Below are 53,911 nucleotides of genomic sequence, written 5' to 3'. Positions count from 1 at the left end.
CCAATAGTACAAAACCGGAACGAAGCTGCAAGGGCTTATGGTGGAAGAAGGCGCAAGATCATCGCCCATTGCGCCTGAAAGATCACGGAATCTGGCGGAAATTCACGCTTGCGTGAACGAATGTTGCGAAAATGCAATAGCTGCGCGCTTACATGCACGGCGGCGGCGAAAAGCATCACTCCCCGCTTGGCAGCCCGCGGCAAAGCTCCCTAGTGATGATGGCGAAAAAGCGGCCCGAATCAGGCCGCAATCGTTCGAAAGGGGTAGCGGATCAGGCAATGCGGCTGAAGGCACTCACAGTGGTGGCCGGTCTGGCCGTGGCGACCGCCCTGTCGGGCTGCACGTCGGTCGGTCTCGGCTCGTTCCAGATATTCACCGCGGACTACGGTTCCCGCACCGACGCCGGCTATCGCATCCCGCCGATCCCGATCACCAAGGTTCCCCGCCAGTACCACCGCCAGATCGTCAGCTACCGGACCGACGAGGCGCCGGGCACGATCATCGTCGATACCGGGGCAAAGTTCCTCTATTTCGTGCTGCCGGAAGGACGCGCGGTGCGCTACGGCATCGGCGTCGGCCGCGAGGGTTTCGAATGGAGCGGCACGGCGCGGGTCGGCGCCAAACGCGAATGGCCGGTGTGGACGCCGCCGCCGGAGATGATCCGGCGCCAGCCGCAGCTCGCCAAATGGCGCAACGGCCAGCCGCCCGGCCCGACCAACGCGCTGGGCGCGCGGGCGCTCTACCTGTTCAACAAGGGCGATACCGGCTACCGCCTGCACGGCACGCCGGAATGGTGGTCGATCGGCAAGGCGATGTCGTCGGGCTGCGTGCGGCTGCTCAACCAGGACATCATCGACCTCTACAACCGCGCCCAGGTCGGCGCCAAGGTCATCGTCAAGTAGGATTTCGCGAACCGTCTCGGCAACACGGACGACCGCAAAGCAGAAAACCGGGCTTTCGCCCGGTTTTTTGTTTGTGGCGTCCTGTCGGGGAGCCGGCAGGCGGCGCGGCCGCGACGCCGCTCAGACCACCTGCTCGACCTGCTGCACTTCCGGCACGAAGTGGCGCAGCAGGTTCTGGATGCCGTGCTTGAGCGTCGCCGTCGAGGACGGGCAGCCGGCGCAGGCGCCCTTCATGTTGAGGAACACGGTGCCGTTCTCGTAGCCGCGGAAGGTGATGTCGCCGCCGTCCTGCGCCACCGCCGGGCGCACGCGCGTCTCCAGCAGTTCCTTGATCGTAATGACGATCTCCTCGTCGGCCTTGTCGTAGAATTCGTCACCGGACTCGGCGGCGTCGCCACGCGCCTGGGCGGCGTGGGTCATCACCGGCGCGCCGGACATGAACTGCTCCATGATGGCGCCGAGGATCGCCGGCTTCAGATGCTGCCAGTCCGGGCCGTCGCCCTTGGTGATGGTGATGAAGTCGTAGCCGAAGAACACGCCGGTGACGCCGTGGATGTCGAACAGCCGGCCGGCGAACGGCGATGCCTCGCGCGCCGCCTCGGCGTCGCGGAAATCGGCTGTGCCCTCGGCCAGCACCTCGCGGCCGGGCAGGAACTTGAGCGTGGCGGGATTGGGGGTCGCCTCGGTCTGGATGAACATCGCCGCATCTCCGCGCGTCTTTGTTTGGAATAATTCTAAATAGGCCTATTCATCGGCCGCTACAAGCGGTGAATGGTGACTGGTGAAATGGTGAATGGCGACGAAGTCATCAAGTGCAGCGGCTTGACGCGGCTTCGCCCGCAGCTTCTTCACCATTCACCGCCTACGCCAGGCTGGCGATCTCCTCGTCCGACAGGTTCTGCGGCACCACCGTCACCGGGATCGGGAAGGCGGCACCCTTGCCGGCGATGGAGGCGACCAGCGGCCCCGGCCCTTCCTTGGCGGCGCCGGCGGCGAGCACCAGGATTGCGATGTCCTGGTCGTCCTCGATCAGTTGATGGATCTGCTCGGTCGGCTTGCCCTCGAGCACCACCAGTTCCGGCTCGATGCCGAGCGTGGCGCGCACCTTGGCGGCATGCACGTCGAGGGCCGCGCGGGCTGTCGCCTGCGCCTCCTCGCGCATGATCTTCTCCACGCCGAGCCAGTGCTGGAAGTCGCTCGGCTCGATGACGTAGAGCAGCACCACCACGCCGCCGGTGGATTTCGCGCGCATCGAGGCGTAGGCGACGGCGCGCTCGCACTCCGGCGTTTCGTCGATGATCGCCAGGAACTTGCGGCGATGGCCGGCTTCCCGGCTGAGACGTCTCGATACCATGGGCTATCCTGTCACCGGTGTCCGGCCGAACGGGCGCAATCTGCCACTGCCGCCGTGGCGCGGCAAGCGAGGCTTTCGCGCCAGCGGTCCGACGTTCAGCCCTGCAGCAGCCCGACGATGTCGCGCACCGTCTTCATCGTCGTCTCGGCAAGGTTGCCGGCCCGCTCGCCGCCATCGCGCAGCACGCCGTCGACATAGGCGTGGTCGGCCGATATGCGGCGCATCTCGGCCGCGACCGGCGCCAACTTGTCCACCGCCAGGTCGGCGAGCGCCGGCTTGAAGACGGAAAACTGCTGGCCGCCGAATTGCCCGAGCACCGCCTCCTTGCCGATGTCGGCGAGGCCGGCATAGATGCCGACGAGGTTTTCGGCCTCGGGCCGGCCCGCCAGCCCGTCGACCTCGCTCGGCAGCGCGTCGGGATCGGTCTTGGCCTTCTTGATCTTCTTGGAGATGGTGTCGGCGTCGTCGGTCAGGTTGATGCGCGACAGGTCGGACGGGTCCGACTTCGACATCTTCTTCGACCCGTCGCGCAGGCTCATGATGCGCGCCGCCGGGCCGCCGATCAACGGCTCGGTCATCGGGAAGAAGCCGTTCACCGTCTCCTCGCCGACCTGCATCTCGACGCCGACGCCGAGCTCGGCGATGCGGGCGGAGAAGTCGTTGTTGAACTTCTGGGCGATGTCGCGGGTGAGCTCCAGGTGCTGTTTCTGGTCCTCGCCCACCGGCACATGGGTGGCGCGGTAGAGCAGGATGTCGGCCGCCATCAGGCTGGGATAGGCGAGCAGGCCGAGCGAGGCGTTCTCGCGGTCCTTGCCGGCCTTGTCCTTGAACTGCGTCATGCGGTTCATCCAGCCGATGCGGGCGACGCAGTTGAAGATCCAGGCGAGCTCGGCGTGCTGCATGACGCGGCTCTGGTTGAAGACGATGTGCTTCTTCGGGTCGATGCCGGAGGCGAGGAACGCGGCGGTGATCGAGCGCGTCTGGTCCTGCAGGTCGGCATGGACGAGCTGGGCGGTCAGCGAATGCAGGTCGACGACGCAATAGATGCAGTCGGATGTCTCCTGCAGGGCGACGAACTTCTTGATGGCGCCGAGATAGTTGCCGAGATGCAGATTGCCGGTTGGCTGGACGCCCGAGAAGACGAGCGGCTTGAAGGCGGACATGAACGTTCCTCTTGGCTTGTGGAGGGCCGTTTCGCGCGCGGCGAAATTTTGCGGAAGCGCGCTTATGGCGGAAGGCGCGCCGCAGGGCAAGAGCCGCTTTCGCGTGGGAGGAAACTGTCTATCGGGCAAGCCTCGGAGGGGGGCGAGCTTGGCGCCACTCCCTCCCCTCTCGATCGAAAGATCGCCGAACGGCGGGTGGGGCGAGCCTAGTCGAGCCGCGCCAGGCGCTCCGTCAGCAGCGCGAAGAAGCCGTCGGCGTCGATGTCGCGCATGAACGTCACGTTCCGCTCGCGCTTGGTGACGCCCCACCAGTCGGCGACGGTCATGCCCATGGTCAGCTCGGACGCGGTCTCGACCGAGACGTTGATGAGCCGGCCCTTGAACAGCTCGGGCCTGAGCAGGTAGGCGATCACACAGGGATCGTGCAGCGGTCCGCCGTCCGTCCCGTATTTCTCCTCGTCGAAGCGCTCGAAGAACTCCAGCAGCACGGCCGTGGCGATGCCGACCCGCGTGCCGATCGCGCGGATGGCGGCGATGCGCTGGCGCGTCGTCAGCGCCTTGTGGGTGACGTCGAGCGACATCATGACCGTCGGCGCCCCGCAGTTGAGCACGATATCGGCGGCCTGGGGGTCGACATAGATGTTGAACTCGGCCGCCGGCGTCGTGTTGCCGCCTTCAAAGAAGCCGCCGCCCATCAGCACGATCTCCTGGATGCGCGGCGCGATCCTGGGTTCGCGCGACAGCGCCAGGGCGATGTTGGTGAGCGGCCCTAGCGGGCAGAGCGTCACTGTGCCCGGTTCCTCCGTCATCAGCGTCTCGACGATGAAGTCGACCGCGTGCTGTTCCTGCAGCGCCATGCGCGGCTCGGGCAGGTCGGGGCCGTTCAGGCCGGTGCGGCCATGCACGTGCTCGGCGGTCACCAGCCGCCGCATCAGCGGACGCGGGGCGCCCGAAAACACCCGCGTCTGCGGCCGGCCGGCCAATTCGCAGATCTTGAGCGCGTTCTTCTCGGTCAGGTGGAGCGGCACGTTGCCCGCCACGGCGGTCAGTCCCAGCACCTCGAGCTCCGGGCTTCCCAGCGCCAGCAGGATGGCCAATGCGTCGTCCTGGCCGGGATCCGTATCGATGATGATTTTCCGCTTGTCGGGCATTTCCAGTCCTGTTCTGAAGGCTTGCGTGAGGCTTGAAGTCGGCCGCAGCTTAAACCATATCGTAGATCGACAGGAGAAATGCCATCTGGATTTTTCCTGGCGATGTCGCTCGATGAGGACAGTGTAACATGAGCCGGATGCCGCCGTTTTCGAGCCCGCTTCTTCTGGGGTTCGATGCCATGGAAAAGACGATCGAACGTCTCGCCAAGTCCGGCGACAGCTACCCGCCCTACAACATCGAGCGGATCCATGCCTCCGAAACGGGCGCCGAACGGCTGCGCATCACGCTCGCCGTCGCCGGCTTCTGCGACGAGGATCTAGAGGTGCTGACCGAGGAAAGCCAGCTCGTCGTGCGCGGCAAGCAACGCGACGACGCCGAGCGGGACTATATCCACCGCGGCATCGCGGCACGCCAGTTCCAGCGCACCTTCGTGCTGGCCGACGGCATGCGGGTGATCGCGGCGGAACTGAAGAACGGACTGCTCTCGATCGACCTCGATCGCCCGCAGCCGGAACGGCTGGTACGGAAAATAAACATTTCGGTGAAAGACTGATCTGCCGCTTGGAGATCGCCGGAACCGAAAGCTCTCGGGCGGGTTGGTCATGACGACGCCCCGCGCAAAGGAGGCTGATATGACGAACGTTGACACCAGACCTGTCGTGACGAAGGCCGACCTTGCCCATCTCGGTGAGGGAACAGTCGCTTATCTGCGCGAAATGGGCTCGGACGAGCTGAAGGGCAAGTTCCCCGGCCTGCCGGACATCGAGCCAGGCCTGCGGCTTTGGGCACTCTTCGCTGCCGACGGCCGCCCTATCCTGCTCTCCGACGAACGCGACCGCGCGCTGGCGGGCGCATTGGCCAACGACCTGGTGCCGGTCGCCCTGCATTGATCGAATCGCCTCGGGCGGCCACCGTCGTCCCGAGATTCCCGACTTGAAATTGCCGTCTCAGGCGGCGTGCGAGGCTGGTGCCGACGCCAGCAAAGCGTGGATCGCCGCCGCGTCGCGCGTGCCGCGCACCTTGGCGACGGTATCGCTGTCGCGCAGCACGCGGGCGATGCGCGACAGCGCCTTCAGATGGTCGGCGCCAGCGCCTTCCGGGGCGAGCAGCAGGAAGACGAGGTCGACCGGCTGGTCGTCGAGCGCCTCGAAGTCGACCGGCTGCTCCAGCCGGGCGAATACGCCGGTGATCTGCTTGACCCCGGCCAGCTTGCCATGCGGGATGGCGATGCCGTTGCCGACGCCGGTGGAGCCCAGCCGCTCGCGCTGCAGGATGGTATCGAAAATCTCGCGCTCCGGGATGCCGGTGACGGCGGCGGCCTTCTCGGCAAGCAACTGCAGCAGCTGCTTCTTGGAATTCGCCCTCAGGACCGGCAGGATGGCCGGTGCCTGAACGAGATCACTGAGATCCATGCCAAAATCCTCTTCTGGCCCAACCCGGACGCGTGAGCGCTCTCGGGCCGGGATTACCGCTCAACCTTGCGTGGCTTTCGGGGTCGACGGATCGATCCAGCCGATATTGCCGTCCGCCCGGCGGTAGACGATGTTGACGTGGTCGTTTCCGGCATTGCGGAAGACGAAGACGGGGCTTTCCTTGGTGTCGAGTTCGACGACGGCGGATGCGACGGTCATTGTCTTCAGCGCCATTGTCGATTCCGCCACGATCGCCGGCGAATAGTCATCCGGCACCTCGTCCTCGTCGTCCTCGGCGATCGCCGCCATCACCGTATAGGCGACGTCGGTGGCGCTGCCGTTGCCGAAGCTCCTGGATCGCAGCCGCCGCTTGTAGCGGCGCAGCCGCTTCTCCAGCCTTTCGGCGGCGCCGTCGAAGGCGATGATCGGGTCCTGGGCGTCGCTGGTGGCCTGAAGTGCGGCGCCGCTGTCCAGATGGATCATGCAGTCGGCGGTGAAGCGGGAGCCCGATTTGGCCACGGTGACATGACCGGCGAATCCCCCGTCGAAATATTTGTCGATCGTGTCGCCGATGCGGGCCTCGATGCGCGTACGGAACGCATCGCCGATATCCATGTGCTTTCCCGAGATGCGCAGGCTCATGAGAACGTCGGCCTTCCTGTTCAGACTTCCAACCGGAGTGAGTTTATACCCGTTGCGGGAGCACACAAGCGTGACGGTGCTTTGCGACGGCCCTTCCCAGGTTTTCAGGTTTTCACGTGCCGTCTCCCGACGGGGCGTTCGATCCGACACCGCCCCTGCCCATGGGCGCGGGCTTCTAGTGAGTTCGCAATGCCTTGTCAATCAACGGCCGGCGGCCCTTGCGGAAGCTTGGGGGCCGGCTGTGGACAGATCGCGGGCGCTGCTGCTCTTAGCGGCTGCCGACACTGCTCATGGCGCGCTTCTCGCGCCGCCGCTGCACCGAGGAGGGAATGTTCATGCCTTCCCGGTACTTGGCCACGGTGCGGCGGGCGATGTCGACCCCTTCCTCCTTCAGCCGATCGACGATCGCATCGTCCGAAAGCACGTCCTCGGATGCCTCCTCCTCTATCATCTGGCGAATGCGGTCGCGCACGGCTTCCGACGAGTGGGCATCGCCACCCGCCGCGGAAGCGATCGACGCGGTGAAGAAATAGCGCAGCTCGAACACCCCGCGCGGGGTGAGCATGTACTTGTTGCTGGTGACCCGGCTCACCGTCGATTCGTGCATGCCGATCGCATCGGCCACCGTGCGCAGGTTGAGCGGGCGCAGGTGCCTGACGCCATGGAGCAGGAAGGCGTCCTGCTGGCGCACGATCTCGGATGCGACCTTCAGGATGGTCTTGGCGCGCTGGTCGAGGCTGCGGGTGAGCCAGTTGGCATTCTGCAGGCATTCGGCGAGGAAGTCGCGCTCGCCGGCGTTCTTCGTCTGGCTCGACACCTGGGCGAAATAGATCTGGTCCACCAGGACGCGCGGCAGCGTTTCCGGGTTGAGCTCGACCGCCCAGCTGCCGTCGCCGGCCGGTTTCACCTCGACATCGGCGACGATCGTGTCGACCGCGCCCACGGAAAATGCAGTGCCCGGCCGCGGGTCGAGCGTGCGGATCTCGGCCAGCATGTCGAGGAGATCCTCCTCGTCGACGCCGCACAGCCGCTTCAACGCCTGGAAATCGCGGCGCGCCAGCAGCTCCAGATGGGCGAGCAGCGTTCGCATCGCCGGATCGAGCCGGTTCGCCCGCGCCAGCTGCAGGCCAAGGCAGTCGGCGAGGTCGCGGGCGAACAGCCCGGGCGGATCGAAGGTCCGGCAGGTGGCGAGCACGGCCTCGACCTCCCGCGGCTGCGCTCCCAGCCGCTCGACGATGTCGGCGCCGTCGCCACGGAAATAGCCGGCGTCGTCGAGTCCGTCCGCCAGCTCATGGGCGATCAGCCTCGACGCCGCATCGGCGAAGGCGAAGGCGATCTGCTCGCCGACATGGTCGCGCAGCGTAAGGCGCGCCGCGGCTATGTCCTCGAGGTCGAAGCCGTCGGAATCGCCGCCCCCGCCCGATCCGGCCGATTTCCACTGCGCCGCCAGGTCGGGGCCTAGCCGCGGAGCGGCACCGGGATCGTCCGGAAAGACGTTCTCGAGCGAGGTGTCGAGCTGGGTCGACATGGTCTCCGACGTGGCCGACCCGTCGGGCTGGTACCAGTCGTCGGTCCGGATTTCCTCCTCGCGGCTCTTGTGGACCTGGTCCGTCGCCGCGTCCTCCTGCGGATCGACGCGCTCCAGCAGCGGATTGCGCTCGATTTCCTCGTCGACGAAGCGCTCAAGTTCGACATGGGTGAGTTGCAGCAGCTTGATCGACTGCATCAGCTGCGGCGTCATGACCAGCGACTGAGACTGTCGCAGCTGCAGTTTGGCTGACAGCGCCATGATCGGTTGCGTACTCCCCACACATTGCCCGCCGGCACTTACCAGCGGCCGGGCACAGCCGCAATGAAACTGGCCCGGCTTTTGCTTGTCAAGGCAAAGCGGCATGAATTGGCCGTTACCGGTGCTTGCGCGGGCGGATTTGGCCGAAGATCGTTACGGGAGAGGAAAAATGACGTCGGCAGGTGCCGGGGCAGGACCGATGAGAATGGAACCGGCCATCCTTTCCAGCTCGTTTCCGCGCAGGACTCTCAGCCGAAAACCGCCATCCTTCGAGCCCGGCTCAGAGCGTGAAACCCTCGCCGAGGTAGAGGCGCCGCACATTCGGGTCGGCGATGATCGCGTCGGCCGTCCCATGCTTCAGGATCTCGCCATTGTGGATGATATAGGCGCGGTCGATCAGCTTCAGCGTCTCGCGGACATTGTGGTCGGTGACCAGCACGCCGATGCCGCGGGTGGTCAGGTGACGCACCAATTGCTGGATGTCGGCGACCGCGATCGGGTCGATGCCGGCGAACGGCTCGTCGAGCAGCATGTAGTGCGGGCGGCTCGCCAGCGCGCGGGCGATCTCCAGCCGCCGCCGCTCGCCGCCCGAGAGCGCCATCGACGGCGACTTCCGGAGATGCGCGATGTGAAATTCCTCGAGCAGCGCGTCGAGCGATTTTTCCCGCTCCTTGCGGCTCTTCTCCACCACTTCGAGCACGGCGCGGATGTTGTTCTCCACGCTCAGGCCGCGGAAGATCGAGGCTTCCTGCGGCAGATAGCCGATGCCGAGACGGGCGCGGCGGTACATCGGCATCGAGGTGATGTCGAAGCCGTCGATCTCGATCCGGCCGCGGTCGACCGGCACCAGGCCGGTGACCATGTAGAAGCAGGTGGTCTTGCCGGCGCCGTTGGGTCCCAGCAGGCCGACCGCCTCGCCGGCGCGCACGCCGAGCGAGACGCCGTTGACCACCTGGCGGCCACGGTAGCTCTTGGCGAGGCCCGTCGCGATCAGCGTGCCCTTCAGCTCCGCCGCGCGCTTGCTGAGCGCCGGGGCGGCGGGGGTCGCGCGCGCGCGACCCGACAGGCGGGACAGGAACGACACGTCAGAAGCCATCAACGATTCTGCGACCCGGGCTGGATCGACACGATGACGCGGCCGCTCTTGTTGGTCTCCGACTTGCAGCCGTCGACCTGGGCGCGTCCGGATTTCATGTTGACGGTGAGCTTGCAGCCGACCAGCACGTTCTTGCCTTCCGACAGCACCACTTCGCTGCCGGAGAGCGTCAGCACCTCGCTGGTCATGTCGAAGGTGCCGCGGTCGCCGGTCGCCACCTGCGTGTCCGACTTGATGTAGACCTTGCCCTCGACCTCCAGCCTGTCGATGTTGGCCGATCCGGTGGCCGCCGAACCCGTGCTGCCGGTGGCGTAGAAGACCGTCATCTTGCCGGCCTTCAGCATGGTCGGGCCCTGCGTGACGTTGACGTTGCCGACGAACACCGCCTTGCTCTCGCCGTCGACGACCTCGAGGCGGTCGCTCTCGATCTGGATCGGCAGGCCGCTCGAGATGCTCAGCCCTTGCAGACGGCTGGTCGCGCTCTCCTGCGCGTGCAATTGCCCGATCGCCGGCGCCAGCGCGAGGAGCGCGATGCCGGCAGCTAGACTGAACCTGTTCCCGCTCATCGGCGTCCCACCCCTATTGACTGGCCGTCTCGGCCTTTGGCGGCACGATGTTCACGCGCACGCGCTTATCGAATACCACAAGCTTGCCGTTCTGTTCGACGGAAAGGGCATCGGAGTTGATCGAACCGTTCTTGAAGCGGATCTCGACCGGCTTGTCGGTCGTCATCCGCCCGCCCGCGATATCGATGAGCGCCGATCCGAGCTTTGCCTGCGAACCGTCCGACGTCGTTATATTGATCTCGCTGTTCACGTCGAGAGTGTTCATGTTGCGATCGAACACACCGCGCGCGGCGTCGATCGTCGCCGACATCTCGTCGTTGAGCGGCAGCGTCGCGGCGATGCCCTGCAGTTCGACGATCGCCTCGTTGGCGATGTCCTGGACCGCCCGCAGGGCGCTGACCGAATAGGGCCGGTTGTCCTCGGTGAAGCCTTCCAGCTTGGGATTGGCCATCACCAGCTTGCCTTCCGAAACGGCGGAGGTCTCGGCGACGATCTCGACGCTGCCCGGACTGGAGCGATAGGACTGGAACAGGAACAGCGCCGCCATGACCAGGGCCAGCGCCGGCAGCGCGATCTTCAGGGCGCGGACGTTGCGGGAATGGCGGGCCGCCGTGCGGAACATCGCGAGGCGATCGGTCCCGGACCGGCCAGGCACGTGCGGCGGCGCTGCCTCGGGCGTATCTGTCGAACGTGCCAACATTCAGTTACCTGTCTCGAATTCCGCGATCCGCCCTAGCCGCAATGCCGGACCGCTATTTGGGCTGATCGCGAAGAACGTGCCGAAAGCCACGAATTTATGGCGGCCGCGCAATGCCACCTTCGCTCACGCGGCCTGTCGTCGACGCGGGGGAAATCGCCTACACCGGATGCAGACCCCGCCTTCCGCTATAATTTGGGCGCTGTGATCACCGGCGCCAAGCATAACGTTTGTGCAATATGGTGCTGTTCGGGCGAATTGTCAGCCCTCCCGGCACCGGAACGGTCAAGCTTCGACATCTTCCTGCCATCCGGCGCGCTCAGCCGGCCATGCGGGTCGGCGGCTTGTCCTTCGCCAGCTTGCGGAACTTGCGCACGATGATGTCGCGCTTCAGCCGTGAGATGTGGTCGATGAACAGCACTCCGTCGAGATGGTCGATTTCGTGCTGGAGGCACGTCGCCAGCAGGCCGTCGGCGACCGCTTCGCGGGCGTTGCCCTCCAGATCGAGATAGTTGACCCGCACGGTGGCCGGCCGCTCCACCTCGGCATAGTAGTCCGGGATCGACAGGCAGCCTTCCTCGTAGACCGATCTCTCGTCCGAGCGCTCGACGATCTCCGGGTTGATGAAGACCTGCGGTGCCTTGGGCTCGTCCTCCTTGGCGAGGTCGATGACCAGCATGCGCAGGGGCTCGCCCACCTGGATCGCCGCCAGCCCGATGCCCGGCGCGTCGTACATGGTGTCGAGCATGTCGGCGGCGAGCTTCCTCACGGGCTCGTCGATGCGCTCGATCGGCTTGGAAACCAGGCGCAGTATGGGATCGGGAAGGATAATCAGCGGCTTGATCGACATGCGCATCAGGTAATGGCTGGCGCGGGGGGCGTCAACGGGATCGCCGCGCCTGTTCCTGTTTTGATCTGCGCGGGTCGCGCGAATCGGTTATGGTCGCCGCCATGAGCGATCTCGCAACCATCCTCGCCGAACCGATCGCCCGGATCGGCGCGACCGTTTTTACCCTGGGCCAGGCGCTCGCCGGGCTTGCCTTTTTGCTGCTGCTGTTGCTGGTGGCGCTCGTCGTGTCGCTTTGGCGGTCGGCCTCGGCCCGCGCGCTCGCCGCCGGCGAGGCGGCCGAGCATGCGCGCGAGACCGAGGCGCGCATGGCCGGCATCCTCCAGGCGCAGGCCGAGATGCAGGGGCGCATGAGCGCCGTCGCCGACACGCTCGGCGCCCGCCAGGCGGAACTGAACCAGACGATCGGCCAGCGCCTCGATTCCCTCACCGGGCGCATCGGCCAGACCATGGCCGAGCAGACGCGCTCCACCCACGAGAACCTGGCGCGGCTGCAGGAGCGGCTCGCCGTCATCGATACGGCCCAGAACAACATCCGTTCGCTGGCCGGCCAGGTCGTCCAGCTTCAGGCGATCCTGTCGAACAAGCAGACGCGCGGCGCCTTCGGCCAGGCGCGCATGGAGGCGATCGTCGCCGACGGGCTGCCGATGGGCGGCTACACCTTCCAGGAAACGCTGTCGAACGGCAGCCGGCCGGACTGCGTGGTGAAGATGCCGAACGGCGCCCCGCCGCTGGTCATCGACGCGAAATTCCCGCTGGAGGCCTGGAACGCCATCCGCGCGGCCGCCGAAGCCGACCAGACCGGCGAGGCGCAGCGCGGGGCGCAGCAGGCCTTCCGCCGCGACCTCGACGTCCATATCCGGGCGATATCCGAAAAATATCTGCTTGCCGGCGAGACCCACGACACCGCCTTCATGTTCGTGCCGTCGGAATCGATCTTCGCCGAGATCCACGAGAATTTCGAGCCGGTGATCCAGCGGGCGCATCGGGCCCGCGTCGTCATCGTGTCGCCGTCGCTGCTGATGCTGTCGATCCAGGTGATCCAGTCGATCCTCAAGGACGCCTCGATGCGCGAGCAGGCGCATCTGATCCAGGGGGAGGTGGTCAGGCTGATGGAGGACCTCTCCCGCATGGACGAGCGCGTGCGAAAGCTGCAGGTGCATTTCGGCCAGGCCAGCAAGGACATCGATGACATCCTGATCTCGGCCTCGAAGGTCGCCAAGCGCGGCCAGAAGATCGAGGCGCTGGAGTTCGGAGATGCGTCGCAGGCGGCCGCCGAGGCGCAGCCAGCGCGCGGCGCCGAGAGCAAGACCGGCCAGTTGCGGCTCAGGGTTGTCGACGACCGCGACTGATGCCCGCCCTTGCCGTTGCGCGGCATCTTGCGCGACGGCCGGACTCCTGATTCACTCCGGCAGTCTCAACAAGAGGATCGGTCATGGCAAAAGGTCAGATGCGACCGGGCAAGGAAACCCGAAAGCCGAAGAAGGATGCCAAGAAGGCAGGGACCGCCGGCGCGATACAGGCGCCGCCAGTGCCGGCCTTGAAGCTCAAGGAAAAGAAGAAATAGCCTTGCGCGTCGCCGGCGGATCGGTGCCGCGACATCAGGGCGCGGCGCCGGTCTGCCGTCGTGCGGCTCCGCCGGTCGTGGCGGCATTGTCCCGGGCGGCCACCGCCTTGTGGAGATGCACCATCATGGCGCAGGCGAACAGCGGCGACAGAAGGTTGAGCAGCGGCACGGCCATGAAGCCGGCGATGACCAGTCCGGCCAGGAAGACCGTGCCGGCATTGCGCCGCCGCAGATCCTTGGCCTCGGCTTCCGGCCGGAAGCGCATCGCCGCGAATTCGAAGAACTCGCGGCCGATCAGATAGCCGTTGACGACGAAGAAGGCGCCGATGTTGACGCCGGGCACGAGCAGCAGCGCCAGCGCGAGCAGGTTGCCGAGCACGACGATGCCGAAGAACTTCAGCGACAGCACCAGGCTGGCCAGCACCGGCAGCGCCCGGCCAGGCGGGTCGGCCGGGTAGTCGGATCGCTCGACCAATTCGGCGACGTCATCCAGGAAGAGGCCGGCGACGATCGCCGTCACCGGCGCGATCAGCAGCGCCAGGACGAAGGCGAGGCCGAGCCCGGCGGCGATCGCGGCCAACAGGCCGAGCCAGCCGGCCCATCCCGGCAGCCCGGGCAGCAGCGCCTCGAGCCAGGGCAAGGCGAGCCATTCGACGGCTTCCTTCAGCCCGAACCACGCCGCCACCAGGGCGAGCAGGGTCAGCCCGAGCGTCTTGAAGAAGACGCCGCGGAAAGGCCGGCTGAACAGATGGCCGGCCGCGGCGCGCGCGGCGTCGAGGATCATGCCGGGCTCCCTCCGGTTGCGGTTCGCCAAGCACATGGGGACTATCGGGCGGCCCGGCAAGATTTTTGTGCGGCGCCACATGGTCTCTGGACCATTTCGTGTCGGACGTGCAAGAAGACGGGGATTTGTCCATCGGAGTTTGTTCATGAGCCAATTCGATGTGCTGTGCATCGGCAACGCGATCGTCGACATCATCGCCCAGGCCGACGAGGCGTTCCTGGTGGAGAACGGCATCATCAAGGCGGCGATGAACCTCATCGACGCGGATCGCGCCAACCTGCTCTACGAGCGCATGGGGCCGGCGATCGAGGCCTCCGGCGGCAGCGCCGGCAACACGGCGGCTGGCATAGCCAGCTTCGGCGGGCGCGCCGCCTTCTTCGGCAAGGTCGCCGAGGATACGCTCGGCGACATCTACTACCACGACATCCGCGCCCACGGCGTCGCCTTCGACACCCAGCCGCTGAAGGGGCCGCCGCCGACGGCGCGCTCGATGATCTTCGTCACCCCCGACGGCGAACGCTCGATGAACACCTATCTCGGCGCCTGCGTCGAGCTCGGTCCCGAGGACGTCGAGCCGGAAAAGGCGCAGGGCGCGCTGGTCACCTATTTCGAAGGCTATCTGTGGGACCCGCCGCGCGCCAAGGATGCGATCCGGCTCACGGCCCGTCTCGCGCACGAAGCCGGCCGGCAGGTTTCCATGACCCTGTCCGATTCCTTCTGCGTCGACCGCTACCGCGACGAGTTCCTCGACCTGATGCGGTCGGGGATGGTCGACATCGTCTTCGCCAACAGCCACGAGATCAAGTCGCTCTACCAGACGAGCTCCTTTGAGACGGCGCTCGACATGATCCGCAAGGATTGCCGGATCGCGGCGGTGACCCGCTCCGAAAAGGGCTCGGTGATCGTGCGCGGCGACGAGACGGTGACGGTCAAGCCGACCGCCGTCGGCGAGATCGTCGACACGACCGGCGCCGGCGACCTCTACGCGGCGGGCTTCCTCTACGGCTACACCAAGGGCCGCAGCCTGCAGGACTGCGGCGATCTCGGCTCGCTGGCGGCCGGCCTGGTCATCCAGCAGATCGGGCCGCGCCCGCGCCAGAATTTGCGCGAGGAGGCGATCAACGCCGGCCTGCTCTGATCACAACGCCAACAGCGGCGGCAGCTGCCGCCGCTGTTGCGGCAGATGTGTCGGAGCCTGCCGCTCACTCCCGCCAGTGCTCGGCGACCCAGTCAGCCGGCAGATAGTAGTGGCTGAGATGCTGGCGGATGCCCCCGCGGCGCTTGCCGGTGAAGAGCGCGGCGAAGTGCTGCAGCGGCGTCTTGGTCGCCCGCCCCGACTTCCAGCGTCCCTCGATCGCCTCCGGCGGATTGAGATGGCCGGCGAACAGCACGACCCGGGCGTCCTTCGGCAGGCGCGGCGGCCTGAAGAAGTTGATCGGAAATACGGGAATCAGGTCGTGCCGGAACAGCAGCACCCAGCGGCGCGGCCAGAACTTGATGCCGCCCGGCGCGGTGCGCGTCACGAAGCGCTGCTCGTAGCGGAAGCGCCCGGCGATGCCTTCCGGGTCGGCTTCGAAGGCCTGCTTGAGCGGCAGCAGCTTGCCGACGGGAAACCGGTAGATGGAGGTCTGGCCCAGCCGCTCGAGCGGGCGCACGGGATTGACGGCGAGGATAACGTCGTCCTCCTCGCCATGCTCGAAGAAGCCGTCGAGCGATCCGGTGACGAGCAGGTCGAGATCGAGAAACAGCACCGGACCCGTCAGGTCGGCCAGTTCGGCGCTCCACAGCCGCGCCTTGTTCCAGATCCCCGGCGATTTCGCCGGCAGAGGTGCATCGAGCGGCGGCAGCGGCTCGCAGCGGACCTCGGGGCGAACGCCCTCGCTGCTGTCGGTGAAGCAGGTGAAGGTGAAGGGCGGCGTGATGTTGCGCGCCACCATCGCGTACAGGCGGTTTATGTAGGGCGGACCGTATTTGGTCCCCCAGTTGATGCAGATGATCTGTTTCTTCATCGCCGTCCGGGCGCTCCGCTCATCCGGCACACGGCGTCCGCCGTTTTCCGTCGCCCTTCAAGGCCGCCGCCACAAAGTCCATCCCGATTTGCGCGTCAAGCGGAATCCGCGCAAGGCCGGGGAAGGACGGACCGCCCCTGCCGGTCGTGGCGCCTGACTATCTCGCCGGCTTCGCCTTCTTCGGTGCGGCGGCATCCTCGGAAAGCAGTTTCGCGCGCGCCGCTTCCATGTCCCGCAGGTCTTCCTCGCCGACCTTGGGAAACTGCGGATCGAGCCGCTCCAGGCGCTCGACGAGCGTTGCGGCGATGACCAGCCGGGTGAACCATTTGTTGTCGGCCGGCACGACATGCCACGGCGCGCTCTTGGTGGCCGTGTGGCGGATCATGTCCTCATAGGCCGCCATGTAGTCGTCCCAGTAGCCGCGCTCGTCCACGTCCTTGGCCGAGAACTTCCAGTGCTTTTCGGGGTCGTCCGCCCGCTCCAGGAAGCGCCGCTTCTGCTCGTCCTTCGAGACGTGCAGGAAGAATTTGATGACGATCGTGCCGCTGCGCTCCAGATGCTTCTCGAAGGTGTTGATGTCCTCGAAACGCTCCTTCCAGATATCGTCTGTGACCAGTTCCGGCGGCAGGTTCTGACCGGCCAGGATGTCGGGATGCACGCGCACGACGAGGACTTCCTCGTAGTAGGAGCGGTTGAAGATGCCGATCCGACCGCGCTCGGGCAGCTTGGCCACCGTGCGCCAGAGGAAATCGTGGCGCAGCTCCACCGGTCCCGGCACCTTGAAGGAGGTCACGTCGCAGCCCTGCGGGTTGATCCCCGACATGACGTGCTCGATGGCGCCGTCCTTGCCGGCGGCATCCATCGCCTGCAGCACGATCAGCACCGACCAGCGGCCTTCGGCATAGAGCCGCTCCTGCAGGTCGCGCAGCCGCTTCACTCCGGTGGCGAGAAGATCCTTGGCCTCGTCCTTCTCCATGTCCAGCCCGCAGGTATCGCCGGGCTCGATGTCGGCGAACTGGAATTTCTTGCCCTTCTTGATGCGGAAGGTCTTGATGATTTCGTCTGGCAGCATGCGGTCCCCCCAAATCATAGGCTTCCGCAGTGTGCCGGAGGATTGCTGCCGCGCCAATCCCGCTTGCACAATCGTCGTTGCCGGTCTCCGACCGCTTGGCGGCGCCCGGTCTTGCGACGGCAGCGCGCGCCGGGCCACCGGCGCCTGGTTCCGATCATCCGAACATTTCGGCGACGAGACCGTGTACGCGCCGGAAGGCGGCTTCCGCGCCACCGATCACGGCCGCCTCCTGCACTTCGTCGAGTTCGAGCGCGTCGAGTGCCGCCGTGAAGGTCCGCCAATGCAGCCCCCGCCCCTCCGGCGCGCCGGCCAGATGCCTGGCCCCGAATGTCTCCGAAAGCCCCAGCTTCTCGGCCGCCTTGAGCAGGAAGGCGGCGCCGAGGTTCGACCCCTCCGCCACGTAGAGCCAGCCGAGCGCCGCCGGAATGTCGGCGTCCGCACCGAAAGCCGGTACCGTGCCGGCGGCCGGCGCCGCGATGCCGAGATCGGCCAGATCCTGCTCGATCAGCCCGAGCCGGCGCCGTCCGGCGAGGTCGGGAAGCAGCCGGTCGAAAACCGGATTGACGTAGAGCGCGTCGATGTCGCGGTGGAACTGATGCTGCACCTTCACGAACAGGCCGTAGCGCTCGCGGCTGCCGAAGGGCTCGCCCGCCATGATCGACTTGTCCAGCCGCTCATGCGTGTCGTGCGTCGCCGCCTTCAGCCGCTTGGCACGGGCAAGGTCGAGGGGCTTTTCGATGTCGATCGTCGTCATGTCTGGACTCCAGCGCCGGAGCGCGCTGCCCCGCGGTTCGGTATTGCGAAACGGAAACGCCCTGCGGGAGGGCGCACTCCTGTCTATGACGTTTCGGCCATGCCGATCCGGCAAAATAGATGACCTTTCCACACAAGTTTTCGTGGAAAGGCAAGCGGGAAGCGAACCGGCCGGCAAAAGCTTGCGCCAGCGAGGCGTAGAAACCGCGGCCCGGGCCGGGCTGCTGCACCAGGCTCAACGGATCGCATCATCCCGTACGATTCGGCCGTTCCGGCTCTAGAGCATGATCCCGAAAAGTTGCAGACTTTTTGGACAAAGATCATGCGACAAAACAAACAGATAGAGTGGAATTCCGGTCCATCTTGACCGGATTCCGCTCTAGAACTGCGTCGTGAAGCCCATGCGGATCGTGCGCCCCGGCGATGGCACCACGCCGGTCGACAGCGGATCGATGTAGTAGCGGTCGCCGATGTTCTCGACGCTGAAGTCAAGCGTGGCGGTGTCGTTGAACTTGTAGCTGCCGAAGGCATCGAAGATCGTGGCGGCATGGTAGACCGACGCGACGTTGACGGCGCCGCCGATCTGCTTGTAGCCGCCGTAGCGTTCGCTGAAGAAATAGGCGCGCCCGCCGAGCGTCAGCCGCTGGTCGAACAGGCGCATGCCGGCGGTGACGCTGCCCGAATATTCGGGCGGGATGTTCATCAGGCCGTAGTCGGAGCCGCCCACATTCAGCGTGCAGCGTTCCGGCCGGTACAAGACCGGTTCGTCGCACATGGTTACGTCGGTGTATTTGGTGAAGGCGCCTTCAAGGAAGAAGGTCCCGGTGTCGTACTGGACCGAGGCCTCGAAGCCGGTGAAGCGCGCCTCGTCGATATTGGCCCAGGTATAGTACAGATCGCCGCGTGTCCGGATGATGTATTCATCATAGGTGTTGTGGAACCAGCCCGCCTTCACCCGCAGCTTGTCGCCGTCGAGCAGGACGTCGTCGCGCAGCACGTTCACCCCGATCTCCCAGTTGCGCGACAGTTCCGGCTTCAGGTCGGGATTGGGAACGAGGTACTGCGTCTGGCTCGCCGCGGTTTCGCGCAGGCTCGGCGGCCGCCATCCTTCCGTGTAGCTGCCGTAGACCTGGATGCCGTCGAAGGGCGTCAGCGTGACGCTGGCGGACGGAAGCAGCCGGCCCTCGTCCAGGGGCGGATAGCGGTCCGTGGCCGGGCCTTTGCCTTCGCTCCAGTAATGGTCGTAGCGCAGCGCCGCCGATACCGTCAGCCAGTCGGTGAATTCGAGGCTCGACCGGTTGAATAGGCTGGCGAGCGTCCTGTCGCCGGTTGGGTTGCGGCCAAGATAGTCCGGATCGTCTGGGGCCCACGGATAGGTTACGAAGCCGGCGTTCTCGCGCGCCTGCTCGAACACGAACTCGCCGCCGTTCTGGGTGGTCAGCAGGCCGAGCGGAGTCTCGGCGATCGAAATATTGGCGAGGTCGCCGCCATAGGTGGTGACATGCGCCTCGATCTCCCTGCCGGGCTCGGCCGTGCGCATGACCGTGCTCTTGCTGCGGATGTCGGACATCCACAGGTTCGAGGTGAAGTCGATGAGGTCGTTTTCCTCGGGATCGTAGGCGTAGCTGGTCTTCAGCGTGTGGGTGGTCGTCTTGCTGAGTTCGTGCTGTTCGGCCGGGATGAAGAAACCGCCGGGCATCGCGAACGACAGCAGCGTCTCGTCCATCTCGCCATAGGTGTTGCCGTAGTAGATGTAGCTCAGGCCGAGCGAATGGCCGTCGCCCCACGTGACCTTGCCCTTGGCCAGCGCCGAGGTCATGTCCTGCGAGGTGTTGAAGACCTCCTCGCCGGGAGCGAAGGGCGACAGCGGCTTCTCGACCGGCGTCGCGTAGGCCACCCGGTCGTCCAGGAAGGTCGACTTGCCGTTCTTGCCGGTGAAGTAGTTGCCCGCCTTGCGCCGCGACACGCCCGCCACGAACTCGTAGTCGTCGGTGATCGTCGCCGCGACGGCGCTGCCGTACCAGCTGTCGCCGTTGAAGAATTCGGGCCCGCCGTCGCGGATGGCGGTTGTGCCCGCGGACTGTGGGCTTTCGGTGTTGGAGCCGAGGCCGCCCTTCACCCGGAAGCCGTAGGTCTGCCCGTCCTTGACGATGTCGTGCGCGTCGATCACCCGCATGTTGACGACGCCGCCCATGGCGCCGACGCCGCCCGCCCCGCCGGAAGGCCCTTTCGAGATGTCGATGCCGCCCAGGAAGTCGGGATCGACATAGACCTCGTTGCGGCTGCCGCGATAGCCGCGATAGGTGTGGGCGGTCTGGCGGGTGCCGTCCACCATGACGTTGACGCGGTTCTGCCCCTGCAGGCCGCGTATGTTCAGGTCGACCGACGCGCCGACCCGGTTTCCGGAGGCGATCACGCCCGGCGCCGAGCGGAAGACGTCGCCGAGCGAGGTGGGCGGCACGCGCTCCAGCTGCTCGGCGCTGATATGGCTGGAGGAACCGGGCGTCTCGAAAGGAACATCCGCCGCGTTGCCGCTGCCCCCGGCGATGGTGATGGGGTCCAGCACCAGCGATCCGTCGCTTGCCGGAGTGGGAAGCGCCGGCCCGCCGGCCTCCACCAGCGCGGCCGATCCCGGTGCGCCGATCCGCACCTGCACGCCCGTGCCGGCGACCAGCCGCCGCAACGCCTCGGCCGGGCTCATCGTGCCCGAGACGGCGCTCGATGTCTTGCCGCGCGCCAGCGCCGACGAATAGCTGATCTGCCAGCCCGTGGCTCGGATGAAGGCATTGATGGCCGATGGCAGGGGCTGCGCCGGGATCGAAAAGTCGACGGTCCGGCTGGTAGTAGGCGCAGCCTGCTGGGCGCGGGCGGCAGGGATAGCCGCGACGGCCGTCCAGCCCAGCACGCTGGATGCCAGCAGCGCCGACAGGACGCGCCGATGTCGATTGCCCGTCCTGCACGCGCCGACCCGAACGCACGCCACCCCGACCCGTCTTGCCATGTCCGATAAGCCCCGCTTGTCCCGTACCAAGGGGCCGCCGGCACGGTGCCGCAACGCGCCCCTCCCACACAGGACGTTCCGGCAGGGCGGAGTCGGAAAAAATAGTTGAGTTTTTAACGAAGGATTATGATGCCGCCGGGAAGGCGGGTCATCGACGCCCCGGCGGCGTCGGCCAGCGTGCGGATGGCGCCTTCGATATCGTCGAGGCGGTAGTTGCCGGTGACGTGCACGCGGCCCAGTTCCGCGTTGGCGACGATGACCGGCCCGCCGTGATAACGCCGCAGCTCGTCCAGCACCCGCGCCAGCGGCTGGTCGTCGAAGATGACGCGGCCCTCGCGCCAGGCCAGCGCCTCGGTGGCATCCACCGGCATGGCCGTCGACAGTGCCGCGGCCGTCGCCACCGCCATCTGTCCCGGTTCGAGCGCGACGCGCTCGGTGCCGCCCGACAGGCGGCTGACCTCGACCCGGCCGCGTTCGAGCACGGCGCGATCCTGCCCGGCATCGGAGCGGACCGAGAAGGCGGTGCCCGTGACTTCGACAGCGCCGAAGCGCCCGGTGACGCGGAACGGCCGGGCGGGATCGCTTTGCACGTCGAAGAAGGCCTGGCCATCCAGAAGCCGCACGTTGCGGCGTCCGTCCTCGAAATCGATCGCTGCCGCCGAGGTCGTGTCCAGCATCATGGTCGAGCCGTCAGGCAGCGTGACCGTGAACTGCTGGCCGACCGCGGTCAGGTAATCCGCCTGCCAGCGCAGCATGATCGCCGGATATTGCCACAGACCCAGCGCGACAAGCAGGACGGCGGCGGCCGTCAGCCCGCCGGTCCAGCGCGGTCGGCGGCGGGGCGCCGCCACTGTCCGCGTCGGCCGCGTGGGTGTCCCGAGGCCGGCGACCGCCTTGCCGAACGCCGCCGAACCCCAGATCGCTTCGATGGCGCGGAATTCCTCGGCATGTCGCGGGCTGCGGGCGAGCCAGGCGTCGAAATCGGCCTGCGTCTCCCGATCCGGCGCGGCGTTGCGCAGCCGCGCGAACCAGTCCAGCGCCTCGTCGACGACGCGATCGTCATGTGCCGGCTGCTGCTGGTCCGCTCGTTCGTCGTCTGCCACGCCAGCCATCCGCTGCCACTCGTCCGGGGTCTTATAGCTGAGACGTTCCACGCACCGAAATCCGGCAAAATGGGATCATGGCGAACGATGTTGCCTGCTGCCGTGGTTCGGCGATGTGCCGGCGCCGCGGCTGCCCGTCGCTCAGGACCGGTCGGGCCGGGCGAGCGCGGCCCGGCAATGCGCCATCGCCAGCTTCAGGTCGTTGAACACTGTCCGTTCCGACACGCCGAGAAACGCGGCGATCTTGCGGTTCGGCCACTCCTCGATGCGGCTCAGCACGATCACGGTGCGGGCCCGCTCGGGCAGGCCGGCGAGCGCCTCCTGGAACAGTTGGAGCCGCTGGCGCTCGATGACGGTGTCTTCCTGCGACGGCAGATCGGCGGGTATGTCGTCAATCTCGCGCTCGCCAAAACCGTCCGCCTCGACCTCGCCGCGCGTCCTTTTGCGGCGCTGGTGGTCGAGCGCCAAATTGCGCGCGGTCTGGTGCAGGAACGCCTCGACGTGCTCGATCGGCTGGCGCTCGATCGCCTTGCGCGTCCGCAGATAGGCCTCCTGCGCCACGTCCTCGGCGATATGCGGATCGCGCACGATGCGCAGCACGCTCCAGATCAGCGACCGGCGGTGCAGCAGGAAGATCGAGGTCAAGGTTGCGGGCATCGTCCGGCGCTGTCTGGCGATTTGACTCGCGCGCCTGCGGACGTCGAGCGGGGGCAACCTGAGGCTGTGCATAACCCGATCGGAAATACCGCGCAACAGCCAAGAATCCGGATCGGCCGATCCGGCGCCGTCGACTGCCGGCGTACAGGACGCCGCCCGCGCTTGCCGTAATAAATGAATTGCGTTTCTTACATGCGAGGCCTGGCGCCACCCCGGCCTGGAGCATCCCCTCGCCTCCTACCGGCCCGCTGCGTATCAGGCGGCCAGCCGTGCCGCGTGCCACCTGAGGTGGTCGTCCATGAAGGTGGAGATGAAGTTGTAGGAATGGTCGTAGCCGTCCTGCATGCGCAGCGTCAGCGCGATGCCGGCCTTCCCGCACGCATCCTCCAGCAGCCACGGCCTCAGCCCGTCCTGCAGGAAACCATCGGCCGTGCCCTGGTCGACCAGGAATTCCGGAAACCGCCGGCCGTCCTCGATCAGCGCCGTCGCGTCATAGGCGCGCCACGCCGCCTCGTCCGGGCCGAGATATTTTTCCAGCGCCGGACGCGACCAGCCGGCCGTCATCGGCTGCGCGATCGGCGCGAACGCCGAGCAGCTTTTGAACCGCTCGGGATCCCTGAGCGCGATGGTCAGCGCGCCATGCCCGCCCATCGAATGGCCGAAGATCGACTGGCGCGCCATATCCGCCGGGAAATTCTCGGCGACCAGCCTCGGCAGTTCCTCGGTCAGGTAGCTGTACATGCGGTAGTTCCTGGCGAAAGGCTGCTGCGTGGCGTCGAGATAGAAGCCGGCGCCGCAACCGAACTGCCAGTTGTCCTTCTCGTCCGGCACGCCTTCGCCGCGCGGGCTGGTGTCCGGGCAGACGATCATCAGGCCGAGCTCGGCCGCCATGCGCCGGTACTCGCCCTTGTCCATGACGTTGGCATGGGTGCAGGTGAGGCCGGAGAGATACCACAGCACCGGCACGCGGCCGTCCTTGGCCTGCGGCGGCGCGAACACGGCGAAGGTCATGTCGCAGGCGCAGGCGTCGGACGCATGCGTATAGACGCCCTGGATGCCGTCATGCGCCTTGGAAACGGAAACGACCTTCATCGGACCTGCCCTTCCTGTCGAGTTTTCCGGCCGGCATAGCGGCCATGCCGGACGAGCGCAACCGCTGTAGTCTCTGGCACTTTGGTCCGTCACCCCCACCCTACCCCTCAAGGGGAGGGACTTTGCGGCCGCCACGCCATGCGAAGGCTAGCGGAACCGTCGCAAGTTTCCCCTCCCCCTTGAGGGGAGGGGTTAGGGGTGGGGGTAATTCCATATGCGAGGGCAAAGGCCCTTCGATCAAGCCGCCCGCGCGGGCCCCGCCGGGAAAACGCCGGACATCACGACAAAACCCTTGATGCGCTTGAGCCGGTCGCACCAGCGGCGGATGGCGGGATAATCCTGGCGGGGGATGCCGCCTTCCTCCGACAGCATGATGTATGGGAAGCAGGCGATGTCGGCGATGGTCGGGTGGGCGGCCGCGCAGATCCAGCCGCGCCCCTCCTGCTCGCCGAACCACAGATGCTCGTCGAGGATTCGGAACAGGCGGTGCGCGCCGGCCCGCGCCGCCTCGACGTCGAAGTCGTAGAACAGGCCGTCATGCAGGCGCGCGGCCGAGGCCGTGCCGGTGATGCCGTCGGCGAAAGCCAGCCACTGGCCGATCTCGCCGAGCAGCTTTGGTTCCTCGCGCGGATACCAGGTGCCGGCGGGGTCGTATTTCGAGGCGAGGTAGACCAAGATCGCCTGCGCGTCGCGCAGCACAAAACCGTCGTCGTCGATCACCGGCAGCTGCCCGAGCGGGTTGAGCTTCAAAAACCAGTCCGACTTGTGCTCGCGGCCGGGATAGAAATCGACCGGCACGGTCTTCCACTCGATGCCGAGCATGCTCATCAGCAGCCGCAGCTTGTAGCAGTTGCCGGAGAGTTCGTAGTCGTAGAGCGTGATCATGCGCGGGTGTCTCCGGCTTCGGTTGCGGAGGTCTGCGCGGGCGAGATACCCCCACCCCTAACCCCTCCCCACAAGGGGGAGGGGAAACTTGCTGCGCCTCTGCTAGACGCCAGTCGGTGGCGGTTTCGCTCGGCATAGCGGCCGCAATGTCCCCCTCCGCCTTGTGGGGAGGGGTTAGGGGTAGGGGTATCCGGCAATGCAGCACAGGCCGTGATGCGCATGCGAACCTCCTAAAGATCCAGCACCAGCCGCGCAGACCTGGCACGCGACACGCAGGTCATGATCTTGGTGCCCGACCGCTTCTCGGCATCGTTGAGATAAACGTCCTGGTGGTCCGGCTCGCCCTCGATCACCGTCGCCAGGCAGGTGCCGCAGGCGCCCTGCTCGCACGACGACGGCATGTCGACGCCCGCCTCGCGCACCACGTCGAGGATGGTCCTGCCGGCCGGCACCGTCAGCGTCATGCAGGAGCGCGCCAGCGCCACCTCGAAGCTCGAGCTGTCGTCGATGACCTTCGTGTTCTTGAAATACTCGAAATGCACGGCCGTCTCCGGCCAGCCGAGCTCGGCGGCGATCGTTCGCGCCGCCTCCAGCATCGGCCCAGGGCCGCAGAGATAGAGATGCGTATCAGGCCTGTAGCCGCTGAGAATCTCGCGCAGCTTCGCCTCGGTCTGCTCCGGTGACAGCCCGAGATGCGGCTTCAGCGCCTCGCCGAGCGTGCCCGTGCGCTCGGGAAAGGCGAGCTGCGCCCGGTTTTGCGCGAAATAATGCAGGTCGAAGGCGAGATCCTGGTTCTTCAGCGCCTGCGCCATGGCGATCAGCGGCGTGATGCCGATGCCGCCGGCGACGAAGATGGTCTTCACTGCATCGCGGCGCAGCGGGAAATTGTTGCGCGGCTCCGAGATCGCCAGCACGTCGCCCTCGCGCACCGTCTCGTGCATGCAGGACGAGCCGCCGGCCGAATCCCGCTCCAGCTTGACGCCGATCCCAAAACTGTCGCTCTCGCCCGGCCCGTTGACGATCGAATACTGGCGGATCAGCCCGTTCGGCATGTGCACGTCGATATGGGCGCCGGGCTGGAAGGTCGGCAGCAGACCCTTGATCGGCCTGAGCTCGAAGCCGGCGATACCGTCGGCCGCCGCCCATTTCCGCGCTACCTGCACCCGGATGGCCGCCTTGCGGCCATGCGGCGTCGCTTCCGGCATCTCGGCCAGCTCCGGCGACACGCGCTCTATCACCGGCTCGATCGGCGCCGGCGCCGGCATTTGCGCGGCATCGCGCTCCAGCGTATCGCGCAGTTTTGACAGAAGCTCGTTGTGATGGCGCAGCACCGCGAGGCGCTCGGCCCCCTCCAGCCTGGAATCGAGCACGCCGCGGATGACCGAGCGGCCGGAATCGACCGGCTGCACGAAGAACACGGCGAGCGTCGCGGCACCGCCGTCGCGCGAACGCAGGGCGGCGGAGAAGGCGCCCGCGGCCTCGACCGTTACATCGGCCTCCGTGCCGTCGAGGCGGCCGCTCGGCTGGAAGCGATAGGCTTTCAGCCTGTCGGCGACGAGATCGGCGGGCGCGTTGAGCGGGATGCCGCGCAGCACCAGCAGGTCGCCCTCGGCGAGGCCGGAGACGGCGGGCACCTCGTCCACCGGCTCCTCGGCCGACCACACCAGGCCGTAGCGCTCGACCGCCGGGTAGGTGCGGTTGGTGATGGTGCGGGCCGGCGCGTCGGCGGGATGCGCGGGGATGTAGGTGCAGCCGGCGGTGCGGTTGGAATAGCGCCAGCCGTGATACTGGCACTTCAGCTCGCGGCCGTCATTGATGCCGATCGACAGCCGCACGCCGCGGTGCAGGCAGCGGTTCTCCCAGGCGTTGACATAGCCGTCGTCGGCCCGCCACACGGCGAATTCCCGGCCGAGCAGTTGGGCATGGAAGACATGGCGGAACGGCAGGTCGGAGGACGCGGCGATGGGATGCCATCTGGTCTTGGCGGTGTCGAGCATGGCTACTCTTTCTCGGGCAGGGCGATCGCATATGAAATTACCCCCACCCCGTACCCCTTCCCACAAGGGGGAGGCGGAGCGGCTAGCGTATCCGCCAGGCGACAATCGCCAACGGTTTCGCGTGGCGTGGCGGCAGAAAAGTCCCCCTCGCCCGTGAGGGGTGGGGGTGCGAAGCAGGACAAGGCTTCTGAGATTCCCATATCTGCGCTGCTGTCAGCTGGCGGCCGGGATGACGCCGTAGGTCACGCCCTTCTGGCTCAGCCAGCGGCGGTAGGCGATCGCCGACTTGTCGGCGCGGATCGGCGTCTCGGCGCGCGGGTCGAGCGGCAGCCGCTTCGGGAACTGGTTCTCCAGGATCGGCTTGTCCTGGCCGAAGATGGTCTGCTGGAAGCGCTTGATCACCTTGTCCTCGTTCTCGTCGTCGAGCACGCACAGCATCATGTGCGCGCGCACATGCTCCTGGTCGACCGGCTGCAGGAAGATGGCGATGACGTCGAGGCGCGCCTCGTCGGCCGGGCTCGATTTGTAGAGCACCGAGCAATAGGGGTGCGGCACGCGGTAGATGTAGTCGACATCCGCCCCGCCGGTGGAAACGGTCGAGGCCATCGGCTGGAAGAAGCGGCAGCGGGTGGCGAGGATCTCGTCGCGGTCGACCGAGATCTCGACGTCGTATTCCTTCACCTCGGTATGCGGCTCGGCGCCGAGGATGTCGGTATGGACATAGGGGAAGTGGCCCATGTCCAGGAAGTTCTCGATGGCGCGCGGCGCCGAGACGTTGACGCCCATGGTCGCCGCGTTGAGCCGGCGCCGGTCGGCTTCGGCATATTCGGGGATCGGGAACAGGTCGTCCGGCGGGTTTCCCAGCGAGGTCCAGATATAGCCGTAGGCGATCTTTGCGGGCAGCGTGTCAGCGACGGCGGCGACATCGATGCTGCTGCCCGCCGGCAGATCCCGGCGCGACCGCCAGGCGGCCCCGATGCCTGCGCCGTCCACGGCATAGCCGATGCGCTCCTCCAGCAGCACGGTCTCGGCCACGACGCCCGCCGGCGTCTCCGACACCGCGGCGAGCGGGTGCCACAGGTTGAGGATCACCGGATCCTGGCATTTTGGCTGGGTCATCGTCCTCGTTCCATGAAGCTGTCCTTATCCGTCAGGTTCGCGCCGGTATGGCACCATAGGACACCGCATGGTCGCGCAGCCAGCGCCGGTAGAAGACCGAGACCGCGTCGGCGCGGATCGGCGTCTCGGCGCGCGGGTCGAGCGGCAGCCGCTTCGGCATCTGGTTCTCCAGGATCGGCTTGTCCTGGGCGAAGATGAGCTGCATGAAGCTGCGCACGGTCGCCGCGTCGATGCCGTCCTTCAGGTAGCAGAGGAAGGGATGGGCGACGCAGTTCTCCTCGTCGACCGGCTGAACGAACAGCGTGATGACGTCGAGGCGGTCCTTCTGCACCGGATTGCTCTTGTAGAGCGCCACCGTGTACGGGCGGATCACCTTGTAGACGTAATCGACGACAAAGCCCTCGCTGGCGGTCGGCGAGGCCACCGGCTGGTAGAACCGGCATTCGGTCGCCAGCAATTCGTCCGCTTCCGTGACCTCGACCTTGTAGGGCGCCACCTCGGTGTGCGGCTCGTCGCCCAGCCAGCCCGTATGCACGAACGGGAAGTGGCCCATGTCCAGAAAATTCTCGACCGCCCGCAGGCCCGACACCTTTACGGCGATCGAGCCGCCGGTGACGAGATGGCGGTCGGTCTCCCCCGCTTCCGGCACGCCGACGATCGAGCGATCCGGCGTCCCCAGGCAGGCCCACAGGAAGCCGTAGCGGATTTCCGACGCGACGGCTTCCCCGCTGTCGTCGCGCACGACATCGCGGCCATGGCGACGGCCCGCTTGGATGGTGAGGTCGATCCCCAGCAGGCGAGTGCGGAACGGCACCTCGGCCGACAGATTGGCCAGGTCCGCCACCACATGCCAGTCGTTTAGAAGAACGTCGTCGCTGCAAAGGGCGGTGTTGCTCATCGCACCCTCCTGGCTAGCACTTCCCCATGAACCTAGCTCTGTTATGGTCTCATTGGAACCACAGAATTGGATACCAATCAATGAGATTCTGTCTGTCAAAGTAAGATTTTTGATTGACAGCTTGGATTGATTGAATACCCATAAGCTGGATCGAGGCTCCGGATAGCAAAGGCATTCACGCCGCAGCGGGGCCGAGGCAATGCCGCCGGGCGGATGACGGTCCGGCGAGGGGAACCGTTCATGAGCAGCCGCTCGCAGGCGATTGCCGACATCCTGACCCGGGCGATCATTGATCACCGGCTGGTGCCCGGTTGCAAGCTGGGCGAACGGGAATTGTCCGAAATATTCCGCGTCAGCCGCATCGTCGTGCGCCAGGCGCTGATCCGCCTCGCCGACGACGGGCTGGCGCAGATCGAGCGCAATCGCGGCGCCTTCGTCGCCCGCCCCAGCATGCAGGAGGCGATGGAGATCTACGACGCGCTGACGCTGGTCGAGCAGGGCGTCGCCGCGCAGCTCAGCGAACGGCTGGGCCCGGCCGGCTGGGCGGAGCTGCGCCAGCATGTCGAGCGCCAGCGCCAGGCCGTGGCCGCCGGCAACGACGCGCTGGCCGACGTGCTCGGCCAGGAATTCCACACCGTCTTCGTGCGTCTCAGCCGCAACAAGGTGATGCAGGAGATCCACGCGCAGTTGGTGCGCCGCACCACATTGCTGCGCTCGCTCATCACCGCCGATTTCGATTACTGCAATCTGCTCGACGACCATTCACGCATCGTCGATCTGCTCGAGAAGGGACGGCTGAAGCCGGCGATGGATCTGATCGACGCGCATCACCGCAGCGTGGTGCGCGGCTACATCATGGACCGGCAGGTCTTTCCGGAGCTCACGCCGCGCGACGCGCTGGAACCCTATCTCGACGGCAAGGCCGGCGAAGCACCGAAATCCGTATCGCAAACGCAAATAAAGACGGGAGAAAAGGACGAACCGGGGATGCATCGCCACGTCCACGCGTCCAGATAGACCCGGCGGCCGAAGCCGGGCACCGACAGCATGACCAACAGAGGGTTATCACCATGTCCAACGTAACCAGAAGACAGTTTTTGCACTATTCCGGAGCGGCCGGCGCCGCACTCGCCACCGGCGGGCTCGCCGGCAGCGCCAGCGCCCAGGAGCCGCTCAAGATCGGCGTCGTCTATGTCTCGCCGATCGCCGAGATCGGCTGGACCAAGCAGCACAGCCTCGGCGTCGACGCCATCAAGGCGGAGTTCGGCGACAAGGTCGCCATCACCGTGCTCGACAACATCTTCATGCCGCAGGACGCCGAACGCGTGTTTCGCGAGCTTGCCACCTCCGGCAACCAGCTCATCTTCGGCACCAGCTTCTCGCACGGCACGCCGATGCAGAAGGTGGCGCCGCGCTTCCCGAAGGTCGCCTTCGAGCATTGCTCGGGCATCGTCCACCTCGCCAACCTCGGCACCTTCGAGGCCAAGTATTACGAAGGGACCTTCGTCGCCGGCGCGGCCGCCGGCCACATGAGCAAATCCGGCAAGATCGGCTTCATCGGCGGCTTCCCGATCCCCGACATCGTCGGCCCGGCCAACGCGCTGCTGCTCGGCGCCCAGAGCGTCAAGCCGGAGATCACCTGCAACGCCCTCTTCCTCAATTCCTGGTTCGATCCGGGCAAGGAGAAGGAGGCCGCCAACACGCTGCTGTCGCAAGGCTGCGACGTCATCTGCTCGATGACCGACACCGCCACCGGCGTGCAGGTGGCCGGCGAGGGCGGCGCCTGGTCCATCGGCTATGCCAGCGACATGGCCAAGTTCGGCTCCGGCAAGCAGCTCACCGCCTTCACCCTCGACTGGGCGAGCGACTATCTGCGCGCCGCCAGGGCGGTGGCCGCCGGCGAGTGGAAGCCGGAGGTGCATTGGGACGGGCTGGCCGCCGGCGTGGTCAAGATGGCACCCTACAACGAGGCGATCCCCGCCGACGTGGTGGCCAGGCTGAAGCAGCTCGAGGCGGATATCGGCGCCGGCAAGATCCATCCCTATGCGGGCGAGCTGAAGGATCAGGACGGCACCGTCAAGGCGGCTGCCGGCTCGGTGCTGTCGGACACCGACATCCGCGGCATGAACTGGTTCGTCCAGGGCATGATCGGCAAGCTGGGGTGAGCGCCTGCGCCCTCTCCCCCCTCGAGGGGGAGATGGCCGCGCAGCGGCCAGAGGGGGTCGGTCAAGGCAGTGCGGGGCGCGAAGAGACCGTCGAGAGCACTGCGGCAACGACCCCACCCCGGTTCGCGGTTCTCCGCTTCGCTCCGACCGCTCACCGATCCTCCCCGCAAGGGGGAGGGCAAGCCCCGCGCCCGCGGCAAAGCCCCACCCACCCGCAAGGTAGGTCCCCGATGATCCCGCGCCTTGAACTGCGCAACATCTGCAAGAGCTATCCCGGCGTCGTCGCCAATGACGACATCTCGCTGTCGATCATGCCAGGCGAGATCCATGCCGTGCTCGGCGAGAACGGCGCCGGCAAGTCGACGCTGATGAAGATCATCTATGGCGCCGCCCAGGCCGATTCCGGTGAAATCTATTGCGACGGCAGGTTGATCGCGGCGCACGACCCGGCCAGCTCGCGCGCCCTCGGCATCGAGATGGTCTACCAGCATTTCGCGCTGTTCGAATCCGTCACCGTGGTCGAGAACATCGCGCTGTCGCTGCCGGGCCGCTTCGACCTCGACGCGCTCGCCGCGCAGATTACCGACCTGTCGCAGCGCTACGGCATGCCGATCGACCCGCGCCGGCGCGTCCACGACCTCTCCGTCGGCGAGCGCCAGCGCGTCGAGATCGTGCGGTGCCTGCTGCGCTCGCCGAAGCTGCTCATCCTCGACGAGCCGACCTCCGTTCTTACCCCGCAGGCGGTGGTGAAACTGTTCGAGACGCTGCGCCAGCTCGCCGCCGAGGGCTGCTCGATCGTCTACATCAGCCACAAGCTCGACGAGGTCCAGGAGCTCTGCGATTCCGCCACCGTGCTGCGCAATGGCCGGGTGACCGGCACGGCGAAGCCGAAGCAGACCACCTCGCTCGAGCTCGCCCGCATGATGGTCGGCTCGCAGCTGCCCGAGATGCATGTCAGCCCGGCAATGCCGGGCGAGACGCCGGTGCTGGAGGTCCGCAACCTGACCGCCGCGCCGCGCGACCGCTACGGCGTCGCTTTGGAAGGTGTCTCCTTCGCCGTCCATGGCGGCGAGATCGTCGGCCTCGCCGGCATCTCCGGCAACGGTCAGGCCGAGCTGGTGGCGCTCATCAGCGGCGAGCGCACGCATGCCGATCGTGATGCGGTCCGCATCGGCGGCAGGCCCTCGGCGCATCTCGGCGCCGGCCAGAGACGCAGGCTCGGCATGGCCTTCGTGCCGGAGGAGCGGCTGGGGCGCGGCGCCGTGCCGCCGCATGCGCTGTGGCAGAACGCCGTGCTGACCGGCCACCGCGCCGGCATCGTCCGCAACGGGCTGGTCGACCGCGGCAAGGCCGCCGCCTTCGCCAAGGGCGTCATCGACCGCTTCAAGGTCAAGGCAAACGGCCCGCAGGCCAGCGCGCAGAGCCTGTCCGGCGGCAACCTGCAGAAATTCATCGTCGGGCGCGAGATCGCGCTCGCGCCGAAGCTGTTCCTGGTGTCGCAACCGACCTGGGGCGTCGACGTCGGCGCGGCCGCCTTCATCCGCCAGACGCTGGTCGATCTGAGCCGTGCCGGCGCGGCGGTGCTGGTGGTTTCGGAGGAACTCGACGAGCTCTTCGAGATCTGCGACCGCCTGCTCGTCATCTGCCAGGGCAAGGTATCGCCGCCGCTGATGCGGCGCCAAACCAACCGCGAGGAGGTCGGTCTGCTCATGACCAACCGCGCCAGCGGAACGAAAGGGAAAGACCTTGCGCTTCAGGATTGAGCAGAGGCCCGAGCCGTCCGCGATGATGCGGGTGGCCGCGCCGGTGATCGCGGTGGTGCTGACGCTGGCGGTCGGCTCGGCGCTTTTCGCCGCGCTCGGCTACGATCCGCTCGCGACGCTGTACGCCTTCTTCGTCGCCCCGCTCAGCTCGGTCAACGGGCTGTCAGAATGGCTGCTGAAAGCCTCGCCGCTGATCCTGATCGCCTGCGGCCTGGCCGTCGGCTTCCGCGCCAATGTGTGGAACATCGGCGCCGAAGGCCAGCTCATCGCCGGCGCCATAGCCGCCTGCGGCGTCGGCCTGTTCTATCCCAACCCGGAAAGCCCGATACTGCTGGCGTTGATGGTGCTGGCCGGCGCCTTGGCCGGCATGACCTGGGCGGCCATCCCCGCCTTCCTCAGGGCGCGGATGAACACCAACGAGATCCTCGTCACGCTGATGCTCACCTATGTGGCGACACTGCTGCTGTCGTGGCTGGTGCACGGGCCGTGGCGCGACCCGGCCGGCTTCAACTACCCGCAGACGGCGCTGCTGCCGGCCGCTGCCATGTTCGAGCCCTTCGACTACGCCTACCGGCTGAACCCCTCCATTTTCCTCACCGTGGTCGCGGTGTTCCTGATGTGGCTGTTCGCCGACCGCAGCTTCATGGGCTACAAGATGTCAGTCTCCGGCGCCGCCCCGCTCGCCGCGCGCTATGCCGGCTTTCGCGAATCCTCGGCGGTGTGGATCGGCCTGCTCGCCGGCGGTGCGGCGGCCGGCATCGCCGGCATGGCCGAGGTCGCCGGCCCGCTCGGCCAGCTGTCGCCGCAGATCTCGCCGGGCTACGGCTTCGCCGCGATCATCGTCGCCTTTCTTGGCCGGCTCAACGCCTTCGGCATCGTGCTCGGCGGCCTGCTGATGTCGCTGCTCTTCCTCGGCGGCGAGGCCATCCAGATGAATCTCGGCCTGCCCTCGGCGCTGACGCGCATCTTCCAGGGCATATTGCTGTTCTTCCTGCTCGCCACCGACTTCTTCATCTTCTACCGGCTGCGCCGGCTTCCGGAGCATGCCTGATGGACCTGTTCGTCGCCATCTTCGCCGGCACCGTCATCGCCGCCACGCCGCTGATCTTCGCCGCGCTCGGCGAGCTGGTGGTGGAGAAATCCGGCGTGCTCAATCTCGGCGTCGAAGGCATGATGCTGATGGGGGCGGCCTTCGCCTTCTGGGCCGTCATCGCCGGCCTGCCGATGCCGGTGGCCATCCTCGCCGGCGGCCTGGCGGGTGCGGCCGCCTCGCTGCTGTTCGGCGTGCTGGCGCTCACCTTCCTCACCAATCAGTATGCCGCCGGGCTGGCGCTCGCCATCTTCGGATCGGGCGTCTCGGCCTTTCTCGGCCGCAATTTCGGCTCGGCGCCGATCGACGCGCTGAAGCGCATCCAGGTGCCCATCCTCTCCGACATCCCGGTGATCGGGCCGATGGTCTTCCGCTTCGACCCGATGGTCTATTTCGCGATCGCCTGCTTCCTGGTCATCACCTGGTTCCTCTACCGCACCAAGGCGGGGCTGATCCTGCGCACCGTCGGCGAGTCGCCCGAGACCGCGCACGCCATCGGCTTCCCGGTCATCCGCATCCGCTATCTCGCCGTTCTGTTCGGCGGGCTGATGGCCGGCCTCGGCGGCGCCTATCTGTCGGTCGCCTACACGCCGCTCTGGGTCGAGAACATGACCGCCGGAAAAGGCTGGATCGCGCTGGCGCTGGTGGTGTTCGCCACCTGGCGGCCGCTGCGCGTGCTGCTCGGCGCCTGGCTTTTCGGCGGCATGACCATATTGCAGCTGCAGGGCCAGGCGCTCGGCATCGCGGTGCCGTCCGAGCTGCTGTCGGCGCTGCCCTACCTCGCCACCATCGCCGTGCTGGTCATCATCTCGCAGAACCGGCAGATGCTCGCCCAGCATTTTCCGGCATCTCTGGCAAAGCCGTTCCGCCCGGCGAGCTGAGGTTTCTGGAGAGGTCCAGCCACCCCTACATTGCGGCCGCCCCGCCGGAGCGGCATGGAGCACTCATTCTTTGCGCTTCAGCGGAAAGGTCGCGTCGCCTTGCTCGTCGCCGGACAGCGGGCGCGGATTGGCGCTGCTCATGCCGTCGTTCCCGGACCCTTGTGCGAACGGACGAACTGACCCTCGGCGTCGTCCTCGACCTGCTTGCGCTGGCCCTTGCCAGCCAATTGCCTCTCGACGATCTGTTCCGGACTGGAGCGCAATCTGCCGTGTGTGGAACAAGTAAGCCTCCCCTCCGTTGCAAAGTAGAAATTGGCCGAAACGGCGGAAGCAATGGATCGAGATGGATGGTTCCATCGCGGGGTTGCTTTCGCCGAAGATGTGGTTGGTGATTACGATGCTTGGGCCTTTTACGGAATTGGACAGGATCGCTCAGGACAGGGGCGAAGGACTTCGACCTGAACTTCGGACGTTCTTCGAGCGCCTCGACGCAATCGAGACGGCAGGCAACGTCGTGGCGATCGATGAGCGCCGCCGCCCTGCCGCACATGCCGCCAAGACCGAGGCGGAGGGTTCGCCCCGCCGGCCCGGCAAGCTGCTCGCCTTCCGCCGGCGCCAGTCATGACCCGCCCACCGGACAAGGAGCAGCAGCTCGAACATCTTGCGGCGCTCGCCGATGCGCCGCCGGCCCTGCCGGACGAGCGCACCCGCAACTTTCTCGACAACTGGATCGATGCGAATGTCGTCCATGCATCGCGGGATCCCGAGGAAGCGGATGTCCTGCAACGGCGCTTTCTGACCGACGCCGTCGCCGCCGGGCTGACGCTCGACGAGGTCAACGATGCCTGGCCGCAGGTCGAGCGGCGTATGGCGGAGGCGAAGCGGCGCTGGGCCGCCCGGCAGCCGCGCCGGTGACGTCAAGGCGTGCAATGAGCGCCATCCAGCCGAGCTTTCTTGCCGACGACCTGCCTGACGGCTTTGCCTACCGGCCGGGTCTGATTTCGGCGGCGGAGGAGGGCGACCTCGTCGCCGGCTTCGCCCGGCTCGACCTGAAACCGTTCGAATTCCAAGGCTATCTCGGCAACCGCCGCGTCGTCACCTTCGGCCTGCGCTACGACTTCCAGGCGGGAGCGCTGCAACAGACCGCGCCCATCCCGGATTTCCTGCTGCCGCTGCGCGAGCGCGCCGCCGGTTTCGCCGGTCTTCCGCCGGCGGCCTTGCCGCATGTGCTGGTCACAGAATACGCGCCGGGTGCCGCGATCGGATGGCACAGGGACCGGCCGGTGTTCGGCGACGTGATCGGCATCTCCTTCGTCTCGCCATGCCGCTTCCGGCTCCGGCAGCGTGCCGGCGCCAGGTGGCAGCGCGCCGCCGTCCTGCTGGAGCCGCGCTCGGCCTACCTGCTGCGCGGCGAGGCACGTACGGTGTGGGAGCACAGCATCCCGGCCGGCGAGGCACTGCGCTATTCCGTGACATTCAGGTCGCTGAAGCGGCCGGAAGGCTGATGGCACGGTTGAGCATGCCGTTCGGGCTGTTGCGTGCATCCCTTCACCGGCCGAGCCGGCGGCCAGTGATCACGCTCTTGTATCGGATATCCTCAGGTTCCGCAGAAGGTCTGCAAAACCCGCTCGTGCTGCTGCGGCGGCAGCGCGTAGGCGGCGCGTTCCGGCTGCTCGTCGAACGGCCGGATGATGACTTCCAGCAGTTCCTCGAAAGGCCGGAAGTCGCCGCCCTCGACGGCCGCCTTGATCACCGCCTCGACACGGTGGTTGCGCGGGATGTATTTCGGGTTGGTTGACAGCATCACCTTGCGGCGCTCGGCGGTTTGCGTCGGTTCCTGCGCCAGCCGCTGCCGCCAGCCCTCGGCCCAGTCCTGAAATTCCTTCGGCTCGGCGAAGAGGCGTCCGACGGAATCCTCGCCGGCAGACCCGTCGATCTCGTCGGCCAGTCCCCGGAAGGTCAGCGTGAAATCGGCCTGGTTGCTCGCCATGATCGCCAGAAGATCGCTGACGAGTTGCAGGTCGCCGTCCTGGTCGGCAAGCAGTCCGAGCTTCAGCCGCCAGCCGTGGTGGAAGGTCGCGTCATAGGCCGGCTGGAACGTCTTCAGCGCGCCCTCGGCCATCCGGACCGCCTCGTCCTGGTCGTCGTTGAGCAGCGGCAGCAGCGTCTCGGCGAAGCGCGTCAGGTTCCAGGCGGCGATACGCGGCTGGTTGGCATAGGCATAGCGGCCCTGCATGTCGATCGAGCTGAACACTATGCCGGGATGGTACTCGTCCATGAAGGCGCACGGGCCGTAATCGATCGTCTCGCCGGAGATCGTCATGTTGTCGGTGTTCATCACGCCGTGGATGAAGCCGACCAGCATCCAGCGAGCGACCAGGTCGGCTTGCATGGCGATCACCTTCTCCAGCAGGGCGAGATAAGGCTGCTCGCGTTCCGCCAGGTCCGGGAAATGCCGGCCGATGGCGTGGTCGGCCAGAATCCTGATCGCCTCCACGTCCTGCCGCACGGCGAAATACTGGAACGTGCCGATGCGAATATGGCTCGCCGCGACACGCGCAAGCACCGCGCCGGGCAGCGGCGTCTCGCGATAGACCGGATCGCCGGTCGCCACGGCGGCAAGCGTGCGCGTCGTCGGGATGCCGAGCGCCGCCATCGCCTCGCTGACGACATATTCGCGCAGCACCGGGCCCACGGCGGCGCGCCCGTCGCCGCCGCGCGAGAAAAGCGTCCGTCCGGAACCCTTGAGCTGCAGGTCGCGCCGTTTGCCGGACGTGTCGATGACCTCGCCGATCAGCAGCGCCCGGCCGTCGCCGAGCTGCGGCACGAAATTGCCGAACTGGTGGCCGGCATAGGCCTGGGCGATCGGCTCGGCGCTCGCCGGGAAGCCGTTGCCGGCCAGCATGCCGATTCCGTCCGGGCTTTCCAGCCAGGCGGCATCGAGCCCGAGCTCCGCCGCCAGGGGCCGGTTGACGCGGATCAGCTTCGGCGCCGATACCGGATTGTCGGCGGGACGGGCGAAGAACCGGTCCGGCAGCCGCGCATAGCTGTTGTCGAAGACGGGCGGACCGGCTTGCGCCCGCGCCTCGGTCCGTCTCGCTGCCATCGGTTCCGCCATGGGCCTGCTTTCCAATTGAGCCGTGCCTCTAGATAACAGGCTCCTGCCCGGATCGTTCAATCGATCCGCCTGTTCCTAATATAAGCCATGAGGCGCAGACATGCTCTTCTTCACGAGCGACACGCATTTCGGCGACCCGCGCATCCTCAGGATCGATCGCAGGCCGTTCGCCTCGCTTGCCGCGCATGACGAGGCGCTGGTCGGGCTATGGAACGAGACGGTGGGGCTGGACGACGAGCTCTGGCATCTCGGCGACTTCGCCCTCGACGGCAAAGGCCGCGTCGATGCGCTGCTGTCGCGGCTCAACGGCCGCAAGCATCTGATCGTCGGCAACAATGACGGCGCCGAGACCACCGGCGCGGCCGGCTGGGCGAGCGTGCAGCACTATGCCGAGCTCAGGATCGACGGCCATCACCTGATCCTCTGCCACTATCCCTTCCGCACCTGGAACCAGATCGGCAGGAAGTCGATCGACCTGCACGGCCATTCGCACGGCCGGCTGAAACCGCTCACCCGCCAGTACGATGTGGGTGTCGATGCCCGGGATTTCCGGCCGGTGACGCTGGACGAGATCCTGGCGTCGCGGGGGAGGCGACGAAAAGCGGAATGAGGATGGCGGGACGGCGACGATCCAGGAGCCGGTGACGGCGACCGTCAGTCCGCCTCGCCGATCTTGCCGCCCAATCCCGTCATCAGTCCCATGAACTCCGGAAAGCTCGTGGCGATCATGGTCTGGTCGTCGACCGTCACCGGCTTTTCGGTGGCAAGGCCCATGACCAGGAAGCTCATGGCGATGCGGTGATCGAGATGCGTCGTCACCGTGCCGCCGCCGAGATTTTTGCCACCCGGCACGCCACGGACCGCAAGCGTATCCTTGCCCTCGGTACAGTCGACGCCGTTGGCCTCCAGCCCGCGCGCCACCGCGGCGAGGCGGTCGCTTTCCTTCACGCGCAGCTCTTCGAGGCCGAGCATCACGGTCTCGCCCTCGGCGAAGGATGCTGCGACGGCGAGCACCGGATATTCGTCGATCATCGATGGGGCGCGCTCGGCCGGCACCGTGACGCCCTTCAGCTCGGAGGAGCGCACGCGCAGGTCGGCGACGTCCTCGCCGCCGGCGTTGCGCGGGTTCACCAGCTCGATCGAGGCGCCCATCTCCAGCAGCGTGGCGATCAGCCCGGTGCGGGTCGGGTTCATCAGCACGTTCTCGATGATGACATCCGAGCCCGGCACGATCAGGGCCGCAACCAGCGGGAAGCCGGCCGAGGACGGATCGCCCGGCACGGCGATCACCTGGCCGGAAAGCTTGCCCTGGCCCTCGATGCGGATGTGGCGCACGCCGTCGCGGTCGGTCTCGACCTCCAGGCTGGCGCCAAAACCCTTCAGCATCTTCTCGGTATGGTCGCGCGTCATCACCGGCTCGATCACGGTGGTCACGCCCGGCGTGTTGAGACCGGCGAGCAGCACCGCCGACTTCACCTGCGCCGAGGCCATCGGCACGCGATAGGCGATCGGCGCCGCCTGGCGCGGGCCGCGCAGGGTGAGCGGCATGCGGTCGCCCGGGGCGGCGTCGATCACCTGCACGCCCATCTCGCGCAGCGGGTCGAGCACGCGCCCCATCGGCCGCTTCGACAGCGATGCATCGCCGATGAAGGTTGTGGTCATGTCGTAGGTGCCGACCAGGCCCATGGTCAGGCGCGAGCCGGTGCCGGCATTGCCGAAGTCGAGCGGCGCCGCCGGCTCGAGCAGGCAGCCATTGCCGGTGCCCTGGATGATCCATTCGTTGCCGCGCTTCTCGATCGCGGCGCCCATCGCCTTCATCGCCTCGCCGGTGCGCATCACGTCCTCGCCCTCGAGCAGGCCGGTGATGCGGGTCTCGCCGGAGGCGAGGCCGCCGAACATGAAGGAGCGATGCGAGATCGACTTGTCGCCGGGCATGCGGACCCTGCCGTTGAGCGCAGGCGATCTGCTGGCCGTTGCCGGCCGAGCGCTGCCATGGTGGGACATTGTGTTGGACCTCGTTCGGCGGACCGCCCGTGGGGCGGCGAGGGTGGCTCGGTTTGCGCCGGTCTCCTAACACAGCATGGCGCGATGGTCATCCCCTCGCCGAATGCCGCCCGAAAGCGAGGCTTTCCAGAGAAAAGCCGGAGATTTTTTGGCTTTGACAGGTCAAGGAACTGCGGTTATGGGGTCCGTTCTTTCTGACGAGGCTAACCGTGGCAAAATCCGAACTCGGTACAAAACGCATAGACCCGGAAACGGGCCGGAAGTTCTACGATCTGAACAAGGATCCGATCGTTTCCCCTTACACCGGCAAGGCCTATCCGCTTTCCTATTTCGAGAGCGCCGGCAGCAAGACGGTGGAGGAAGAGGAGGTCGAGGAGCGCGAAGTCGATTCCGAGGACGAGAGCCCGGAAGTTGTTTCGCTCGAGGAGGCCGATGACGAGGCGAAGGGCGGCGACGACCTTCCCGATCTCGGCGACGACGAAGTCGATCTCGGCGACGACGACGAGGCCGATGTGTTCCTCGAGGACGAAGAGGAAGACGGCGACGACGTCACCGGCATCGTCGGCGTCGGCGACGACGACGAGAATTGAGAAGCGCGGGCTGCGGCCTGGCGCCGCGGCCCGAACAAAAAGCCTCGAAGAGAGGCTTGATCTTGAACGATGGCGGCGCTAGAAGCCGCCATCACGACGGTCCCTCGGGATCGTTCCCACGCCCGCCACGGGCGCCGGCCTTGGCCGGAAAGACGGGGCCATAGCTCAGCTGGGAGAGCGCCTGCATGGCATGCAGGAGGTCAGCGGTTCGATCCCGCTTGGCTCCACCAACTCTTTTTCCTGTCGACTTTTCCCGCAAGCGATCGGTTTTTCGCGACGAACAGGCGGATTTTTATCCGCAGACACGCTGGAAATCGGGACTGTTTGGCCGATTTCCGACGCAGGTTTTCTCCTGGAGAGCCTCGCTTCGCCTGGCTTGGTCGACGCAATGGTCGGAGCAAGCGACCGGACTGTTATCCAGGCCGGCATGCCCGGAATTGAGCTGGATCAGCCGCCGGCCTTCGCCTTTCCCTCGACATGCGTGCCGGTATCGGCGGAACTCTGCTTGGCGCTGCCGACCATGTGATCGAACATCGCGTACCAGATCTGCTTCGGATCGACCGCGCCGGCGGCTTGCGGGTCCATGGCCAGGAGCGCCTCGCGGCCGGCCGCCAGCATGGCGGCGTCGGGTTCCCGCAGATGGCCGATCGCCGCCGACAGGCGCTGCATGGCCTCCTGCCGCCGCATCCGCGCATAGTCGCCATACGCCGCCTTCATGCCGGCGTCCGATCCCGCCGTTTCCCGGAAGGCGAATGGGTCGAGCTCGCCTGCCGCCTGTTCGAGCGCTGTCGTCGTCTTGGTCATCTGCTACCCCGCGTATTCCTTCGACCCGGTTCGGCGCCGTTCCGGCGGGTCCTCGCGGCATGCGAGCGGCAGCGAGGTCGTATCCTCCATCCGGTCGACATGCCAGGCGCTCATGAGCACGCGGCGGCCCTCGGCCATATCGATCTCCCGGCAGGCGGTGAGCTCCGGATAGCCCCACCAGTCGGCATGGTCACCGGCCGCCTCCATGGCAAGCCGTCTCGCCTCGGCTTCGCCTTCCGCCAGTAGAATGAAAGAAATCACATCGAGAAACGGGTCGAAACGCCCACGCATGATGGTGTCGAATACATCCATGTACTCTTCATCAGGCTCTCCCGAGAGCACCGACACCATGAAAAGCTTCATCTTTCCTCCCGCCGGCAGCGTCTGGCTGCCCGCAGATGACCAACGCTATTGGGAAGCGATAAAAAGAGCAACTAATTTTGTATGAACGGTGAACGTGCCGGCTCCTTGGCGAACCGCCGCGACATGCGCGATCGAGCCCGTCATGCGGCCGCCACGCAATAGGCGATCAAACTTGCGCTGGCAAGGAACAAGGGCGCGTCTGCCTCATTTCCGAACGACAGGACGGAGCGAAGAAAATGGCGAACACCATTACCCTTACCGACCACGATGCGATCCGCGATTGGGCCGCGGCGCGTGCCGGCTCTCCGGCGCTCATCGATACCTCCACGGAGGGCGGGATGCAGCCCATGCTGGCCATCGTGTTCGACCAGGCGGCCTATCAGGACCAGGACCGGCCGGAACGGCCGGAGAACGCCGGCGGCCGCGAACTCGTCGAGTGGGAGGAGTGGCTCAGGCTGTTCGACGAGCGATCCTTGGCGCTTGTCGTGGCCGAAGACACGCCGGGCCTTCGCGAGAGCTTTTACGAGCTCGTCCGCCAATAGGTCCAAACGCGCCGTCCGGGCGCTTTGCGGCCCGCGGCGCAATCCCGGCTGTGTCCGACGTGTCGGGCACGCACACTGGCTCAAAGGATTTCGCCCGTGAAGAAGCTGCTCGCCGCCGTTGTCGCCCTTGTCGTCATTGCGGTCGTGGCCGCCGGCGGCATCGTCTATCTCTCGCGGGAGGAGGCGACCGTTCCGATCGAGCAAGGCTATGGGCCTGACCCGACCTTGCCGGAACCCAACCCCACCTGGATCCCGACGGTCCATGTCGCCGAGGCCGAGCCGTGGCCGCAAGGGGTGGTGCCGACCGCGGCGGACGGCTTGACCGTCAACGAGTTTGCCGGGGGGCTCGATCATCCCCGCTGGCTGCATGTGCTGCCGAACGGCGACGTACTGGTGGCGGAAAGCAACGCGCCGCCGAAGCCGGACGAGGGCTTCAGCATCCGCGGCTTCTTCATCGATTTTTTCCAGAGCCAGGCCGGCGCAGAAGTGCCGAGCGCCAACCGCATATCGCTGCTGCGCGACGGTGACGGCGACGGCATCGCCGAGACGAAGACGGTGTTCCTGTCGGGCCTGAACTCGCCCTTCGGCATGGCCCTGGTGGGCGGCACGCTCTACGTCGCCAATGCCGACGCGATCGTCGCCTTCCCCTATCAGGAGGGTGCGACCGAGATCACCGCGCCGGCCGAGAAGATCGTCGACCTGCCGGCCGGGCGCAATCACCACTGGACCAAGGACGTGATCGCCAGCCGCGACGTCACCAAGCTCTACGTCACCGTCGGCTCGAACTCGAATGTCGGCGAGAACGGCATGGACGAGGAGGAGGGCCGCGCCGCCGTGCATGAGGTCGACCTCGCCAGCCGGCAGATGCGGCTGTTCGCGTCAGGGCTGCGCAATCCGAACGGCCTGTCGTGGAATCCCGACAGCGGTGCGCTCTGGGTCGCCGTGAACGAGCGCGACGAGATCGGCAGCGACCTCGTGCCGGACTACATGACGTCGGTGAAGGATGGCGGCTTCTACGGCTGGCCCTACAGCTATTTCGGGCAGCATGTCGACGAGCGGGTCGAGCCGCCGAGGCCGGATCTGGTGGCCGAGGCGATCAAGCCGGACTACGCGCTCGGTCCCCATACGGCGTCGCTGGGACTCACCTTCAACACCGGCGACCGGTTCGGGCCGCGGTTCAGGAACGGGGCGTTCGTCGGCCAGCACGGCTCATGGAACCGCAAGCCGCGCAGCGGCTACAAGGTGATCTTCGTGCCGTTCAGCAACGGCAGCCCGTCCGGACCGCCGCAGGACATCCTGACGGGTTTCCTCGGCGAGGACGACGTCGCCCACGGCCGGCCGGTGGGCGTTGCGATCGACCGAAGCGGCGCCTTGCTGGTCGCCGACGACGTCGGCAACAGGATCTGGCGCGTCGTGCCGGCACAATGACGAAGCAGCATGAACAGCGCGAACGCTTCGCGCCGGCAGGCTCCTCGCTTTGCTACGCGGCGGCCCCTTCCGGCCGCAGATGCACCACATAAAGCTTGCGGGTGGTGGCATGAATCGTCCACTCGCCGCGCCAGCCGATAGGCAGCACCAGCAGCTCGCCCGGGCCGACGTCGCGCTCGGCCCCATTCGGCCCATGCAAGGTCACGCGGCCCGAGACGATGTGGCATATCTCCGAATTGTCGTCGCGGCTGGCGCTGAAGCGGCCGGGCGAGCATTCCCATACGCCGACTTCCACCAGGCCGTCGTCGGAGGTCCACAGCACCTTGCTCGCCTCCATCTGGCCGCCTTCGATGGACGTCGGTTTCGGCTGCGGCGGGCCGAGGTCGATTGTCGCGAGATGCGCGAAGGTCTTGAAGTCGATCATGTCGGGAACGGTCCTTTGGGCGGGCGTCAGTGGCCGGTCAGCCGGTCGGCGAGGGCGGCGAGCCGCGACGTGCGCGGCAGGCCCTTCGCCTCGCGCTCGTCGGCGATGCGGTAGAGCTGGTACATGGAATGCACGCCGAGCCAGCGCAGCGGCTCCGGCTCCCATTTGCGTACTTGCCGGTTGACCCAAGGCAGGCGGGTGAGTTCGGTGTCGCGGCCGAGCAGCAGGTCGCGCAAGGTGCGGCCCGACAGGTTGGAGCTCGACACGCCGAGACCGACATAGCCGCCGGCCCAGCCGATGCCCGTGCTCCGGTTGAAGCCGCAGGTGGTGCACCAGTCGCGCGGCACGCCGAGCACGCCGCACCAGGCATGGTCGAGGCGCAGGCCCTTGGTCTGCGGTAGCAGCGTGGTCAGGATGGTGTGCAGCTTGTCGATGGTCGCCTGCTGGGTGCGGCCGCGAACGTCGGTCTTCGAGCCGAAGCGGTAGGGCACGCCGCGGCCGCCCATGGCGATGCGGCCTTCGCGGGTGCGCTGGGCGTAGCAATAGGCGTGGGCGGCGTCGCCCAGGACCTCGTAGCCGTCCCAGCCGATCTCCTTCCACAGGCTGTCCGGCAGCGGCTCCGTCACGACGATGGCGCTGTTGAGCGGCAGCCACAGCCGCTCGTGGCAGGCTATGCCGGCGGTGAAACCCTCGGTGGCGCGGACGATCTTTTCGGCGCGCACGATACCGCGGTTCGTCGTGACCTTGCCCTTCTCGATGGCGAGAACCGTGGTCTGCTCGTAGATCGGCACGCCGAGCCGCGCCACCGCGGCGGCCAGCCCCTGCACCAGCTTGGCCGGCTGCACGCGGGCGACCTTCTTGATGACGAAGGCGCCGAGCACGTTCTTGACCGCGATCCGCCGGCTGGCTTCGGCCGCGTCGATATAGCCGATGCGGTCCTCGGTCTGCTCCCACGACCTGGCATGCTCGTACATTGCCTTGGCGCGCTGCAACTGCGCCTCGTTGGTCGCGACCAGGAGCTCGTCGGTGCGGCGGATGTCGGCGTCGATGCCCTCCGCCTCGGCGATCGAGATCACCTCGTCGACCGTGCCCTGCATGGCGCGCTGCATGTCGACCACGGCGCGGCGCGACGAGGTTTTCTCGTATTTCTCGCGCGACCAGCTGAAGCCACCCGACAGCCAGCCGCCGTTGCGGCCCGACGCGCCGAAGCCGGCGAACTCCTTCTCGACGATGACGATGCGCAGCGAGGGATCGGCCTTCTTCAGGTAATAGGCCGTCCACAACCCGGTATAGCCGGCGCCGACGATGCAGATGTCCGCCTCGACGTCGCCGGGCAGCGGCGGCCGGCAGGCGGGAGGCCCGCCGATGTCGGCGTACCAGAACGACACGTTGCCGTTGACCTTGGCGTCCATGCGATCGATTCCAATGAGAGGGCGTCAGGTGAGGACGAGATCGGCCGTGGCGTCGTCGGCCAGCAGCTTTGCGTCGCCGCCGGAAAACAGCAGGTCGACCTCGTCGCCGATGGCGAAGGATTCCGTATCGAGGCCCGAGCGCACGATCGCCTTGGATCCGTCGGCCAGCGCCACCTCGTATTTCGACCCGGAGCCGAGATAGATCGCCTCGCCGACCCGGCCGGACAGGCGGTTGCGGCCGGCTCCGCTCCCCGCGCCGGGGCGGGCAAGCGACAGCTTCTCGGGCCTCAGCAGCATGACCGGCGTGCCGCCATTGGCAAGGCGTCCGGCGGTCGCGACCTTCTGGCCGCCGATGTCGAGCGCCGTCTCGCCGCCGGACGTTTCGGCCGGCCCGCGCAGAATGGTCGAATCGCCGACGAACTTGCCGACGAACAGCGTCGCCGGCTCGTCATAGAGCTCGCGGCCGGTGCCGATCTGCTCGATGCGGCCCTGGTTGAACACGGCGATGCGGTCCGACAGCACCAGTGCCTCCTCCTGGTCGTGCGTGACGTAGACGAAGGTGGTGCCGAGCTCGCGGTGGATGCGCTTGATCTCGAGCTGCAGCCATTCGCGCAGCTTCTTGTCGAGCGCTCCGAGCGGCTCGTCCATCAGCAGCAGCGGCGGATCGAACACGGTGGCGCGCGCCAGCGCCACGCGCTGCTGCTGGCCGCCGGACAGCTCGCTCGGATAGCGGTGGCCGAAATCCACCATCTTGACCATGTCGAGCGCCTTGTTGACGCGCCGCTCGCGCTCTGCTCCGGAAATGCCGCGCAGGCCGAGCGGATATCCGACGTTGCGGGCGACGGTCATATGCGGGAACAGCGCGTAGTGCTGGAACACCACGCCGATGTTGCGCTTGTGGGCGGGCACGCCGACGACGCTGCGGCCGCCCACCTCCAGCGCGCCGGAGCTCACCTCGGTGAAGCCGGCGATGACGTTGAGCGTCGTCGTCTTGCCGGAGCCGCTCGGCCCCAGCAGCGTCATGAACTCGCCGGGCTGGATATGCAGCGAGATATCGTCGAGGGCGGCGAAGTTGCCGTAGCGCTTGCTGACGGCGCGGATGTCTATGGCAGCGCCGCGTGTGCCCGATGGTGCCATGTCAGCGCCTCCCCTGGCGTGAACCGATGATCAGCCCGGCGCCGATCACCAGCGAGGTGACGAGGAACAGGATGGTTCCGACGGCCGCGACGGTCGGGTCGGCGTCACGGGTGATGCTGGAATAGATCTGCACGGGAAGCGTCTTCAGATAGGGGCTGGTGATGAACAGCGCGACGATGATCTCGTCGAAGGACGTCACGAAGGCGAACAGCAGGCCGGACAGCATGCCCGGCGCGATCAGCGGCAGCGTGACCGTGCGGAACGCCGTCAGCCGGCTGGCGCCGAGGCTGGTGGCGGCGACCTCCAGCCTTCTGTCGAACACCTCCAGGCTGGCCGACACCGCGATGATGACGAAGGGGATGGCGAGCATGGTGTGCGCCAGCACGAAGCCGGTCATGGTGCCGACCAGGCGGGTGTCGAGATAGACCGTATAGATGCCGACCGCCAGCACGACGCCGGGCACCACCATCGGGGTGATCAGCAGCGCCCGCAGCACGCCGCTGGCCCGGCTCTTCATGCGGTCGAGCCCGAAGGCTGCGAGCGTGCCGAGCACGGTGGCGATCACCGCCGTGACGGTGGCGACCTTGAGCGAGCTGAAGAAGCTCGAGGACCAGTCGGGATTGGTGAAGAAGTTGTGGTACCACTGCCAGGAGAAGCCGTCCGGCGGGAAGGCCAGCGACTTCTTCTCGTTGAACGACATCGGCACCACCACGAAGGTCGGCGCCACCAGCCAGACGGCGACCAGCAGGCAGAACAGGCCGAGAAGGATGCGGGAAGGCAGCTTCACCGGCGCTCCCCCTGGCGGTGCGGCTGGCGCATCAGCGGCGCCGCGATGGCCAGCAGCACGAAGGTGGCGATGAGCAGCACCACGCCCATGGCGCCGCCGCGGCCCCAGTTGAGCAGGCTGAGCACCTGGTTCTGGATCAGCGTCGACAGCATGGTCGAGCGCGGCCCGCCGAGCAGCGCCGGGGTGATGTAGAAGCCGAGCGCCAGGATGAAGACGATGATGGCGCCGGCATAGACGCCGGGCAGCGACAGCGGCAGGTAGACCTGGAGGAAGGCGCGCGCCGGGCTGGCGCCGAGGCTGCGCGCTGCCTGCACCAGCCGGAGATCGATGGTTTTCATCACCGAATAGAGCGGCAGGATCATGAAGGGCAGCAGCACCTGCGCCATGCCGATGACCACGCCGGTCTGGGTGCGGATCAGCCGGACCGAGCCGAGGCCTAGCCCGCGCAGGACGGAGTTGATGACGCCGGAATCCTGCAGCAGGATCACCCAGGCCAGCGTGCGCACCACGCCCGAGACCCAGAACGGCACCAGCACGCACAGGATGAGCGCCAGCCGCAGCTTCGGCCCGACCGCCGTCATCACATAGGCATAGGGGTAGCCGCAGACGAGGCAGACCACCGCCACCCAGGCCGAGATGACGAAGGTGCGCTGCAGCACGATGAGGTTCACCGGCGTGCCGAAGAACCAGAAGTAGTTCTGCAGGCCCCATTGCGGCTCGGCGAAGCTGCGCATCACGATCATGGCGAGCGGCAGGCCGAGCACGGCGACCAGCAGCAGCAGCGCCGGCACGACCAGCCAGAACGGCCCGCCGGACAGGCGCCGGCGCGGCTCGCCCGCGGCGGCCGGCGCCGAAGCTGTCCGGCCGCCGGTCGCGGCTATGTCGCTGCCCGTCATGGGTTCCGGCGTCCGCGCGGCCTCAGTTGCCGGCCATCAGGCCGGCCCACTTCTCGTTGGCCGCGTCGAAATTGGCGACCCAGAACTTCATGTTCTGCTGGAAGCCGAGCTTCAGCTTGTCCGGCGTGTTGGTCATGAACGACGCGGTGACCTCGTCGACCTCGGGCTTGGCGTCCTTGTGGATCGGCGTGTAGGACGTATCCTTGGCCAGCACCTCCTGCGCGCTCTTGCCGACATAGGCGTTGATCAGCGCATGCGCGGCGTCCGGATCCTTGACGCCGACGGGGATGGTCATCTGGTCCATCACCACCAGCCAGTCCTTCCACACCGGCGTGTAGGCCGCGCCGTTCTTCACCGCGGTCATGGCGCGGCCGGTCCACATCACGATCATGTCGGCCTCGCCGGATTCGGCGAGCTGCTGCGATTCCGCGCCCGTCTTCCAGTAGATGGTGTCGGGGCCGAGCGTGCGCATCTTCTCGATGCCCTTGTCGATGTCGGCCGGCGTCAGGTTGTCGATCGGCTGGCCGGCCGCCAGCAGCGCCTGCTCGAGCAAGCCGCCGGAAAAATCGCCGCTGCCGTCGACGGCGCGGATGCCGGGGAACTTCTCGGTGTCGAAGAAGTCCTTCCAGTCCTTGGGCGGGTTATCCTTGTAGGTGTCGTTCTTGTACATCAGCACGACGCCGTAGTTCATGGCCGGCACGCTGCACTCGCTGACCTGGCCCTCGGGGATGTTGGAGATGTCGATCTTGGAGAAGTCGAGCTTCTGGAACAGCGTGCCGCAATAGACGTAGGGCGGGAAATCGGCGGTGTCGACGACGTCCCAGGTGACGTTGCCGCTTTCGACCTGTGCCTGCACCTTGGAGATCTCGGTCGGCCCGTCGTTGAGCAGCGTGACGCCCGACTTGTCGACGAATTCCTTGAGCGCCGCCACCTGGCCGTCCTGGTAGATGCCGCCATAGGAGGCGAAGGTCAGCGTCTTGCCCTTGAGCGAGCCTTCCGCGACCTCGCCGGCCACCGGCTTCGACTGGGCAAGTGCAGCCGTCGTCGCCATCAGCAGGGCGAAGCCTGCCGCCTTTCCGACTGTCATTCTCATTGAAGTTCTCCCATTTATTTCGACTCGCGCTTGTGTGTCACCCGGATGCGAGCGGTTTCCGGGCCATGTATCGGTCGAGCTCAACCGGACCGCTGGTCGGCGGGGCGATGATCCACAGCACCTCCGCCGGCGTGTCGCCGACATTGGCGGTGCGGTGCGGCGTCGAGGTGGCGTATTCGACGCTGTCGCCCTCGCGCAGGACGAAGCGTTCCTCGCCCAGCGTCAGCTCGACGGTGCCCTTGAGCACCACGAACATCTCGTGCCGCCCGCCATGCGTGTAGGCCTCGGCGCCGGTCGAGCCGCCGACGTCGAAATGGCCGGCATAGACCTCGAACTCGTGGATCGGCCGGCGCGACAGCAGCATCTTGCGGCAGCCCTCGCTCACCGGCAGCGCCGGCCGCGCCTCGCGGCGCAGCACCTTGTGGCGCGGCGCGTCGCTGTCGTCGAACAGATCCTTGATGCCTAGGTCGAGCGCGGCGGCGATGCGGATCAGCGTGCTGCTGCTGGCGCCGCACAGATTGCGCTCCAGCTGACTGATGAAGCTCGCCGTCGTGCCGGTCATCTCGGCGAGCTGGCGCAGCGAGACGCGGCGGGCGGTGCGGAAGGCCTTGATGCGCGGCCCGACGCCGTTCGGCTTGTCGGCCTCCGGTGCCGCTTCGTCGACAACGGCATTGGCGGCATTCCTGCTCGGCATGGTTCCACCTCTCACTTAACACCCTATTAAGTGAACCGGTCGCGCGCAAGACGGAATCGACGCGCCGCGTCGTGAATCGCGGTTGCCGGGCCGTTGCCGGTATGTTTCGCTGCCGGAAAGCTCCCGGCGCCCGGCAGGACAATGCGGATCACGACGATCAAGGCCTACCGCCTTCTCCAGCCCTTCGTCGACGGGCCGTACAGGATGTCGAAGGGGCGCCAGGCCGATGCCTTCGACGCGGTGATCGTGGCGCTGACCGCCGATGACGGGCTGACCGGCTGGGGCGAGATGGCGCCGCTTGGCACCTTCTATTCCGCCGCCTTCGCCGCCGGCGCCGAGAAGGGCACCGCCGAGATCGCCCCGCACCTGCTCGGGGCCGATCCGCGGGCGCTTGCGCAGGTCGGCCGGCTGATGGACACGGTGTTCAAGGGCCATCCCTATGTGAAGTCGGCGCTCGACATGGCCTGCTGCGACCTTGCCGCGCGCGCCGCCGGCGTGCCGCTGGTCACCATGCTCGGCGGCCGCGAGAGCGACACCGCCGAGCTCTACAAGGTCGTCACCCACGGGCCGGCCGACGCCATGGCCAAGCTGGCGGCACGCATCGTCGGCGACGGCTTCAACCGCATCCAGGTGAAGGTCGGCGGCGATGTGCGCGGCGACATCGAGCGTGTCACGGCGGTCGCCGCCGCGGTGCCGAAGGAGACCGTGATCTTCTGCGACGCCAATGCCGGCTGGACGCCGTTCCAGGCAAGGCAGTTCGCCGACGCCACCCGCGCCATCGACTATGTGTTCGAGCAGCCCTGCGCGACGATCGATGAGTGCCTGTCGGTGCGCCGCTCGCTCGACAAGCCGATGGTGCTGGACGAATCCGTGGTTACCCTCGACGACCTGCTCGACATCCACCGCAAGGGCGCCGCCGACGGCCTGACGCTGAAGATCTCGCGCCTCGGCGGCGTGTCGAAGACCAGGCAGTTGCGCGACCTCGCCGTCGACCTCGGCTTCATGGTCACCGTCGAGGATACCGGCGGCGCCGAGATCGACACGGCGGCCATGGCGCACCTGTCGCTGTCGACGCCACAGGAGCGCCGGCTGCACGCCATCGCCTTCCACGAATGGGTGACGGCGCGGACGGCCGCCAACCACCCGCCGGTGATCGGCAGCCGCATGGGCATACCCGACGGGCCGGGCCTCGGCATCGACGTGCTGCCGGAACGGCTCGGCAAGCCGTTCCTGGAGATTTCGGGGAAGTGACTTTGAGCCCTGCAAGAGACAGGAGTGGTCGCGTAGGAGTTTACCCCCACCCCCTGACCCCTCCCCACAAGGGGGAGGGGAACCGGCCGGCATTTCCGTTGGCGCCAAAGTGGGGGTAGTAGGGTCTAGTTTCCCCTTGAGAGGAGTCGCCGGACGAGAGACTGTCTGGCGTATTCCGCCGACGGCCGGAAAGGCCTCAGGCCAGCCCTTCCGCCTTCAGCGTCGCCTGCACCGCGGGCCGCGCCGCGATGCGGGCATGGTAGGCCTCGAGCGCGGCCGGCAGCGGGATGTCTAGGCCGGGGGCCCAGCTCGCCATGACGAACAGGTAGGCGTCGGCGCCGCTGAAATCGTTGCCGAACAAATAGTCGCCCTTGAGCTGGCCGGCGAGGTAGTCGAAGCGTTCGCCGAGCACCTGCTTGTTGATCGCCTTCATCTCGTCGCCCGGCAGGAACATGTAGGCGAGGAAAGGCTTGTGCAGCTCCTCCGTCATGAAGCCGAGCGCCTCGATCATGCGGATGCGGCCGAGCGGCCCGGGCGGGATGAGGTGCGGCGCCTGCTCGGCAATCCAGGTGATGATGGCGACGTTCTCGGTCAGAACCTCGCCTTCGTCGAGGACGAGCGCCGGCACGTAACCCTTCGGGTTGACCCTGGTGAAGTCGTCGCCGGCCTCGGTCGTGCGGGTGGGAATGTCCACCTTGACCATCTCATAGCCGAGGCCGGCCTCGTTGAGGGCGATGTGGGGCGCCTGGCTGCAGGCGCCGGGGGCGAGATAGAGCTTCATTGCGCAAGATACTCCGCGAGGTTGTCGAGCGTCTCCTCCCAGCCGACGCGATGGCCGTCGCGCGAGGCGTAGGACAGGAAGAAGGCCTGGTGCAGGGTGAGCATGGTGCCGCCGTCGTCATCCTTCAGCGTGATGGTGACGACCGTTTCGTGCTCGGGCGTGCCCTTGTCGTCGAGCCAGCGGTGCGAGAACACGATCCTCTCCGGCGGCACGATCTCCTTGTAGGTGCCGGCGAGCCAGTGGTCGGTCCCGTCGGGATCGCGCATGCAGGTCTTGAACCATCCGCCCGGCCTTATGTCGCCTTCCGAGAAGGGCAGCGTAAAACCTTTCGGGCAGCACCAGCGGTTGAGCCGGTCGGGCTCGGTCCAGCATCGGAATACCAGCTCGCGCGCCGCGTCGAAGCGGCGGCGAATGGTGAGCTCCGGGCGGGTTTCGGCGCGGACGTTCATGAGTTTCCTCCCTGGTCGAGCGTGGCGAGAAGCTCCTCCAGCCGCTCGTAGCTCTGGCGGGCGCCCCATTCCATGCCGGAAGCCGCCATGCCGTCGCGTTCGGCGACGCTGTCGAAGCGCGACACCGCCGTCAACTGCGTGCCGCCTTCGACCTCCTCGAGTATCTGCGTGTTGACGATGCGCTTGTCCCGGTAAGGCCCTTCCATCGCGAAGGTGTTGACCAGCCGCTCCGGCGGGACGAATTCGAGATAGTCGCCGAAGAAGATGTAGCGGTTGCCCTGCGGATCGGACTGCTCGACCCGGTATTGTCCGCCGGCGCGCGGGTCGAACGCGGTGATGGTGTTCTTGTGGTCGCGCGGACCCCACCAGGCGGCGAGATGTTCGGGCCGCGTGAAGCAGCTCCACACCAGCGCGCGCGGGGCGGCGAAGCTGCGGCGCATCAGGATCACCGGACGGCCCTTCGGCAGGACGAGGATCAGCGCGCCGGGATCGTTCCTGGCCGCCGCGGCGGCGTGCAGCTCGAGCTTGTCGATCTGCTGGTTCAGGCCTTCCTCCATGCCCGCCAGGCTCTCGGCCGCGGCGGGGTCGGCGAAAATGACGTCGGCCTTGATCGCCACGCGGGTGCCTTCGCCTTCTTCCGCGAAGGTGACGGTAAACAGCGATTCGACCAGAAGCTTGCCGCCTTCGCGATACTCGGTCGTGAAGACCAGGCGCTCCGGCGGCGCGACCTCCACCACCTTGCCGTGGTTGGCGAAGACGAAGCCGCCCGGCGCGCGGAAGTCGATGCGCAGCCTGCCGCCGGGGCGGGCGTCGAAGACGGCGTCGGGGACGGTGAAGTCGTGCGGCGCCCACCAGCGCAGCAGGTGTCTCGGCTCCGTCCAGATGCGGAACATCAGGTCGCGCGGCGCGTCGAAGACGCGGCTGACCAGCACGCCGGGATGCGCGGCCTCAGCGATCCTTTGGGTCGCTTCCATGCTTCTCTCCTTTCTGCAGTTCCTTGAGATAGGCGTCGAGCCGGTCGAAGCTCTCGTCCCAGAACCGGCGGTAGTTTTCGAGCCAGCCGGCGAGGTCGCGCAGCGGCTCGGGACGGAATTTGCGCGGCCGGAACTGGGCGGTGCGGCCCTGCTCCACCAGGCCGGCGCGCTCCAGCACCTTGAGGTGCTTGGACACGGCCGGCAGGCTCATGTCGAACGGCTCGGCCAGCTCGTTGACAGTCGCCTCGCCGGTCGCCAGCCGCGCCAGGATCGCCCGCCGCGTCGGGTCGGCCAGCGCCTGCAGGGTCATGCTCAGCCGGTCGGCGCTCATTATTCAACTGGCGAGTTAATTAACATATCGGTTAAATAAATCGATCCGATGGAGTTGTCAAGCAGGCTCGGTCGCATCGTCTTGAGCAGGTTTTTGTTCTGCGCCGCCGGAGCAGAGGCTCCGCATCTCCTCGCATTCGGCTTGCTCGACAACTTTGGAACAGGGGACAGTTTACTTTCTTTCCGCAGAAAAGCGGCGGCGCTTCAAGGCTGGCGCGGGCGGAAAAAGTAAACTGTCCCTGGCACTTACCTCCTGGCTCGCCGCGAATTCGCGTCGGCAGAATCCGCTTTTCGCGGACCCTTTTATCCCCTCCCCTTCCGCCTGCCGCATACTTGCGCCCGAAAGCCGCTCCCTGCGGGAATCTGGTGCGCACCGGG

General features: G+C 66.8%; 57 protein-coding genes and 1 tRNA gene. 20 read left to right on the top strand and 38 right to left on the bottom strand.

Annotated features, from left to right (window positions below; genetic code table 11):
* The first annotated feature begins 278 nt into the window (after positions 1-278).
* Entirely contained in the window at positions 279-902 is a 624-nt protein-coding gene (locus tag AC5JDC_RS15295; protein ID WP_106772826.1) for a L,D-transpeptidase, read from the top strand.
* 120 nt (positions 903-1,022) lie between these two features.
* Here the strand turns inward: AC5JDC_RS15295 and AC5JDC_RS15290 are convergent, their stop codons facing one another.
* The 4 genes from AC5JDC_RS15290 to AC5JDC_RS15275 form a co-directional block, all read right to left on the bottom strand.
* Positions 1,023-1,601: a NifU family protein gene (locus AC5JDC_RS15290; protein ID WP_106772827.1), complete on the bottom strand. Its 579-nt coding sequence runs from the start codon at positions 1,599-1,601 to the stop codon at positions 1,023-1,025.
* Between the two features lie 163 nt (positions 1,602-1,764).
* Positions 1,765-2,256, bottom strand: coding sequence for a universal stress protein (locus AC5JDC_RS15285; protein WP_106772828.1), 492 nt, complete (start codon positions 2,254-2,256; stop codon positions 1,765-1,767).
* 95 nt (positions 2,257-2,351) lie between these two features.
* Positions 2,352-3,419, bottom strand: a complete 1,068-nt coding sequence (gene trpS, locus AC5JDC_RS15280; RefSeq protein ID WP_495842383.1) for a tryptophan--tRNA ligase — start codon at positions 3,417-3,419, stop codon at positions 2,352-2,354.
* 206 nt (positions 3,420-3,625) lie between these two features.
* A complete protein-coding gene (locus tag AC5JDC_RS15275; RefSeq protein WP_495842381.1) occupies positions 3,626-4,570 on the bottom strand; it encodes a nucleoside hydrolase in 945 nt (314 codons plus the stop codon).
* Between the two features lie 128 nt (positions 4,571-4,698).
* Between AC5JDC_RS15275 and AC5JDC_RS15270 the strand changes: the two genes are divergently transcribed.
* Together AC5JDC_RS15270 and AC5JDC_RS15265 are read left to right on the top strand one after the other, a co-directional pair.
* Positions 4,699-5,124, top strand: coding sequence for an Hsp20 family protein (locus tag AC5JDC_RS15270; protein ID WP_106772831.1), 426 nt, complete (start codon positions 4,699-4,701; stop codon positions 5,122-5,124).
* A 79-nt stretch (positions 5,125-5,203) separates the two neighbouring features.
* Positions 5,204-5,461: a BQ00720 family protein gene (locus AC5JDC_RS15265; protein WP_106772832.1), complete on the top strand. Its 258-nt coding sequence runs from the start codon at positions 5,204-5,206 to the stop codon at positions 5,459-5,461.
* A 57-nt stretch (positions 5,462-5,518) separates the two neighbouring features.
* Here the strand turns inward: AC5JDC_RS15265 and ptsN are convergent, their stop codons facing one another.
* From ptsN to def, 7 genes are all read right to left on the bottom strand, one after another.
* Entirely contained in the window at positions 5,519-5,983 is a 465-nt protein-coding gene (ptsN, locus tag AC5JDC_RS15260; protein WP_106772833.1) for a PTS IIA-like nitrogen regulatory protein PtsN, read from the bottom strand.
* Between the two features lie 60 nt (positions 5,984-6,043).
* Positions 6,044-6,625, bottom strand: a complete 582-nt coding sequence (gene hpf / locus AC5JDC_RS15255; RefSeq protein WP_106772834.1) for a ribosome hibernation-promoting factor, HPF/YfiA family — start codon at positions 6,623-6,625, stop codon at positions 6,044-6,046.
* 268 nt (positions 6,626-6,893) lie between these two features.
* A complete protein-coding gene (rpoN, locus tag AC5JDC_RS15250; RefSeq protein WP_495842377.1) occupies positions 6,894-8,414 on the bottom strand; it encodes an RNA polymerase factor sigma-54 in 1,521 nt (506 codons plus the stop codon).
* Between the two features lie 280 nt (positions 8,415-8,694).
* Positions 8,695-9,510, bottom strand: coding sequence for an LPS export ABC transporter ATP-binding protein (lptB, locus tag AC5JDC_RS15245; RefSeq protein ID WP_495842375.1), 816 nt, complete (start codon positions 9,508-9,510; stop codon positions 8,695-8,697).
* Positions 9,510-10,076, bottom strand: a complete 567-nt coding sequence (locus AC5JDC_RS15240) for an LptA/OstA family protein (RefSeq protein WP_495842373.1) — start codon at positions 10,074-10,076, stop codon at positions 9,510-9,512. Before AC5JDC_RS15240 ends, lptB begins: the two co-directional genes overlap by 1 nt.
* A 13-nt stretch (positions 10,077-10,089) precedes the next feature.
* Positions 10,090-10,698 (bottom strand): LPS export ABC transporter periplasmic protein LptC, encoded by a 609-nt coding sequence (gene lptC / locus AC5JDC_RS15235; protein ID WP_165816073.1) that lies wholly within the window; start codon positions 10,696-10,698, stop codon positions 10,090-10,092.
* A 394-nt stretch (positions 10,699-11,092) separates the two neighbouring features.
* The gene (def, locus tag AC5JDC_RS15230) at positions 11,093-11,623 is read right to left on the bottom strand and encodes a peptide deformylase (protein ID WP_495842370.1); all 531 of its coding nucleotides are present in this window, start codon (positions 11,621-11,623) and stop codon (positions 11,093-11,095) included.
* Positions 11,624-11,724: 101 nt separating this feature from the next.
* Here def and AC5JDC_RS15225 point away from each other — a divergent pair, with 101 nt between their 5' ends.
* Positions 11,725-12,972, top strand: a complete 1,248-nt coding sequence (locus tag AC5JDC_RS15225) for a DNA recombination protein RmuC (protein WP_495842368.1) — start codon at positions 11,725-11,727, stop codon at positions 12,970-12,972.
* A gap of 83 nt (positions 12,973-13,055) precedes the next feature.
* On the top strand, positions 13,056-13,187 hold the full coding sequence (locus tag AC5JDC_RS15220; protein WP_280954222.1) for a hypothetical protein: 132 nt from the start codon (positions 13,056-13,058) through the stop codon (positions 13,185-13,187).
* Positions 13,188-13,221: 34 nt separating this feature from the next.
* Here the strand turns inward: AC5JDC_RS15220 and AC5JDC_RS15215 are convergent, their stop codons facing one another.
* Positions 13,222-13,971, bottom strand: a complete 750-nt coding sequence (locus AC5JDC_RS15215) for a sulfate transporter family protein (RefSeq protein ID WP_495842366.1) — start codon at positions 13,969-13,971, stop codon at positions 13,222-13,224.
* Positions 13,972-14,116: 145 nt separating this feature from the next.
* Between AC5JDC_RS15215 and AC5JDC_RS15210 the strand changes: the two genes are divergently transcribed.
* A complete protein-coding gene (locus tag AC5JDC_RS15210; RefSeq protein ID WP_495842364.1) occupies positions 14,117-15,109 on the top strand; it encodes an adenosine kinase in 993 nt (330 codons plus the stop codon).
* Between the two features lie 64 nt (positions 15,110-15,173).
* On the opposite strand, the gene AC5JDC_RS15205 is transcribed toward AC5JDC_RS15210, so the two are convergent.
* The 11 genes from AC5JDC_RS15205 to AC5JDC_RS15155 all read right to left on the bottom strand — a co-directional run bounded on the left by AC5JDC_RS15205 (position 15,174) and on the right by AC5JDC_RS15155 (position 28,557).
* Positions 15,174-15,980 carry a glycosyl transferase gene (locus AC5JDC_RS15205; RefSeq protein WP_495842362.1) on the bottom strand — a complete coding sequence of 269 codons (807 nt, stop codon included), beginning with the start codon at positions 15,978-15,980 and terminating at the stop codon, positions 15,174-15,176.
* Between the two features lie 157 nt (positions 15,981-16,137).
* Positions 16,138-17,052 (bottom strand): polyphosphate kinase 2 family protein, encoded by a 915-nt coding sequence (locus AC5JDC_RS15200; RefSeq protein ID WP_495842360.1) that lies wholly within the window; start codon positions 17,050-17,052, stop codon positions 16,138-16,140.
* Positions 17,053-17,206: 154 nt separating this feature from the next.
* Positions 17,207-17,806, bottom strand: a complete 600-nt coding sequence (locus tag AC5JDC_RS15195; RefSeq protein WP_495842358.1) for a biliverdin-producing heme oxygenase — start codon at positions 17,804-17,806, stop codon at positions 17,207-17,209.
* Between the two features lie 378 nt (positions 17,807-18,184).
* Positions 18,185-20,710: a TonB-dependent receptor gene (locus AC5JDC_RS15190; RefSeq protein WP_495842356.1), complete on the bottom strand. Its 2,526-nt coding sequence runs from the start codon at positions 20,708-20,710 to the stop codon at positions 18,185-18,187.
* Positions 20,711-20,919: 209 nt separating this feature from the next.
* The gene (locus AC5JDC_RS15185) at positions 20,920-21,918 is read right to left on the bottom strand and encodes a FecR family protein (protein WP_495842354.1); all 999 of its coding nucleotides are present in this window, start codon (positions 21,916-21,918) and stop codon (positions 20,920-20,922) included.
* 132 nt (positions 21,919-22,050) lie between these two features.
* Entirely contained in the window at positions 22,051-22,566 is a 516-nt protein-coding gene (locus AC5JDC_RS15180; protein WP_495842352.1) for an RNA polymerase sigma factor, read from the bottom strand.
* Positions 22,567-22,821: 255 nt separating this feature from the next.
* Positions 22,822-23,658, bottom strand: a complete 837-nt coding sequence (gene fghA / locus AC5JDC_RS15175) for an S-formylglutathione hydrolase (protein WP_495842350.1) — start codon at positions 23,656-23,658, stop codon at positions 22,822-22,824.
* A gap of 237 nt (positions 23,659-23,895) precedes the next feature.
* A complete protein-coding gene (locus tag AC5JDC_RS15170) occupies positions 23,896-24,543 on the bottom strand; it encodes a glutathione S-transferase family protein (protein WP_495842348.1) in 648 nt (215 codons plus the stop codon).
* Between the two features lie 230 nt (positions 24,544-24,773).
* Complete coding sequence (locus tag AC5JDC_RS15165) at positions 24,774-26,540, bottom strand: Rieske 2Fe-2S domain-containing protein (RefSeq protein WP_495842347.1); 1,767 nt, start codon at positions 26,538-26,540, stop codon at positions 24,774-24,776.
* A 213-nt stretch (positions 26,541-26,753) separates the two neighbouring features.
* On the bottom strand, positions 26,754-27,659 hold the full coding sequence (locus AC5JDC_RS15160) for an aromatic ring-hydroxylating dioxygenase subunit alpha (protein WP_495842346.1): 906 nt from the start codon (positions 27,657-27,659) through the stop codon (positions 26,754-26,756).
* A 31-nt stretch (positions 27,660-27,690) separates the two neighbouring features.
* Entirely contained in the window at positions 27,691-28,557 is an 867-nt protein-coding gene (locus AC5JDC_RS15155) for an aromatic ring-hydroxylating dioxygenase subunit alpha (protein ID WP_495842344.1), read from the bottom strand.
* Positions 28,558-28,797: 240 nt separating this feature from the next.
* Here AC5JDC_RS15155 and AC5JDC_RS15150 point away from each other — a divergent pair, with 240 nt between their 5' ends.
* The 8 genes from AC5JDC_RS15150 to AC5JDC_RS15115 all read left to right on the top strand — a co-directional run bounded on the left by AC5JDC_RS15150 (position 28,798) and on the right by AC5JDC_RS15115 (position 35,961).
* A complete protein-coding gene (locus AC5JDC_RS15150) occupies positions 28,798-29,574 on the top strand; it encodes a GntR family transcriptional regulator (protein ID WP_495842342.1) in 777 nt (258 codons plus the stop codon).
* Between the two features lie 53 nt (positions 29,575-29,627).
* Positions 29,628-30,722: a BMP family ABC transporter substrate-binding protein gene (locus AC5JDC_RS15145; protein ID WP_495842340.1), complete on the top strand. Its 1,095-nt coding sequence runs from the start codon at positions 29,628-29,630 to the stop codon at positions 30,720-30,722.
* Between the two features lie 230 nt (positions 30,723-30,952).
* Complete coding sequence (locus AC5JDC_RS15140; RefSeq protein WP_495842338.1) at positions 30,953-32,485, top strand: ABC transporter ATP-binding protein; 1,533 nt, start codon at positions 30,953-30,955, stop codon at positions 32,483-32,485.
* On the top strand, positions 32,469-33,536 hold the full coding sequence (locus AC5JDC_RS15135) for an ABC transporter permease (protein WP_495842336.1): 1,068 nt from the start codon (positions 32,469-32,471) through the stop codon (positions 33,534-33,536). The genes AC5JDC_RS15140 and AC5JDC_RS15135 overlap by 17 nt, the downstream gene beginning before the upstream one ends.
* Positions 33,536-34,456, top strand: a complete 921-nt coding sequence (locus AC5JDC_RS15130) for an ABC transporter permease (RefSeq protein ID WP_495842334.1) — start codon at positions 33,536-33,538, stop codon at positions 34,454-34,456. Before AC5JDC_RS15135 ends, AC5JDC_RS15130 begins: the two co-directional genes overlap by 1 nt.
* Positions 34,457-34,799: 343 nt before the next feature.
* Positions 34,800-35,081 (top strand): hypothetical protein, encoded by a 282-nt coding sequence (locus tag AC5JDC_RS15125; protein ID WP_495842332.1) that lies wholly within the window; start codon positions 34,800-34,802, stop codon positions 35,079-35,081.
* Positions 35,078-35,371: a hypothetical protein gene (locus AC5JDC_RS15120; protein ID WP_495842330.1), complete on the top strand. Its 294-nt coding sequence runs from the start codon at positions 35,078-35,080 to the stop codon at positions 35,369-35,371. The genes AC5JDC_RS15125 and AC5JDC_RS15120 overlap by 4 nt, the downstream gene beginning before the upstream one ends.
* A 14-nt stretch (positions 35,372-35,385) precedes the next feature.
* On the top strand, positions 35,386-35,961 hold the full coding sequence (locus tag AC5JDC_RS15115; RefSeq protein ID WP_495842328.1) for an alpha-ketoglutarate-dependent dioxygenase AlkB: 576 nt from the start codon (positions 35,386-35,388) through the stop codon (positions 35,959-35,961).
* A 92-nt stretch (positions 35,962-36,053) separates the two neighbouring features.
* On the opposite strand, the gene AC5JDC_RS15110 is transcribed toward AC5JDC_RS15115, so the two are convergent.
* Positions 36,054-37,562 (bottom strand): protein adenylyltransferase SelO, encoded by a 1,509-nt coding sequence (locus AC5JDC_RS15110; RefSeq protein ID WP_495842326.1) that lies wholly within the window; start codon positions 37,560-37,562, stop codon positions 36,054-36,056.
* Positions 37,563-37,674: 112 nt separating this feature from the next.
* On the opposite strand from AC5JDC_RS15110, the gene AC5JDC_RS15105 reads away from it, so the two are divergent.
* A complete protein-coding gene (locus AC5JDC_RS15105) occupies positions 37,675-38,184 on the top strand; it encodes a hypothetical protein (RefSeq protein ID WP_495842324.1) in 510 nt (169 codons plus the stop codon).
* Positions 38,185-38,228: 44 nt separating this feature from the next.
* Here the strand turns inward: AC5JDC_RS15105 and aroA are convergent, their stop codons facing one another.
* Positions 38,229-39,578, bottom strand: coding sequence for a 3-phosphoshikimate 1-carboxyvinyltransferase (gene aroA, locus AC5JDC_RS15100; RefSeq protein ID WP_495842322.1), 1,350 nt, complete (start codon positions 39,576-39,578; stop codon positions 38,229-38,231).
* 209 nt (positions 39,579-39,787) lie between these two features.
* Between aroA and AC5JDC_RS15095 the strand changes: the two genes are divergently transcribed.
* Positions 39,788-40,168, top strand: coding sequence for a TIGR02300 family protein (locus tag AC5JDC_RS15095; protein WP_106772858.1), 381 nt, complete (start codon positions 39,788-39,790; stop codon positions 40,166-40,168).
* Between the two features lie 154 nt (positions 40,169-40,322).
* Positions 40,323-40,398: transfer RNA gene (locus AC5JDC_RS15090), tRNA-Ala, on the top strand.
* Positions 40,399-40,615: 217 nt separating this feature from the next.
* On the opposite strand, the gene AC5JDC_RS15085 is transcribed toward AC5JDC_RS15090, so the two are convergent.
* Positions 40,616-40,972, bottom strand: coding sequence for a hypothetical protein (locus AC5JDC_RS15085; protein ID WP_495842320.1), 357 nt, complete (start codon positions 40,970-40,972; stop codon positions 40,616-40,618).
* A 3-nt stretch (positions 40,973-40,975) separates the two neighbouring features.
* Positions 40,976-41,335 carry a hypothetical protein gene (locus tag AC5JDC_RS15080; protein WP_495842318.1) on the bottom strand — a complete coding sequence of 120 codons (360 nt, stop codon included), beginning with the start codon at positions 41,333-41,335 and terminating at the stop codon, positions 40,976-40,978.
* A 236-nt stretch (positions 41,336-41,571) separates the two neighbouring features.
* Here AC5JDC_RS15080 and AC5JDC_RS15075 point away from each other — a divergent pair, with 236 nt between their 5' ends.
* Together AC5JDC_RS15075 and AC5JDC_RS15070 are read left to right on the top strand one after the other, a co-directional pair.
* Positions 41,572-41,877, top strand: a complete 306-nt coding sequence (locus AC5JDC_RS15075) for a hypothetical protein (protein ID WP_106772861.1) — start codon at positions 41,572-41,574, stop codon at positions 41,875-41,877.
* 144 nt (positions 41,878-42,021) lie between these two features.
* Positions 42,022-43,305: a PQQ-dependent sugar dehydrogenase gene (locus AC5JDC_RS15070; protein ID WP_495842397.1), complete on the top strand. Its 1,284-nt coding sequence runs from the start codon at positions 42,022-42,024 to the stop codon at positions 43,303-43,305.
* Positions 43,306-43,357: 52 nt separating this feature from the next.
* Here the strand turns inward: AC5JDC_RS15070 and AC5JDC_RS15065 are convergent, their stop codons facing one another.
* The 7 genes from AC5JDC_RS15065 to AC5JDC_RS15035 are packed head-to-tail and all read right to left on the bottom strand — an operon-like array spanning position 43,358 to position 49,748.
* Positions 43,358-43,729: a cupin domain-containing protein gene (locus tag AC5JDC_RS15065; RefSeq protein ID WP_495842315.1), complete on the bottom strand. Its 372-nt coding sequence runs from the start codon at positions 43,727-43,729 to the stop codon at positions 43,358-43,360.
* A 26-nt stretch (positions 43,730-43,755) separates the two neighbouring features.
* Positions 43,756-45,141, bottom strand: coding sequence for an NAD(P)/FAD-dependent oxidoreductase (locus AC5JDC_RS15060; protein WP_495842313.1), 1,386 nt, complete (start codon positions 45,139-45,141; stop codon positions 43,756-43,758).
* Positions 45,142-45,165: 24 nt separating this feature from the next.
* On the bottom strand, positions 45,166-46,278 hold the full coding sequence (locus tag AC5JDC_RS15055) for an ABC transporter ATP-binding protein (RefSeq protein WP_495842311.1): 1,113 nt from the start codon (positions 46,276-46,278) through the stop codon (positions 45,166-45,168).
* 1 nt (position 46,279) lies between these two features.
* Positions 46,280-47,065 carry an ABC transporter permease gene (locus tag AC5JDC_RS15050; protein ID WP_495842308.1) on the bottom strand — a complete coding sequence of 262 codons (786 nt, stop codon included), beginning with the start codon at positions 47,063-47,065 and terminating at the stop codon, positions 46,280-46,282.
* Entirely contained in the window at positions 47,062-47,961 is a 900-nt protein-coding gene (locus AC5JDC_RS15045) for an ABC transporter permease (protein WP_495842306.1), read from the bottom strand. The genes AC5JDC_RS15050 and AC5JDC_RS15045 overlap by 4 nt, the downstream gene beginning before the upstream one ends.
* A 22-nt stretch (positions 47,962-47,983) precedes the next feature.
* Positions 47,984-49,054: an extracellular solute-binding protein gene (locus AC5JDC_RS15040; protein ID WP_495842304.1), complete on the bottom strand. Its 1,071-nt coding sequence runs from the start codon at positions 49,052-49,054 to the stop codon at positions 47,984-47,986.
* A gap of 37 nt (positions 49,055-49,091) precedes the next feature.
* Positions 49,092-49,748 carry a helix-turn-helix domain-containing protein gene (locus AC5JDC_RS15035; RefSeq protein WP_106772869.1) on the bottom strand — a complete coding sequence of 219 codons (657 nt, stop codon included), beginning with the start codon at positions 49,746-49,748 and terminating at the stop codon, positions 49,092-49,094.
* Between the two features lie 141 nt (positions 49,749-49,889).
* Between AC5JDC_RS15035 and AC5JDC_RS15030 the strand changes: the two genes are divergently transcribed.
* Complete coding sequence (locus AC5JDC_RS15030) at positions 49,890-50,999, top strand: mandelate racemase/muconate lactonizing enzyme family protein (RefSeq protein ID WP_495842302.1); 1,110 nt, start codon at positions 49,890-49,892, stop codon at positions 50,997-50,999.
* A 196-nt stretch (positions 51,000-51,195) separates the two neighbouring features.
* Here AC5JDC_RS15030 and AC5JDC_RS15025 read toward each other — a convergent pair whose 3' ends face one another.
* Genes AC5JDC_RS15025 through AC5JDC_RS15010 form a run of 4 tightly spaced genes read right to left on the bottom strand, consistent with a single transcriptional unit; the run spans position 51,196 to position 53,534 of the window.
* Positions 51,196-51,780: a glutathione S-transferase N-terminal domain-containing protein gene (locus AC5JDC_RS15025; protein ID WP_495842300.1), complete on the bottom strand. Its 585-nt coding sequence runs from the start codon at positions 51,778-51,780 to the stop codon at positions 51,196-51,198.
* Entirely contained in the window at positions 51,777-52,229 is a 453-nt protein-coding gene (locus AC5JDC_RS15020; RefSeq protein ID WP_495842298.1) for an SRPBCC family protein, read from the bottom strand. Before AC5JDC_RS15020 ends, AC5JDC_RS15025 begins: the two co-directional genes overlap by 4 nt.
* The gene (locus AC5JDC_RS15015; RefSeq protein ID WP_495842296.1) at positions 52,226-53,203 is read right to left on the bottom strand and encodes an SRPBCC domain-containing protein; all 978 of its coding nucleotides are present in this window, start codon (positions 53,201-53,203) and stop codon (positions 52,226-52,228) included. The genes AC5JDC_RS15020 and AC5JDC_RS15015 overlap by 4 nt, the downstream gene beginning before the upstream one ends.
* Positions 53,178-53,534: an ArsR/SmtB family transcription factor gene (locus AC5JDC_RS15010; protein ID WP_495842294.1), complete on the bottom strand. Its 357-nt coding sequence runs from the start codon at positions 53,532-53,534 to the stop codon at positions 53,178-53,180. Before AC5JDC_RS15010 ends, AC5JDC_RS15015 begins: the two co-directional genes overlap by 26 nt.
* Positions 53,535-53,911 lie beyond the last annotated feature (377 nt).

The sequence above is a fragment of the Kumtagia sp. genome (assembly GCF_059502445.1).
This window is presented reverse-complemented; position numbering and strand designations above follow the sequence as displayed.

Excerpts from the sequence above, each read along its gene's own strand:
- AC5JDC_RS15295 (WP_106772826.1), top strand. The coding sequence starts at position 279 with ATGCGGCTGAAGGCACTCACAGTGGTGGCCGGTCTGGCCGTGGCGACC.
- AC5JDC_RS15290 (WP_106772827.1), bottom strand. The coding sequence starts at position 1,601 with ATGTTCATCCAGACCGAGGCGACCCCCAATCCCGCCACGCTCAAGTTC.
- AC5JDC_RS15285 (WP_106772828.1), bottom strand. The coding sequence starts at position 2,256 with ATGGTATCGAGACGTCTCAGCCGGGAAGCCGGCCATCGCCGCAAGTTC.
- trpS (WP_495842383.1), bottom strand. The coding sequence starts at position 3,419 with ATGTCCGCCTTCAAGCCGCTCGTCTTCTCGGGCGTCCAGCCAACCGGC.
- AC5JDC_RS15275 (WP_495842381.1), bottom strand. The coding sequence starts at position 4,570 with ATGCCCGACAAGCGGAAAATCATCATCGATACGGATCCCGGCCAGGAC.
- AC5JDC_RS15270 (WP_106772831.1), top strand. The coding sequence starts at position 4,699 with ATGAGCCGGATGCCGCCGTTTTCGAGCCCGCTTCTTCTGGGGTTCGAT.
- AC5JDC_RS15265 (WP_106772832.1), top strand. The coding sequence starts at position 5,204 with ATGACGAACGTTGACACCAGACCTGTCGTGACGAAGGCCGACCTTGCC.
- ptsN (WP_106772833.1), bottom strand. The coding sequence starts at position 5,983 with ATGGATCTCAGTGATCTCGTTCAGGCACCGGCCATCCTGCCGGTCCTG.
- hpf (WP_106772834.1), bottom strand. The coding sequence starts at position 6,625 with ATGAGCCTGCGCATCTCGGGAAAGCACATGGATATCGGCGATGCGTTC.
- rpoN (WP_495842377.1), bottom strand. The coding sequence starts at position 8,414 with ATGGCGCTGTCAGCCAAACTGCAGCTGCGACAGTCTCAGTCGCTGGTC.
- lptB (WP_495842375.1), bottom strand. The coding sequence starts at position 9,510 with ATGGCTTCTGACGTGTCGTTCCTGTCCCGCCTGTCGGGTCGCGCGCGC.
- AC5JDC_RS15240 (WP_495842373.1), bottom strand. The coding sequence starts at position 10,076 with ATGAGCGGGAACAGGTTCAGTCTAGCTGCCGGCATCGCGCTCCTCGCG.
- lptC (WP_165816073.1), bottom strand. The coding sequence starts at position 10,698 with ATGTTCCGCACGGCGGCCCGCCATTCCCGCAACGTCCGCGCCCTGAAG.
- def (WP_495842370.1), bottom strand. The coding sequence starts at position 11,623 with ATGTCGATCAAGCCGCTGATTATCCTTCCCGATCCCATACTGCGCCTG.
- AC5JDC_RS15225 (WP_495842368.1), top strand. The coding sequence starts at position 11,725 with ATGAGCGATCTCGCAACCATCCTCGCCGAACCGATCGCCCGGATCGGC.
- AC5JDC_RS15220 (WP_280954222.1), top strand. The coding sequence starts at position 13,056 with ATGGCAAAAGGTCAGATGCGACCGGGCAAGGAAACCCGAAAGCCGAAG.
- AC5JDC_RS15215 (WP_495842366.1), bottom strand. The coding sequence starts at position 13,971 with ATGATCCTCGACGCCGCGCGCGCCGCGGCCGGCCATCTGTTCAGCCGG.
- AC5JDC_RS15210 (WP_495842364.1), top strand. The coding sequence starts at position 14,117 with ATGAGCCAATTCGATGTGCTGTGCATCGGCAACGCGATCGTCGACATC.
- AC5JDC_RS15205 (WP_495842362.1), bottom strand. The coding sequence starts at position 15,980 with ATGAAGAAACAGATCATCTGCATCAACTGGGGGACCAAATACGGTCCG.
- AC5JDC_RS15200 (WP_495842360.1), bottom strand. The coding sequence starts at position 17,052 with ATGCTGCCAGACGAAATCATCAAGACCTTCCGCATCAAGAAGGGCAAG.
- AC5JDC_RS15195 (WP_495842358.1), bottom strand. The coding sequence starts at position 17,806 with ATGACGACGATCGACATCGAAAAGCCCCTCGACCTTGCCCGTGCCAAG.
- AC5JDC_RS15185 (WP_495842354.1), bottom strand. The coding sequence starts at position 21,918 with ATGGCTGGCGTGGCAGACGACGAACGAGCGGACCAGCAGCAGCCGGCA.
- AC5JDC_RS15180 (WP_495842352.1), bottom strand. The coding sequence starts at position 22,566 with ATGCCCGCAACCTTGACCTCGATCTTCCTGCTGCACCGCCGGTCGCTG.
- fghA (WP_495842350.1), bottom strand. The coding sequence starts at position 23,658 with ATGAAGGTCGTTTCCGTTTCCAAGGCGCATGACGGCATCCAGGGCGTC.
- AC5JDC_RS15170 (WP_495842348.1), bottom strand. The coding sequence starts at position 24,543 with ATGATCACGCTCTACGACTACGAACTCTCCGGCAACTGCTACAAGCTG.
- AC5JDC_RS15165 (WP_495842347.1), bottom strand. The coding sequence starts at position 26,540 with ATGCTCGACACCGCCAAGACCAGATGGCATCCCATCGCCGCGTCCTCC.
- AC5JDC_RS15160 (WP_495842346.1), bottom strand. The coding sequence starts at position 27,659 with ATGACCCAGCCAAAATGCCAGGATCCGGTGATCCTCAACCTGTGGCAC.
- AC5JDC_RS15155 (WP_495842344.1), bottom strand. The coding sequence starts at position 28,557 with ATGAGCAACACCGCCCTTTGCAGCGACGACGTTCTTCTAAACGACTGG.
- AC5JDC_RS15150 (WP_495842342.1), top strand. The coding sequence starts at position 28,798 with ATGAGCAGCCGCTCGCAGGCGATTGCCGACATCCTGACCCGGGCGATC.
- AC5JDC_RS15145 (WP_495842340.1), top strand. The coding sequence starts at position 29,628 with ATGTCCAACGTAACCAGAAGACAGTTTTTGCACTATTCCGGAGCGGCC.
- AC5JDC_RS15140 (WP_495842338.1), top strand. The coding sequence starts at position 30,953 with ATGATCCCGCGCCTTGAACTGCGCAACATCTGCAAGAGCTATCCCGGC.
- AC5JDC_RS15130 (WP_495842334.1), top strand. The coding sequence starts at position 33,536 with ATGGACCTGTTCGTCGCCATCTTCGCCGGCACCGTCATCGCCGCCACG.
- AC5JDC_RS15125 (WP_495842332.1), top strand. The coding sequence starts at position 34,800 with ATGGATGGTTCCATCGCGGGGTTGCTTTCGCCGAAGATGTGGTTGGTG.
- AC5JDC_RS15120 (WP_495842330.1), top strand. The coding sequence starts at position 35,078 with ATGACCCGCCCACCGGACAAGGAGCAGCAGCTCGAACATCTTGCGGCG.
- AC5JDC_RS15115 (WP_495842328.1), top strand. The coding sequence starts at position 35,386 with ATGAGCGCCATCCAGCCGAGCTTTCTTGCCGACGACCTGCCTGACGGC.
- AC5JDC_RS15110 (WP_495842326.1), bottom strand. The coding sequence starts at position 37,562 with ATGGCAGCGAGACGGACCGAGGCGCGGGCGCAAGCCGGTCCGCCCGTC.
- AC5JDC_RS15105 (WP_495842324.1), top strand. The coding sequence starts at position 37,675 with ATGCTCTTCTTCACGAGCGACACGCATTTCGGCGACCCGCGCATCCTC.
- aroA (WP_495842322.1), bottom strand. The coding sequence starts at position 39,578 with ATGTCCCACCATGGCAGCGCTCGGCCGGCAACGGCCAGCAGATCGCCT.
- AC5JDC_RS15085 (WP_495842320.1), bottom strand. The coding sequence starts at position 40,972 with ATGACCAAGACGACGACAGCGCTCGAACAGGCGGCAGGCGAGCTCGAC.
- AC5JDC_RS15080 (WP_495842318.1), bottom strand. The coding sequence starts at position 41,335 with ATGAAGCTTTTCATGGTGTCGGTGCTCTCGGGAGAGCCTGATGAAGAG.
- AC5JDC_RS15075 (WP_106772861.1), top strand. The coding sequence starts at position 41,572 with ATGGCGAACACCATTACCCTTACCGACCACGATGCGATCCGCGATTGG.
- AC5JDC_RS15065 (WP_495842315.1), bottom strand. The coding sequence starts at position 43,729 with ATGATCGACTTCAAGACCTTCGCGCATCTCGCGACAATCGACCTCGGC.
- AC5JDC_RS15060 (WP_495842313.1), bottom strand. The coding sequence starts at position 45,141 with ATGGACGCCAAGGTCAACGGCAACGTGTCGTTCTGGTACGCCGACATC.
- AC5JDC_RS15055 (WP_495842311.1), bottom strand. The coding sequence starts at position 46,278 with ATGGCACCATCGGGCACACGCGGCGCTGCCATAGACATCCGCGCCGTC.
- AC5JDC_RS15045 (WP_495842306.1), bottom strand. The coding sequence starts at position 47,961 with ATGACGGGCAGCGACATAGCCGCGACCGGCGGCCGGACAGCTTCGGCG.
- AC5JDC_RS15040 (WP_495842304.1), bottom strand. The coding sequence starts at position 49,054 with ATGAGAATGACAGTCGGAAAGGCGGCAGGCTTCGCCCTGCTGATGGCG.
- AC5JDC_RS15035 (WP_106772869.1), bottom strand. The coding sequence starts at position 49,748 with ATGCCGAGCAGGAATGCCGCCAATGCCGTTGTCGACGAAGCGGCACCG.
- AC5JDC_RS15030 (WP_495842302.1), top strand. The coding sequence starts at position 49,890 with ATGCGGATCACGACGATCAAGGCCTACCGCCTTCTCCAGCCCTTCGTC.
- AC5JDC_RS15025 (WP_495842300.1), bottom strand. The coding sequence starts at position 51,780 with ATGAAGCTCTATCTCGCCCCCGGCGCCTGCAGCCAGGCGCCCCACATC.
- AC5JDC_RS15020 (WP_495842298.1), bottom strand. The coding sequence starts at position 52,229 with ATGAACGTCCGCGCCGAAACCCGCCCGGAGCTCACCATTCGCCGCCGC.
- AC5JDC_RS15015 (WP_495842296.1), bottom strand. The coding sequence starts at position 53,203 with ATGGAAGCGACCCAAAGGATCGCTGAGGCCGCGCATCCCGGCGTGCTG.
- AC5JDC_RS15010 (WP_495842294.1), bottom strand. The coding sequence starts at position 53,534 with ATGAGCGCCGACCGGCTGAGCATGACCCTGCAGGCGCTGGCCGACCCG.